At 68.5% G+C, this 54206-nt stretch carries 51 protein-coding genes and 1 pseudogene; 34 read left to right on the forward strand and 18 right to left on the reverse strand.

The annotated features are described in order from the left end of the window. From ACZ5ZX_RS39180 to ACZ5ZX_RS39235, 12 genes and pseudogenes are all read left to right on the forward strand, one after another. Positions 1-277, forward strand: a pseudogene (locus ACZ5ZX_RS39180) (IS701 family transposase); the annotation flags it as partial. Between the two features lie 272 nt (positions 278-549). After that, a complete protein-coding gene (locus ACZ5ZX_RS39185; protein WP_465507055.1) occupies positions 550-1776 on the forward strand; it encodes a DUF222 domain-containing protein in 1227 nt (408 codons plus the stop codon). A gap of 150 nt (positions 1777-1926) precedes the next feature. After that, positions 1927-2298, forward strand: coding sequence for a hypothetical protein (locus tag ACZ5ZX_RS39190; RefSeq protein WP_465327323.1), 372 nt, complete (start codon positions 1927-1929; stop codon positions 2296-2298). Continuing rightward, on the forward strand, positions 2295-2459 hold the full coding sequence (locus tag ACZ5ZX_RS39195) for a hypothetical protein (protein ID WP_465507056.1): 165 nt from the start codon (positions 2295-2297) through the stop codon (positions 2457-2459). Before ACZ5ZX_RS39190 ends, ACZ5ZX_RS39195 begins: the two co-directional genes overlap by 4 nt. A gap of 12 nt (positions 2460-2471) precedes the next feature. Further along, positions 2472-3161 (forward strand): response regulator, encoded by a 690-nt coding sequence (locus tag ACZ5ZX_RS39200; RefSeq protein ID WP_465507057.1) that lies wholly within the window; start codon positions 2472-2474, stop codon positions 3159-3161. Further along, positions 3158-4513, forward strand: coding sequence for a sensor histidine kinase (locus ACZ5ZX_RS39205; protein ID WP_465507058.1), 1356 nt, complete (start codon positions 3158-3160; stop codon positions 4511-4513). Before ACZ5ZX_RS39200 ends, ACZ5ZX_RS39205 begins: the two co-directional genes overlap by 4 nt. Positions 4514-4517: 4 nt before the next feature. Continuing rightward, a complete protein-coding gene (locus ACZ5ZX_RS39210) occupies positions 4518-5426 on the forward strand; it encodes a LysR family transcriptional regulator (protein WP_465507059.1) in 909 nt (302 codons plus the stop codon). Positions 5427-5554: 128 nt separating this feature from the next. After that, on the forward strand, positions 5555-6712 hold the full coding sequence (locus ACZ5ZX_RS39215; RefSeq protein WP_465507060.1) for a CaiB/BaiF CoA transferase family protein: 1158 nt from the start codon (positions 5555-5557) through the stop codon (positions 6710-6712). Positions 6713-6721: 9 nt separating this feature from the next. Then, on the forward strand, positions 6722-7489 hold the full coding sequence (locus ACZ5ZX_RS39220) for a crotonase/enoyl-CoA hydratase family protein (protein WP_465507061.1): 768 nt from the start codon (positions 6722-6724) through the stop codon (positions 7487-7489). A 1-nt stretch (position 7490) separates the two neighbouring features. Beyond that, positions 7491-8237: an acetoacetate decarboxylase gene (locus tag ACZ5ZX_RS39225; RefSeq protein WP_465507109.1), complete on the forward strand. Its 747-nt coding sequence runs from the start codon at positions 7491-7493 to the stop codon at positions 8235-8237. Then, a complete protein-coding gene (locus ACZ5ZX_RS39230; protein ID WP_465507062.1) occupies positions 8234-9163 on the forward strand; it encodes a 3-hydroxyacyl-CoA dehydrogenase NAD-binding domain-containing protein in 930 nt (309 codons plus the stop codon). Before ACZ5ZX_RS39225 ends, ACZ5ZX_RS39230 begins: the two co-directional genes overlap by 4 nt. A 1-nt stretch (position 9164) precedes the next feature. Continuing rightward, positions 9165-10358: an acyl-CoA dehydrogenase family protein gene (locus tag ACZ5ZX_RS39235; RefSeq protein ID WP_465507063.1), complete on the forward strand. Its 1194-nt coding sequence runs from the start codon at positions 9165-9167 to the stop codon at positions 10356-10358. Between the two features lie 161 nt (positions 10359-10519). Here ACZ5ZX_RS39235 and ACZ5ZX_RS39240 read toward each other — a convergent pair whose 3' ends face one another. Both ACZ5ZX_RS39240 and ACZ5ZX_RS39245 read right to left on the reverse strand, forming a co-directional pair. Continuing rightward, positions 10520-11926 carry a neutral zinc metallopeptidase gene (locus tag ACZ5ZX_RS39240; protein ID WP_465507064.1) on the reverse strand — a complete coding sequence of 469 codons (1407 nt, stop codon included), beginning with the start codon at positions 11924-11926 and terminating at the stop codon, positions 10520-10522. A gap of 647 nt (positions 11927-12573) precedes the next feature. Beyond that, positions 12574-14379, reverse strand: coding sequence for a glycoside hydrolase family 3 protein (locus ACZ5ZX_RS39245; RefSeq protein WP_465507065.1), 1806 nt, complete (start codon positions 14377-14379; stop codon positions 12574-12576). Between the two features lie 166 nt (positions 14380-14545). On the opposite strand from ACZ5ZX_RS39245, the gene ACZ5ZX_RS39250 reads away from it, so the two are divergent. Beyond that, positions 14546-15184, forward strand: a complete 639-nt coding sequence (locus tag ACZ5ZX_RS39250) for a Maf family protein (protein WP_465507066.1) — start codon at positions 14546-14548, stop codon at positions 15182-15184. Between the two features lie 100 nt (positions 15185-15284). Then, complete coding sequence (locus ACZ5ZX_RS39255) at positions 15285-16652, forward strand: dicarboxylate/amino acid:cation symporter (RefSeq protein WP_465507067.1); 1368 nt, start codon at positions 15285-15287, stop codon at positions 16650-16652. Positions 16653-16772: 120 nt separating this feature from the next. Here ACZ5ZX_RS39255 and ACZ5ZX_RS39260 read toward each other — a convergent pair whose 3' ends face one another. Beyond that, positions 16773-17456, reverse strand: a complete 684-nt coding sequence (locus tag ACZ5ZX_RS39260) for a hypothetical protein (protein ID WP_465507110.1) — start codon at positions 17454-17456, stop codon at positions 16773-16775. An 83-nt stretch (positions 17457-17539) separates the two neighbouring features. Here ACZ5ZX_RS39260 and ACZ5ZX_RS39265 point away from each other — a divergent pair, with 83 nt between their 5' ends. From ACZ5ZX_RS39265 to ACZ5ZX_RS39285, 5 genes are all read left to right on the forward strand, one after another. After that, on the forward strand, positions 17540-17824 hold the full coding sequence (locus ACZ5ZX_RS39265; protein WP_465507068.1) for an SAV_915 family protein: 285 nt from the start codon (positions 17540-17542) through the stop codon (positions 17822-17824). 152 nt (positions 17825-17976) lie between these two features. Then, a complete protein-coding gene (locus tag ACZ5ZX_RS39270) occupies positions 17977-19767 on the forward strand; it encodes an acetyl/propionyl/methylcrotonyl-CoA carboxylase subunit alpha (RefSeq protein ID WP_465507069.1) in 1791 nt (596 codons plus the stop codon). Positions 19768-19813: 46 nt separating this feature from the next. Next, positions 19814-20302, forward strand: a complete 489-nt coding sequence (locus ACZ5ZX_RS39275; protein ID WP_465507070.1) for a DUF1707 SHOCT-like domain-containing protein — start codon at positions 19814-19816, stop codon at positions 20300-20302. Positions 20303-20343: 41 nt separating this feature from the next. Further along, complete coding sequence (locus ACZ5ZX_RS39280) at positions 20344-20718, forward strand: DUF1707 SHOCT-like domain-containing protein (protein ID WP_465507111.1); 375 nt, start codon at positions 20344-20346, stop codon at positions 20716-20718. Between the two features lie 32 nt (positions 20719-20750). Further along, complete coding sequence (locus ACZ5ZX_RS39285) at positions 20751-21281, forward strand: GNAT family N-acetyltransferase (protein ID WP_465507071.1); 531 nt, start codon at positions 20751-20753, stop codon at positions 21279-21281. Between the two features lie 37 nt (positions 21282-21318). Here ACZ5ZX_RS39285 and ACZ5ZX_RS39290 read toward each other — a convergent pair whose 3' ends face one another. Both ACZ5ZX_RS39290 and ACZ5ZX_RS39295 read right to left on the reverse strand, forming a co-directional pair. Next, a complete protein-coding gene (locus ACZ5ZX_RS39290) occupies positions 21319-22782 on the reverse strand; it encodes a benzaldehyde dehydrogenase (RefSeq protein WP_465507072.1) in 1464 nt (487 codons plus the stop codon). A 99-nt stretch (positions 22783-22881) separates the two neighbouring features. Next, entirely contained in the window at positions 22882-24621 is a 1740-nt protein-coding gene (locus ACZ5ZX_RS39295) for a glycerol-3-phosphate dehydrogenase/oxidase (protein WP_465507073.1), read from the reverse strand. A gap of 235 nt (positions 24622-24856) precedes the next feature. Here ACZ5ZX_RS39295 and ACZ5ZX_RS39300 point away from each other — a divergent pair, with 235 nt between their 5' ends. Together ACZ5ZX_RS39300 and glpK are read left to right on the forward strand one after the other, a co-directional pair. Further along, positions 24857-25612, forward strand: coding sequence for an MIP/aquaporin family protein (locus ACZ5ZX_RS39300; protein ID WP_465507112.1), 756 nt, complete (start codon positions 24857-24859; stop codon positions 25610-25612). Between the two features lie 13 nt (positions 25613-25625). Further along, on the forward strand, positions 25626-27140 hold the full coding sequence (gene glpK, locus ACZ5ZX_RS39305; RefSeq protein ID WP_465507074.1) for a glycerol kinase GlpK: 1515 nt from the start codon (positions 25626-25628) through the stop codon (positions 27138-27140). A gap of 62 nt (positions 27141-27202) precedes the next feature. On the opposite strand, the gene ACZ5ZX_RS39310 is transcribed toward glpK, so the two are convergent. The 5 genes from ACZ5ZX_RS39310 to ACZ5ZX_RS39330 form a co-directional block, all read right to left on the reverse strand. Then, complete coding sequence (locus ACZ5ZX_RS39310; RefSeq protein WP_465507075.1) at positions 27203-27841, reverse strand: hypothetical protein; 639 nt, start codon at positions 27839-27841, stop codon at positions 27203-27205. A 234-nt stretch (positions 27842-28075) separates the two neighbouring features. Continuing rightward, complete coding sequence (locus ACZ5ZX_RS39315) at positions 28076-28627, reverse strand: hypothetical protein (protein WP_465507076.1); 552 nt, start codon at positions 28625-28627, stop codon at positions 28076-28078. A gap of 5 nt (positions 28628-28632) precedes the next feature. Continuing rightward, positions 28633-29298, reverse strand: coding sequence for a class F sortase (locus ACZ5ZX_RS39320; protein ID WP_465507077.1), 666 nt, complete (start codon positions 29296-29298; stop codon positions 28633-28635). A gap of 403 nt (positions 29299-29701) precedes the next feature. Next, on the reverse strand, positions 29702-30148 hold the full coding sequence (locus tag ACZ5ZX_RS39325; RefSeq protein ID WP_465507113.1) for a hypothetical protein: 447 nt from the start codon (positions 30146-30148) through the stop codon (positions 29702-29704). A gap of 107 nt (positions 30149-30255) precedes the next feature. Next, positions 30256-31659: an NAD(P)H-quinone dehydrogenase gene (locus ACZ5ZX_RS39330; RefSeq protein ID WP_465507078.1), complete on the reverse strand. Its 1404-nt coding sequence runs from the start codon at positions 31657-31659 to the stop codon at positions 30256-30258. Positions 31660-31786: 127 nt separating this feature from the next. Here ACZ5ZX_RS39330 and ACZ5ZX_RS39335 point away from each other — a divergent pair, with 127 nt between their 5' ends. Next, positions 31787-32239 carry a gamma-glutamylcyclotransferase gene (locus tag ACZ5ZX_RS39335; RefSeq protein WP_208616241.1) on the forward strand — a complete coding sequence of 151 codons (453 nt, stop codon included), beginning with the start codon at positions 31787-31789 and terminating at the stop codon, positions 32237-32239. A 62-nt stretch (positions 32240-32301) separates the two neighbouring features. On the opposite strand, the gene ACZ5ZX_RS39340 is transcribed toward ACZ5ZX_RS39335, so the two are convergent. The 6 genes from ACZ5ZX_RS39340 to ACZ5ZX_RS39365 all read right to left on the reverse strand — a co-directional run bounded on the left by ACZ5ZX_RS39340 (position 32302) and on the right by ACZ5ZX_RS39365 (position 40322). Further along, positions 32302-33195, reverse strand: a complete 894-nt coding sequence (locus tag ACZ5ZX_RS39340) for an endonuclease domain-containing protein (RefSeq protein WP_465507079.1) — start codon at positions 33193-33195, stop codon at positions 32302-32304. A gap of 178 nt (positions 33196-33373) precedes the next feature. Beyond that, complete coding sequence (locus tag ACZ5ZX_RS39345; RefSeq protein ID WP_465507080.1) at positions 33374-34684, reverse strand: amidohydrolase; 1311 nt, start codon at positions 34682-34684, stop codon at positions 33374-33376. Positions 34685-34923: 239 nt separating this feature from the next. After that, positions 34924-35223, reverse strand: coding sequence for a hypothetical protein (locus ACZ5ZX_RS39350; RefSeq protein WP_465507081.1), 300 nt, complete (start codon positions 35221-35223; stop codon positions 34924-34926). 57 nt (positions 35224-35280) lie between these two features. Beyond that, complete coding sequence (gene meaB / locus ACZ5ZX_RS39355; protein ID WP_465507082.1) at positions 35281-36279, reverse strand: methylmalonyl Co-A mutase-associated GTPase MeaB; 999 nt, start codon at positions 36277-36279, stop codon at positions 35281-35283. A 3-nt stretch (positions 36280-36282) separates the two neighbouring features. Next, positions 36283-38451 (reverse strand): methylmalonyl-CoA mutase, encoded by a 2169-nt coding sequence (gene scpA, locus ACZ5ZX_RS39360; protein WP_465507083.1) that lies wholly within the window; start codon positions 38449-38451, stop codon positions 36283-36285. Further along, positions 38451-40322, reverse strand: coding sequence for a methylmalonyl-CoA mutase family protein (locus ACZ5ZX_RS39365; protein WP_465507084.1), 1872 nt, complete (start codon positions 40320-40322; stop codon positions 38451-38453). The genes scpA and ACZ5ZX_RS39365 overlap by 1 nt, the downstream gene beginning before the upstream one ends. A 129-nt stretch (positions 40323-40451) precedes the next feature. Here ACZ5ZX_RS39365 and ACZ5ZX_RS39370 point away from each other — a divergent pair, with 129 nt between their 5' ends. Further along, the gene (locus tag ACZ5ZX_RS39370) at positions 40452-42242 is read left to right on the forward strand and encodes a serine/threonine-protein kinase (protein WP_465507085.1); all 1791 of its coding nucleotides are present in this window, start codon (positions 40452-40454) and stop codon (positions 42240-42242) included. Positions 42243-42313: 71 nt separating this feature from the next. Here the strand turns inward: ACZ5ZX_RS39370 and ACZ5ZX_RS39375 are convergent, their stop codons facing one another. Continuing rightward, the gene (locus ACZ5ZX_RS39375; protein WP_465507086.1) at positions 42314-42964 is read right to left on the reverse strand and encodes a MerR family transcriptional regulator; all 651 of its coding nucleotides are present in this window, start codon (positions 42962-42964) and stop codon (positions 42314-42316) included. Positions 42965-43083: 119 nt separating this feature from the next. On the opposite strand from ACZ5ZX_RS39375, the gene ACZ5ZX_RS39380 reads away from it, so the two are divergent. Genes ACZ5ZX_RS39380 through ACZ5ZX_RS39390 form a run of 3 tightly spaced genes read left to right on the forward strand, consistent with a single transcriptional unit; the run spans position 43084 to position 45265 of the window. After that, positions 43084-44058: a hypothetical protein gene (locus tag ACZ5ZX_RS39380; protein ID WP_465507087.1), complete on the forward strand. Its 975-nt coding sequence runs from the start codon at positions 43084-43086 to the stop codon at positions 44056-44058. After that, positions 44055-44483 (forward strand): ABA4-like family protein, encoded by a 429-nt coding sequence (locus ACZ5ZX_RS39385; protein WP_465507088.1) that lies wholly within the window; start codon positions 44055-44057, stop codon positions 44481-44483. Before ACZ5ZX_RS39380 ends, ACZ5ZX_RS39385 begins: the two co-directional genes overlap by 4 nt. Then, positions 44480-45265, forward strand: a complete 786-nt coding sequence (locus ACZ5ZX_RS39390; protein WP_465507089.1) for a purine-nucleoside phosphorylase — start codon at positions 44480-44482, stop codon at positions 45263-45265. Before ACZ5ZX_RS39385 ends, ACZ5ZX_RS39390 begins: the two co-directional genes overlap by 4 nt. 86 nt (positions 45266-45351) lie before the next feature. Here the strand turns inward: ACZ5ZX_RS39390 and ACZ5ZX_RS39395 are convergent, their stop codons facing one another. Further along, positions 45352-46506, reverse strand: coding sequence for a glycosyltransferase (locus ACZ5ZX_RS39395; protein WP_465507090.1), 1155 nt, complete (start codon positions 46504-46506; stop codon positions 45352-45354). Positions 46507-46535: 29 nt separating this feature from the next. On the opposite strand from ACZ5ZX_RS39395, the gene ACZ5ZX_RS39400 reads away from it, so the two are divergent. The 8 genes from ACZ5ZX_RS39400 to hisS all read left to right on the forward strand — a co-directional run bounded on the left by ACZ5ZX_RS39400 (position 46536) and on the right by hisS (position 54061). Further along, a complete protein-coding gene (locus ACZ5ZX_RS39400; protein ID WP_465507091.1) occupies positions 46536-48173 on the forward strand; it encodes a phospho-sugar mutase in 1638 nt (545 codons plus the stop codon). Between the two features lie 10 nt (positions 48174-48183). Continuing rightward, on the forward strand, positions 48184-48636 hold the full coding sequence (locus ACZ5ZX_RS39405; RefSeq protein WP_465507092.1) for a flavodoxin family protein: 453 nt from the start codon (positions 48184-48186) through the stop codon (positions 48634-48636). A gap of 399 nt (positions 48637-49035) precedes the next feature. After that, entirely contained in the window at positions 49036-49431 is a 396-nt protein-coding gene (locus ACZ5ZX_RS39410) for a helix-turn-helix domain-containing protein (RefSeq protein WP_465507093.1), read from the forward strand. Then, the gene (locus ACZ5ZX_RS39415) at positions 49428-49949 is read left to right on the forward strand and encodes a hypothetical protein (protein ID WP_465507094.1); all 522 of its coding nucleotides are present in this window, start codon (positions 49428-49430) and stop codon (positions 49947-49949) included. Before ACZ5ZX_RS39410 ends, ACZ5ZX_RS39415 begins: the two co-directional genes overlap by 4 nt. Further along, positions 49946-51079, forward strand: coding sequence for an MAB_1171c family putative transporter (locus ACZ5ZX_RS39420; RefSeq protein ID WP_465507095.1), 1134 nt, complete (start codon positions 49946-49948; stop codon positions 51077-51079). The genes ACZ5ZX_RS39415 and ACZ5ZX_RS39420 overlap by 4 nt, the downstream gene beginning before the upstream one ends. Next, positions 51076-52260 carry an amidohydrolase family protein gene (locus ACZ5ZX_RS39425; protein ID WP_465507096.1) on the forward strand — a complete coding sequence of 395 codons (1185 nt, stop codon included), beginning with the start codon at positions 51076-51078 and terminating at the stop codon, positions 52258-52260. Before ACZ5ZX_RS39420 ends, ACZ5ZX_RS39425 begins: the two co-directional genes overlap by 4 nt. A gap of 88 nt (positions 52261-52348) precedes the next feature. Continuing rightward, positions 52349-52738, forward strand: a complete 390-nt coding sequence (locus ACZ5ZX_RS39430) for a hypothetical protein (RefSeq protein ID WP_465507097.1) — start codon at positions 52349-52351, stop codon at positions 52736-52738. Between the two features lie 36 nt (positions 52739-52774). Next, positions 52775-54061, forward strand: a complete 1287-nt coding sequence (gene hisS / locus ACZ5ZX_RS39435) for a histidine--tRNA ligase (protein WP_465507098.1) — start codon at positions 52775-52777, stop codon at positions 54059-54061. Positions 54062-54206 lie beyond the last annotated feature (145 nt).

The following is a 54206-nucleotide window of genomic DNA, read 5'->3' on the forward strand; positions in this document are numbered from 1 at the left end:
GGCGCTCGATCTCCGATCCGACCGAGATCGCCTACTACGTCTGCTACGGACCCCGCCGCTCGGGCCTGCTGGACCTGGCCTGGATCGCCGGCACCCGGTGGCGGATCGAGGAATGCTTCCAGCAGGCCAAAACGAGGCCGGGCTGGATCACTACCAGGCCCGGACCTGGCGGGCGCGGTATGCCCACATCACACTCTCGATGCTCGCCCACGCCTGGCTCGCCGTCTCCCGATCCCTTGCCATAAAGGAGGAATCGGCGTCGGCGAACCAGGCATGATCGGATTCACGCTACCGGAGATCCGACGCCTGCTCACCAAACTCATCCCGCGTGTCACCGACACCGCCAAGCACATCTGGCACTGGTCACACTTCCGCCGCCGACGACAACACCAAGCCCGCCTCAGCCACTACAAACGACGCGGCTACCCACTCACCAAACTGCCGTTGCAGTACTAGTCCTCTGAACGCGCCACTCGGAGAAGACACACGGACGGAACACTACGCCAATCAAGCTAGAACACCTGTTCGACCTTTGGTATACTTGGGGTCGTGGCCAGCGAAAACAGTCCTCAGGTGGTGCGCTCCGAGTGGTGGCGTGCCGACACTGCGACGCTGCATGCCCGCAAGCAGGAAATCGAGGTGTTGAAGCGGCAGTTGGAGGCGGAGCAGTACGCGATCCTCGCGGAAATCAATTCCCGCGGTATCCGCGGCTGCTCCGGCCATTCCACGCTGGCGGCGATGATCTTCGAAGACTTCCAGGTCACGGACCAGGAAGCCGGGGCCCGGGCCGACCGGGTCCTGGCGTTGCATCCGGGGCCGTCTATCGGTGGAGATCCTGAGCCGCCGCTGGCGCCGTTGACCGCCGAAGCCGCGGCGGAGGGTGCGATCGGGGGTGCGCAGATCGATGCGATCATCCGCACCCTCACCCGCATCCCCTCCACGGTGTCGGAGGAGGCGGTGCGGGGTGGGGAGAAGATCCTGGTCGATTTGGCCCGGTGTGCGGGGCCGCGGCAGATCGCCCGTGCCGGGCGACGCCTGCTGGACACACTCGATCCCGACGGGAAAGAGCCCCGGAGTGAGGATCCGAAGGACACGCGGCCGGAGTTGCGGTTCGTCAAGCATCGTGACGGCACCCTGGGTCTCAAGGCCCGGTTGGATCTGGAGACGTATGCGCGGTTGAAGTCCGACCTGGATCCGATGGCGAAACCCCACAAGGCCATTGACGGGGTCCGGGACTCCCGTACCCAGGACGAACGCTACGGCGATGCCTTCACCGACTACGTGCGGCTCAAGACCACCAGCCGGAACCTGCCCGGCCAGGCCGGGGAAGCCACCCACATTCTGGTCACCATGTCGTATGAGGACTTGATCCGGGACATCGGTGAGGCGCATCTGGATCTGGTCGGACCGATCAGTGCTACCGATGCGCGGATCTTGGCCTGTGATGCCCGTGTCCGGCCCGGTGTTCTCGGGACCGCGGGCGAACCGCTGGACATCGGCCGGTCGAAACGGACGGTGTCGCTGGCCCAGAAGTACGCGTTGACCCTCCGCGACGACGGTTGCGCGTTTCCCGGCTGCGACATGCCGGTACCCCGCTGCACCGCACACCACATCATCTTCTGGCGAAACCAAAATCGACAATCTCGTGCTGCTCTGCACCAAGCACCACCGGCTCATCCACCACAGCGAATGGAAAGTCCAGATCGCCCAAGACGGACTCCCCGAATTCACCCCACCGGCCAACCCAGACGCAACACCATGCACCTCAGGACATAGACCGACAGGCAGGGACAGACACGGCGCCTCCCGCGGTCGCGAGTGGCGATTCGGGTCAGAACCCGAGACGGACGCTGACGCGCCCGCTCGCTTACAAAACCCGAACACAGGCCCCACACTCCTCGTATCCGCCCGCGCGACGCTCTTCCCATGCTGAAACAGACCATCGCCGCCTGCCTCACCGCCGCCGGCCTCCTCGCCCTCGCCCCGGCCGCCTCGGCCCAGACGAACCCGATCACCCTGAGCCCCGAAGAGTCCCAGCAGCTCTGTGCCGAATGGCTGCCCAAGCTCACCGAGCGCACCGCGAAGCTCACCGACCGCATCAACGGCGGACCCGAGATCCGCGGCTCGGTCGCGAATCTCAAGGCCAGGGCGGAGGACCAGCGCAAGAAGGGACACAACGACACGGCCGACAGGCTCCAGAAGCGGGCCGACAAACGCAGCGGACGGCTGCCCGAACTCGCCGCGGCGAAGCAGAAGCTGGACGCCTTCGCGGGCGCGCATTGCAAGGCGGGCAAGTGAAACGACTCCTGATCCCGGTGCTGGCCGCGTTCGCGCTGTTCGGCGCGGCCGCGTGCACCGACGAGAAGCCGGCTTCGAGCCCGGCGCCGGGCGAACTGAGCGACGTCCAGCGCACCCTCGATGCGATCGACCAGGACATGGCCGGCGATCCGGCCCCGTGACAGGATCGGGCGGTGACGACACAACCGGGACGCGGGCTGGTACTGGTCGTCGAGGACGACCCCGCGATCGCCGAACTCGCCTCGCTGTACCTGCGGCGGGACGGGTTCGGCGTCCAGGTCGAGGCGGACGGCGGCCAGGCACTCGCCACGATCCGGCGGCTCCGGCCGGTCGCGATCGTGCTCGACATCGGACTGTCCGGAATGGACGGTATCGAGATCTGCCGCACGCTGCGCGCGGACGGCGACTGGACGCCGGTGCTGTTCGTCACCGCCCGCGACGACGAACTGGACCGCCTGCTGGGGCTGGAGATCGGCGCGGACGACTACCTGACGAAACCGTTCAGCCCGCGTGAACTCTCCGCCAGGGTCCGGACGGTGCTGCGCCGCGCCGCCGGGGCCGCGCCGCCCGCCGAGACGTACGCGGCCGGGCAGGTCCGTGTCGACGTCACCCAGCGCCGCGTCTGGGCCGCCGACACCGAGATAGCGCTGACGTCGACGGAGTTCGACCTGCTCACGCATCTGGTGCGGCGGCCCGGTCAGGTGTTCAGCCGCGAGCAGCTGCTCAGTTCCGTCTGGGGTTACGCCGCGTCGGCGGGGACACGGACCGTCGACGTCCATATCGCCCAGCTGCGCGGGAAACTGGGCGGTCACAGTCCGATCAGGACGGTCCGGGGCATCGGCTACGCGGCGGACGCCGGATGAGGCGGACCTCGCTCGCGCTGCGGATCACCGTGGTGTGCCTGGCGATCGCCACGGTCGCCGTGGTGGTGGCCGGGCTGGTCGCGGCCCGGCTGATCCGCACGGCCGGGATCGACGTGCTCCGGCAATCGCTGTCGGCGCAGGCCGACGTGGTCGCGAGCCAGCTCGACGACACCGGCATCGGCAACCGGCTCGGCGTGGGCAAGGTCGCGGAAGTCGTGCGGGGCCAGGGGATCGACGTCGTCGTGCGCCGTCCGAACGGGACACTCGACGGCGGCGGGACGGTCGCCGCGAGCGCCGCCGCCAAGGCGGGACTCACCCGCTCGGGTTCGGACACGGTGGTCGTCGATGGACAGCAGTACCTCGTCGAGGTCCGCACGGTCGGCGCGAGAGGGGCCGCGTTCGCGCTCGTCCAGTCCACCAGGACCGGCGAGGCCCAAGGACGGCCGCTGGTGCGGAACATCGTGCTCGCCCTCGGCGCCGGGCTGGCCGTCGCCGCGATCGCGGGTCTCGTGCTGAGCCGGATGCTGTCGCGGCCACTGCGCCGGGCCGCGTCGGTGGCGAACGGGATGCGCTCCGGACGCCGTGACCTGCGTGTTCCGGTGGAAGGGCCGTCCGAGGTCGCGGACGTGGCGAAGTCGGTCAACGAGCTGGCCGACGCGCTCCAGTACAGCGAGGCGCGGCAACGCGAGTTCCTGCTTTCGGTGTCGCACGAGCTGCGGACGCCGCTGACGGCCGTCACCGGATTCGCCGAGGCCATCGGGGACGGCGTCGCCGAGGGCGAGGACGCGCGGCACGCCGGGCAGACCATCCATCGCGAGGCTGTCAGGCTGGAACGCCTGGTCAGCGACCTGCTGGAGCTGGCGAGGCTCGGCGCCGACGAGTTCCGGCTCGATCCCGCACGGCTCGATCTCGCCGCGCTGGTCGACGAATGCGCCGACGTCTGGCGGCTGCGGTGCGCTCGGCAGGACGTCACGCTGCTGGTCGAGCGGCCATCCGGCGAGGTCCCGGTCATCGCCGATCCGCGGCGGCTTCGCCAGGTCGTGGACGGGCTTGCCGAGAACGCCCTGCGCGTGACCCCGGCGGGTGCTCCGATCGTGTTCTCGCTGGTGGCCACCGCGGGCCAGGCGCGACTGGCGGTCCGCGACGGCGGGCCGGGCCTGGCGCCGGAGGACTATCCGGTCGCGTTCGACCGCGGCGTGCTGAACAAGCGGTACCGCGACCGCCGCCCGGTCGGTTCGGGGATCGGGCTCGCGCTGGCCCATGGCCTGGTCACGCGTATGGGCGGGACGCTGACCGCCGGTCCGGCACCCGAGGGCGGAGCCGCGTTCACCGTCGCTTTCCGGCTAGGGTGAGCTCGTGGAGATGTTGCACCTGCGGTATTTCGTGGCCGTCGCCGAGGAACTGAACTTCTCCCAGGCGGCCAGAAAGCTGCACATGGCCGCCTCCCCGCTGAGCCAGCGCATCAAGGACCTCGAACACGAACTCGGCCACAAACTGTTCGACCGCAGCACGCATCACGTCACGCTCACCGCGGCGGGGTCCGCGCTGCTGCCGATCGCCCGCGACGTCCTCGAACAGGTCAACGCGATTCCCTGGCGGCTGCAGGAAGCGGTGAAACCGCGGCGGAGCACCGTGTTCATCGGGATACCCGGTGGCGTGCACCCGGCCCTGCGTGAACGGGTCAAACAACTCGAAGAACGCTGTCACGACCGGTTCGAACTCAAACGCTGGCCCGGGACGACACCCGATCTCGTCGCCGCGGTCCACGAGGGAAAGCTCGCGTTGTCGCTGGTCCGGATGCCGGTGACCGATCCCGCGCTGGAGATGATCCCGGTGCAGGTCGAGCGGCTCGGCGCGGTCGTGCCCGCCGGCCGGTTCGCCGGACGGGAAACGGTGAACATCGCCGAACTGAGTGACCTGTCCTACATTCCGTCCGCATCGGAAAGCATTCCCGCCTATTCCGAGGACATGGATCGCAAATTGTCGAACGCGGGTATCAAGAAAAGGCTCAAGGTCGACGGCGCCGAATATTCGGGCATCTCCGAATTGGTGGCGAACGGATCGTCGTTTTCGATCACGATGCTCGATCCGGCCAGCCCGATGCATCTGTTCCTCGTCGACGGCGCCACCATCCTGCCGTTCGCGGATTTCCAGCCCCAGCTGGAGACCGCCCTGGCGTGGCGCCGGGACCGCGCCGAGGAAGGCGACCTCGCCGAACTCGTCGCCGGGGTCCGCGAGATCTTCGCCGAACCGCTTTCGACATAACCCGCAATCCGGACAAAAGAATGGTATGACCACTCCGGTCATACCATTCTTCTTTTCTTGATCATTCCCTTTACCGCTATTCACGCCTAACTTCGGTTGTAGAGCGAACAACGGCGAAGGGAAGCAAAATGACACACACCGCCACCGGCCCGCTGGACGGCGTTCGCGTGATCGACCTCTCGACGGTGGTCATGGGCCCGTACGCGGCGCAGATCCTCGGCGACCTCGGCGCCGACGTCATCAAGATCGAGTCGCCCGCCGACACCGTGCGGGTGGGCAAGTTCCGGACGACGCCGGGCATGACGGCGCTCAACCTGAACGTCAACCGCAACAAGCGCAGCGTCGCCCTCAACCTGAAGGACGAGGAGCAGCGCGAGCAGGCGCTCAAGCTGATCGACACCGCCGACGTGCTGATCACGAACATGCGCCCGGGTGCGCTGAGCAGGCTCGGCATGAATTACGCCGACGTCGCCGCGCGGAACCCCCGGCTCGTCTACGCCCACGCCCAAGGCTTCCGCAGCGACTCCGACCGCGCGGGCAACGCCGCCTACGACGAGACCGTGCAGGCCGCTTCCGGCCTGGTCGACGTCGCGAACCGCGCGCTGGGCAAGCCGGTCTACCTGCCGACCATCATCGGCGACAAGGTCTCCTCCCTGACCATCGCCTACACCGTCCTCGCGGCGCTGCTGCACCGCGACAAGACCGGCGAGGGCCAGCGGATCGAGATCCCGATGACCGACACGCTGATCGCGTTCAACCTCGTCGAGCACCTGGCCGGGCACTCGTTCGAGCCTGCGGAGGGCTCGACCGGTTTCGGCCCGTCGTTGAACCCCGGGCACAAGGCCGTGCACACCAAGGACGGCATGGCCTGCGTGATCCCCTACAACCCGCAGAACTTCCGCGACTTCTTCCACGCCGCCGGGCGGCCGGAACTGGCCGAGGACCCGCGAGTCAACGGTGACGCGATCGACGGCGCCGACCACGAGGCATTGGCCGAGCTGATCGCCGAGTGCGCCCCGGCGCTGACCACCGAAGAGTGGACCGAGGTCTGCGCGAAGCACAGCATCCCGATGGCCCCGGTGCTGGAACTGGACACCGCGCAGGACGACGAATACGTCCGCGACGGCCACCTGCTCGACGTCGTCGAGCACCCGAGCGAGGGCTCGATCCGCACCATCGGCATCCCGGTGAAGTTCTCCCGGACCCCCGGTTCCGTCCGGCGCCTGGCTCCCCTGCCGGGCCAGGACACCGAAGACGTCCTGCGCGAACTCACCACGGTGAACTGAGGAAAGACCATGAGCAGCAACGAAGTAAGGACCGAACGGATCGGCGGCACCCTGCTGATCACGATCGACCGGCCACAAGCGCGCAACGCGGTCAACGCCGCCGTCGCGGCCGGGCTCGCCGAAGCACTCGACCTCCTGGAAACCGATCCCGGTCTGCGGGCCGGGGTCCTGACCGGCGCGGACGGCTCGTTCAGTGCCGGAATGGACCTCAAGGCGGCGCTGAAGGGCGAATCGCCCGAGATCCCCGGCCGTGGTTTCGGCGGGCTGACCGAAACCGAACTGTCGAAGCCCCTGATCGCGGCCGTCGAAGGCTGGGCCATGGGCGGCGGCTTCGAACTGGCGCTGGCCTGCGACCTGATCGTCGCCGCCGAAGACGCGAAGTTCGGCTTGCCCGAGGTGAAGCGCGGGCTGATCGCCGCCGGTGGCGGGGTGATCCGGCTGCCGAAGCGGATCCCGCACCACCTGGCGATGGAGTTCCTGCTCACCGGCGAGCCGATCAGCGCCCAGCGCGCCGGACGGCTGGGCCTGGCGAACCGGGTCGTCCCCAGCGGCGAGGCCGCCGCGGTCGCCCTGCAGCTCGCCGAACAGGTGGCCGCCAACGCCCCGCTGGCGCTGGCACTGGTCAAGAAGATCGTCCGCGCCGCCGACGGCGTCCCGGACGCGCAAGCGTTTGCCACCCAGCGCGCGGAGCTGCCGGCGCTGATGAAGTCGGCCGACGTCCGCGAGGGCATGCAGGCCTTCGCCGAGCGCCGCGCTCCACAGTGGACTGGTGAGTGAGATGCAGCAACAAGAAGTTCTCCAGCACGTGACGACCCCGCTCACGAATCCGGCGTACGCGCCGGTGGTGCCCCGGTTCACCGACCGCGAGTACCTGAACATCGTCTACCGCACCGACGCGGACGCCCTGCGCGCCGTCGTCCCGGAGCCCTTGGAAATCGACGAGCCACTGGTGCGGTTCGAGGTGATGAAGATGGGCGACGTCAGCGGATATGGGCCCTACACCGAGTCCGGGCAGGCGATCCCGGTGAGTTTCGAAGGCGAGCGTGGCGAGTACCTGCACGCGATGTACCTCGACAACTTCCCGGCCACCGCGTCCGGCCGCGAGATCAGCGCCTACCCGAAGACCATCGGTTCGCCGAAGCTCTTCGCCGAGGACGGCGCGCTCGTCGGGACACTCGACTACGGCAGCCAGCGGGTCGCGACCGCGACCATGGGCTACAAGCACCACCGGCTGGACGTCAGCGAGGCCGAAGCACAGATCACCGTGCCGACGTTCATGCTCAAGATCATCCCGGACTACGACGGTTCGCCGCGGGTCTTCGAACTGGTCCGCACCGAGATCACCGACGTGGTGGTCAAGGAAGCGTGGACCGGCCCCGCACGGCTGCAGCTGTTCCAGCACGTCCTGGCCCCGCTGGCCGATCTCCCGGTGCTGGAGGTCGTTTCGGCGAGCCACATCCTCACCGACCTGACACTCGCCCCGGTCAAGCCGGTCTTCGACTACCTGAAGGGAGCACGGTCATGACTTTCCGGACAGCCGCGGTGATCGGCGCGGGCACGATCGGCCTGTCGTGGACGGCGTTGTTCGCCGCGCACGACATGGAGGTCTGGGTCTCGGACCCGCGGCCGGACCTCGCCGACGCCGTCGCCGACGCACTGGAGACGTTCGCCCCGCATCTCGGCCGGGACGTCGCCGACCTCGCCCCTCGCGTCCACCTCGCCACCGATGTCGCGGAAGCCGTCCGGCACGCGGATGTGGTGCAGGAGAACGGGCCCGAGAACGTCGAGTTCAAACAAGAGCTGTTCGCGACCCTGGTCCGCGAGGCACCGTCACACGCGCTGCTGCTCAGCTCGTCGTCGGCGATCCCTTCGACGGCCTTCGCGGCGGACCTCGACGACGCCTCCCGTGTCCTGATCGGGCACCCGTTCAACCCTCCGCACCTGATCCCGCTGGTCGAGGTCGTCCCCGGTGAGCGCACCAGCACCGAGTCGGTGGACCGCGCCGTCGAGTTCTACCGGTTCGTCGGCCGCACCCCGGTGGTGGAACGCAAGGAGATCCCCGGCTTCGTCGGCAACCGGCTGCAGAACGCGCTGAGCCGCGAAGCGATCTACCTGGTGGAACAGGGCGTCGTGTCACCGTCCGAATTGGACACCGTGATGACGAACTCGCTCGGCATCCGCTGGTCGACCGTCGGGCCGTTCCTCGGCTCGCATCTGGGCGGCGGCCCCGGCGGCTACCGGCACATGGCCGAGCACATCGGCAAGTCGATGAAGAAGATGTGGGCGGGCCTCGGCCGGCCCTCGCAGAACCCGGAAGAACAGGAACGGCTCATCGAAGCCGTGGAATCCGCTTACGGCTCCTCCACGTACTCGGAACTCGCCGAGGCGCGCGACCGCAAGCAGCTCGCGGTGCTGTCCGCTTTGGACAGTGCCACCAAGGAGGAGAACTGAGATGACCAGCACACTCGAAGACCAGCTGACCGCCGACTTCTACGACTACGAAGCGCTGCTGCCGGACGAGGAGCGCAAGCTGCTGCTCAAGGCACGCGACTTCATGCGCACCGAGGTCAAGCCGCTCGTGAACGAATACTGGGCCAAGGGCGAGTTCCCGCACGAACTCGTCGGCAAGTTCCGCGAACTCGGCCTCGCCGGACTGCCGTACGAAGGCTACGGCGAACACCTGCCCGCCACCAGCCACCTGCTCAGCGGCATGATGGCGATGGAGATGACCCGCACGGATCCTTCCGTGGCCACGTTCTTCGGTGTCCACAACGGACTCGCGATGTACAGCATCTACTCCGGCGGCGACCAGGAGCAGCGCGACCGCTGGCTCCCGTCGATGGCGGCGATGGACAAGATCGGCGCGTTCGCGATGACCGAACCGCTCGGTGGGTCCGACGTCGCGGGCGGCATGCGGACCACCGCCAAGCGCGACGGCGACACCTGGGTCCTGAACGGTGCCAAGAAGTGGATCGGCAACGCGACCTTCGCCGACCTGGTCATCGTGTGGGCCCGCGACGTCGACGACAACCACGTCAAGGGTTTCGTGGTCGAGAAGGACTCCCCCGGATTCGTGCCGGTCAAGATCGAGAACAAGTTCGCGTTCCGGATCGTGGAGAACGCGGAGATCACGCTGACCGACGTCCGGGTGCCGGAGGCCAACCGGCTGCAGGGCATCAACTCCTTCCGCGACGTCGCGGAGATCCTGCGGGCGACCCGCGGCGGCGTGGCGTGGCAGGCGCTGGGCGTGATGATCGGCGCCTACGAACTCGCGCTGGACTACGCCAAGAAGCGCGAGCAGTTCGGCCGTCCGATCGCGCGGTTCCAGCTGGTGCAGGACCTGCTGGTGAAGAGCCTCGGCAACATCACCGCGTCGTGGGGCATGCTGGTGCAGCTCGCGAGGCTGCAGGACGCCGGGATCTTCAAGGACGAGCACTCTTCGCTCGCCAAGGCGTTCGTGACCTCGCGGATGCGGGAGGTCGTCGCCTGGGGTCGCGAGATCTTCGGCGGCAACGGGATCGTGCTGGACAACGACATCATGCGGTTCTTCACCGACGCCGAGGCGATCTACTCGTTCGAAGGCACCCGGGAGATGAACACGCTGATCGTCGGCAAGGCCATCACCGGCCAAAGCGCCTTCGTGTGACCTGACGCTTTGCGCGTGAAGGCCGACTCCGCCGGTACTTATCTCAAGACCGGGGTGAAGGACGCTTTACCCGCATCGCATGCGGTGAAGGGCGCTTTCCTCGCATCACATGCGGGGAAAGCGCCCTTCAGCCCCCCGCCCCCACCCCGCCGCCGCCCGCGCTAACGGTATTTCTTGCCGCAGACGTCTTGGGTGCCGGAGGAGAAGCCGTCTCGGAAGGCTGCGACCCTGGCGAAGCCCGCCGGGAGCGTCCGGCCCCGGACGTCCGCCGCGATCAGGCTGTTCCGGGTCAGCATCTCGGCGATGGCCTCGTCGAGATCGCCCGGCGCCAGGGTCAGTGCCCCGCCGTCCGCGATGGTCGATGCCCAGAAGCCGGTGAGGCAGGCCGTGCGTTGCGCGGCCACCGGTCCGTCGAGCCGGAATCCGCCCTCCTGCTGGACGGCGAGGGTGTAGCGCGACGCGACTTCGGCGAACGCGGCGAAGTCACCGATGCCGCCTTGGCGCCCACGACGGGGTGGAGTGCCGATGCGCACGAGACCGTCGAGGTCGAGGTTGATCTGGTTGGACTCCGAGCAGTACGACGCGAGCGCGTCCTCCTTCGTCACGCCGCACGCGGCGCCGGTGGTGAGTGTCGGCGGCGTCGCCGCGAGCCGGAACGCCTGCCGGAGGCTGGCGGTGAGGTCCGCGAGGGCGTCGGGGTCGTCGAGGCGGACGTTCTCCGCCGCCGCCCGCTCGTTCGCCGCGGCCGACCCGAAACCGCCTTGTGTGCTGCGGCCTTCGATCTCCCGCTCGTCGATCTTCGCGCACCGCGCGGGCCCGTCGGTGAAGCCGAACTGGAACGCGGAAACCCGGTCGAACGCGTTGCCGTGGGCGCCGTCGTCGTCGAAGGCCACCCCGGCGGAGTCACGGATCTGGAACAGCGCGGTGAGGACCTCGTTGAGCCCGCGTCCGGTCGACACCTGGAACATCGGCGACCTCCCCTCGGCGACCCAGCGGAGGTACGCCCCGGTGTAGCAGTCGGCCTGCTGTTCCTTGACGATCGACGGGGTGGCGGCCGGGAGACCCAGCCGGAACTGGACGGCGTGGCCGATCTCGTGGGCGAGCACGGCCATGACCGCCGCCTGGCCGATGGAGTCGTTGAGCATCGGGAGGAGTTCGCCGCGGTCCCACGCGACGACGTCGCCCGCGGCGCAGTAGAACGCGTTGACCAGCCCGGCGGTGGAGGCTCCGCAGAGCACGCGGCCACGCCCGGCCGAGTCGTACGAAACGAGGGTGGCCAGCGGCCGGAACTCGCGGCCGAAGACCGACGGCAGATGCTCACGCCAGTACCCCTGGACATCGGCGACGGCGCCGGCCGCGAGCCTGTCGATCTCACCGCCGTCCCCGCCGTCGACCGGGAGGACGGGCGCGGCGACGCCGGGTTTGAGCCCACTGGGCCCGTCGGTGATCTCGAGCCCGGCGACCCGCGTGGAGTCCACCGGCTGTGCCGCTCCCCGGACGGTCATGGCACACCCGGTGAGGCAGAGGGACAGGCTCACCAGGAGAGCCCAGCCGGAGCGACGCGTCATCACATCATCGACACGGATGGCGGCGCGGCGCGGTTCAGCGCGTTTATTCGAGGGGTAAGTCAACCGTGGCGTGTCCCGGCGCGGGACCGGGCTGATTGCCGAGCCGGGCCGCGCCCCCCAGTGTCCACAAGGGACGCTTTTCTGAAGAAGGTTGCCCGACTTGGTCGGTTTGTGCGGTTTCGCGCGGGGGTCGTGAGTGGCATTGAGGGTTCTAACCCTATTCGCCACTCACGACCCCCGCGCGGAACCGCACATAGCGTCATCAATCTGACACCGAGTCCCCGAACGGTGTCCCTTGTGGACAGTCAAGCGACGCCCCCTCTTCAACGGAGAGCTCCTCGCCTGCCGCCAGTCAGTGAGCCGATCACGCCAGGTTTGCCTTACCCCTCAATAACCCGAATCGCCACTCACGACCCTCTCAGCCCGCCCTCACCCACAGCCTCAAGTCAGGAAGTTCCGTGAAGGCCTCCTTCCCTACCTTGAGCGCAGGGAAGGAGGCCTTCACGGACACGCAACATCCGCCTGCCCCCTCAACAGAGGGCTGAACGCGTCGGGGGTGGGCCCCGGAGAGCGCAATGAAAGGTCCTTTCCTTGCAAATTTTGCAAGGAAAGGACCTTTCATCTCATCCGCGGGAGGGCGGACGTCTCTACTGCCGGTACCGCAGACCGAAGCCGTACGGGAACAGCGCCTTCTTGCCGTCACCGACGTTGACCGGCTCCTGGGCCGCGCTGGTCGGCCAGCTGAACGTCAGTTTCCCGGTCGGGTTGTAGTCGCCGTAAAGGACATCGGCGACACCGGCGCCTTCGCTACCCGGGAGCCAGGCGGCGACGAGCCCGTCGAACTGCGGCAGTTGTGCGGCGATGTCGAGCGGCCTGCCGGACACGGTCACCACGACGACCGGGACACCGGAACTCTTCAGCTTGGCGATCGTGGCGAGGTCTTCCGCGTCGAGGCCGAGGCCGTTCGGGCGGTCTCCCTGCCCCTCGGCGTACGGCGTTTCGCCCACCACTGCGACCGCGACGCGGTAGCTCTTGTCGATTCCGTCACCCGCACGGTCATAGGTCACCGTGGTTCCCTTCCCCGCCCCCGACTTGAGCCCGTCGAGGATGGTCGTGCCCGGGATGACCGGGCCGCTCTGCCCTTGCCAGGTCAGCGTCCAGCCGCCCGCCTGATTGCCGATGTCGTTCGCGTTCTTGCCCGCGACGAAGATCTTGTTGTTCTTCTTCGCCAGCGGAAGCACACCGTCGTTCTTCAGCAGCACCTGCGATTCGCGGACGGCCTGCCGGGCCAGTTCGCGATGTTCCTTGCTGCCGAAGGTCTTCTGGAGCGACCGGTCGGTGTACGGGTGCTCGAACAGGCCGAGCTTGAACTTCTCCGCCAGGATGCGGCGGTTCGCGTCGTCGATCCGGGCGGTCGAGACGCGGCCCGCCTCCACCTCGGCCTTGAGGTAGGAGATGAACTGCGGCGCGTCCCAGGGGACCATGAACATGTCGATGCCCGCGTTGACCGAAAGCCGCACTTCTTCGGGCGTGAAGCCTTCTTGCCCGTCGATCTGGTTGATCGCGTTGTAGTCCGAGATCACCAGGCCGGAGAACCGCAGTTCCTTCTTGAGGACGTCGGTGATGAGGTACTTCTGGGCGTGCATGCGCACACCTTGGAAGCTCGAGAACGAGATCATCACCGAGCCGACGCCGCGGTCGATCGCCTCGCGGAACGGCGGCAGGTGGATCTGGCGCAGTTCGCGTTCGCTGATCTCGGTGTTGCCCTGGTCGACGCCGTTCGTGGTGCCCCCGTCGCCGACGTAGTGCTTCGCGGTCGCGAGCACCGAGCCCGGCTTCTCCCCGAGCCTGCGCCCCTGGAGACCGGTGATGGCCGACGCGTTCGCGACGGCGTCGCGCGGGGATTCGCCGAAGGATTCGTAAGTCCGGCCCCAGCGATCGTCACGGGCGACGCACAGGCACGGCGAAAAGTCCCACTGCGGACCGGTTCCGGCGACCTCCAACGCGGTCGCGCGGCCGATTTTCTCGACCAGGCGCGGGTTGTTGGCGGCGCCGAGGCCGATGTTGTGCGGGAAGATCGTGGCGCCGTAGACGTTGTTGTGGCCGTGCACGGCGTCGACGCCGTAGATCGTGGGGATGCCGAGCGGCGTCGAAACCGCCGCCTTCTGATACGAGTCGACCATGTCGGCCCAGCCGTTCGGCGTGTTGCTTGCGGGCACGGAGCCACCGCCGGACAACAGCGAACCGAGCCGGAGGGCGGCGGCCTGATCAGGCGTGACCGCACCTCGTTCGGCCTGCGTCATCTGGCCGATCTTGTCGTCGAGGCTCATCCGTTTCAGCAGGTCGTCGACCCGCGAGGACACCGAAGCATGCGGGTTCCGGTACACCGGCCCCGGCGTGGCCGACGCCATCGGCGTCACGACCGAACCGGCCAAAAGCAGGCCTGCGAGCACTGTGGTTTGCGTCGTGCGAAGCGATCTTCTGACGCGGAGGCGGGACGGCATTGTTTCCTCCGTAGCTCGAACAATCCATATGTTGCGCGCCACAACAAACTAGCTCCACGATCGGGTGTCCCAGGTCACAATTAGGCAACGGAGGGTCGTCGAGTACCTTCCGGATGTGCGTTTCGTCCTCGCGTCCCAGTCCCCCGCCCGCCTCGCCGTCCTGCGTTCCGCCGGCTTCGATCCGAGCGTCGTCGTCTCCGGCGTCGACGAGGACGCGGTGGCCGCCTCCCTGACCGATCCGGCACCGGCGGAGCTGGTCCGGGCGCTCGCCGCCGCCAAGGCCGAGGCGGTTTTCGAGACGCTCGCCGGGGCACACGACGGCAGCGCCGACATGGTCATCGTCGGCTGCGATTCGATGCTGTCGATCGGTGGCGAGATGGTCGGCAAGCCGATCACGCCGGAGGCCGCTCGCGAACGATGGACGTCGATGGCGGGCAAAACCGGTGAACTCCTCACGGGTCACGCGATCATCCGCGTCGAGAACGGTGCGAGGACGAAGGAAACGTCCGGAACCGAAGGGACCACTGTTCGCTTCGGCACCCCCTCGCAGGAAGAGGTCGACGCCTACATCGCGTCCGGCGAGCCGCTCCAGGTGGCGGGCGGCTTCACCCTGGACGGACTCGGCGGCTGGTTCGTCGACGGGATCGACGGCGACCCCTCGAGCGTCATCGGAATCAGCCTCTCGCTGACCCGGCGCCTCCTGAGCGAGGTCGGCGTGAGCGTCGTCGATCTGTGGTCGCGTCCCGCATCCTGAGACAGCTCCCACACGAACGGGTGATCCGGAAGAGTCCTGGCTCGCCGAACGTTCTTCACGTTCGGCCAATCAGGAAACTTTCACGCACCGGAGTCGCCCCGTGTCTTTCATTCGGACCTACACCAGGCCAAGGGTCTTCGCGGCGGCTGTCCTCGGGTCGCTCGTCGTGGGTGCCCTGCTCGGCATCCTCGCCAGGACGACCGAGGCGAGCTGGCTGACCGAACTGCTCGACCAGATCGGCACGATCTTCACGACGCTGCTGCAGATCGCGGTGATCCCGCTGGTCTTCACGGCGATCGTGGTCGGCATCAACAGCCTGCGCGGCCTCGGCGGCGGCAGGAAGGCCGCCCGGCTGGGTGGCAAGACCGTGCTGTGGTTCGCGATCACCTCGTTCATCGCGTCGCTGATCGGCATCGCCGTCGCGAAGCTGTTCAACCCGGGCAGCGGCGGCCTCGGCGAGGGCGTCGCCGCGACCGCGAAGAACGCGGACAAGGCGACCAAGAGCGTCGACCACTGGGGCTCCTGGAGCGCCTTCATCGACGGACTGCTGCCGAAGAACTTCTTCACCGCCTTCACCGAGGGTGAGACGCTTCAGGTGCTGTTCCTCGCCGTGCTGATCGGTGCCGCCGCCTACAGCCTCGGCGACAAGGCCAAGCCGTTCGTCGACTTCACCACCAGCGTCTTCGAGATCATCCAGCGCTACCTCGGCTGGATCGTCCGGCTGGCCCCGATCGGCATCATCGGCCTGATCGGCGCGGCCGTGTCGAACTACGGTGACGCGCTGTTCCGGCCGCTGCTCAGCACCACGATCGCGGTGTACGTCGGCTGCCTCCTGGTGCTGTTCGTGGTCTACCCGATTCTTCTCCAGTTCGTGGCGAAGGTCAGCCCGCTGAAGTTCTTCGCCAAGGCGGGCACGGCGATCCAGTTCGCGTTCGCTTCGCAGTCTTCGGCCGCGACGCTGCCCCTGACCCGGCAGTCCGCCGTCAACCTGGGCGTCCAGCCCGCGTACGCCGCCTTCGCGACTCCGCTGGGCAGCGCGACGAAGATGGACGGCTGCGCCGCGGTGTTCCCGGCGATCGGCGCGATCTTCATCGCGAACCTGTCCGGCGTTTCGCTGAACATCTGGCAGTACGTCGGCATCGTCGTGGTCGCCGTGCTCGGCGCGCTGGCCACCGCGGGCACCACCGGCTGGCTGACCGCGCTGACCCTGACCACGGCGTTCATCGGCCTCGACGCGCAGCAGGTCGCGCTCGGGATCGCGCTGATCTACTCGGTCAACCCGATCATGGACATGATGCGGACCGCGACCAACGTCGCCGGCCAGATCGTCGTGCCGGTCGTCGTCGCTCGCAGCGAAGGCCTGCTGGACGACGACGTGCTCAACTCGGTGACCGACCCTTCGCCCACTTCCAACGGCGAAGCCGCTACGCAGGACAAGAAGCCCGTCGCGGCGGGTGCTACTTCCTGACCCTGTACTGCGTGTGAAGGCCCCCTTCCCTCGGCTGAGGTTTTGAGTGACCAGTCGAGGGAAGGGGGCCTTCACGCGCTTCCGAATCGCCAGGCGATAGCAAAGGTCCCTTGCTCTCCCTCAGGGGCAGGCGCGCAGGTCGGCGCGGGTGAGCCGGACGTCCGGCCAGCCCCTCAGCTCCGAAGGCGCGGTGTACCGGCGCGTGCAGCCCACCGAGCCGCGGGCGACGTCGTAGACCTCCGCGAGCACCGGCGCCGCCTGGCAGCGGGCCGACCCGGACTGCGCGCCGGGGCACTCGTGCCGCACGACGATGACGTCCGCGATCCCGTCGGCGGTCACGTCGTTCAGCGCGATCGTCCCGGCGTCGGAGAAATACGGCTTCCCGGTGTCCCGCCAGATCCCCCCGCGCGCGACGAACAACTCACCCGCCGAACCGCCGCTGGCGTCACCGCGCACCAGACAGACCTGCGTCGCGCCGTCGACGCAGCGCAGAGAATCGCCCTTGAGGGTGACCCCCATGTCGTTGACCATCAGCGGGAACACCGTGTCCGAGCCGATCCGGACCACGCCCTGTTTGCCCGCTTCGTCGGCCAGGAGCACGACGGGCATCCCGCCGACGGTCATCGCGCCGAGCTCCCGGCAGGCCGACTGGCCGCAGTTGACAGCGGGCACGGCTGAGCCGCTGTCGGGCACCGATGGCCCGCCTGGCGCGTCCGCGGGCACCGGCGGGTCCGGGCGGAGCAGGACCACGGCCACGATGACCCCGGCCGTCACCACGGCCGCCAGCAGCGCGGTGAACAGCACGGATCGCGGTGTCCGCGCTTCCTGAGTCCGCATATCCGAGAGCGTAAGTGATCTCGCGCAGAGTGCACGTCTATGTTGTTCCCGTGACGAACCCCGGATTGCCCAACGCCCTGTTCCTCCCCACGGCGAAAAAGCCGAAGGACTTCACGCGTGCGGAGATCGAGCTCCGCGAGACCAAGGACGGCCGGATGGCGCTGATCGCCTTCAGCACGGTCCAGCGTCTGGTCGAGTGCTGCGGCCCGCATCAGCCGTGGGCGCTGGTCAAGGCCGAGCACCTCGGCCGGGTCTACCAGGCCCAGCCGTACGACCTGATCGTGCTCGATTCGGACCTCCCGGAAGAACTGCGGCACCGCGAGGCGCTGGTGTAAGGCCTGTTAGAAGAACTGAAGAAGCAAGCCGCGCTGGTATAAAACAAAGGTCACTGGGTGGCCTTGCTCTCACTAATCGGGGCGGGATTCTCTTCTAAACTGCTGCCGAGCCGCATCGGGGCGGCCCGACGTGCGAACGCAGGAGGTACGGCGTGACCGAGCAGGCCGGCACAGGTGGTCCGGTGACCAAGATCCTGATCGCGAACCGCGGGGAGATCGCGGTACGGGTGATCAGGGCGGCGAAGGACGCCGGGCTGACCAGCGTGGCCGTCTACGCCGATCCGGACCGTGACGCACCCCATGTCCGTCTCGCCGACGAGGCCTTCGCCCTCGGCGGCACCACCGCAGCGGAGAGTTACCTCGTCTTCGACAAGCTGCTCGACGCCGCCAAGCGGTCGGGCGCGGACTCGGTCCACCCCGGCTACGGGTTCCTTTCCGAGAACGCGGACTTCGCGCAGGCGGTGATCGACGCCGGACTGACCTGGATCGGGCCGAGCCCGCAGGCCATCCGCGACCTCGGCGACAAGGTCACCGCGCGGCATATCGCGCTGCGCGCCGGAGCGCCGCTCGTGCCCGGTACGAAGGACCCCGTCGCGAACGCCGACGAGATCATCGCCTTCGCCGACGAGCACGGCCTGCCGGTCGCGATCAAGGCGGCGTTCGGCGGCGGCGGCCGCGGTCTCAAGGTCGCCCGTACCCGCGAGGAGATCCCGGAGCTGTTCGAATCCGCGACGCGTGAGGCGATCTCCGCCTTCGGCCGCGGCGAATGCTTCGTCGAGCGCTACCTGGACAAGCCGCGCCACGTCGAGGCCCAGGTCCTCGCGGATCAGCACGGCAACGCCATCGTCGTCGGCACCCGCGACTGCTCGCTGCAGCGGCGGCACCAGAAGCTGGTCGAGGAGGCGCCCGCGCCGTACCTGACCGACGAGCAGCGCAAGCGCATCCACGAATCCGCGAAGGCGATCTGCAAGGAAGCCGGCTACTACGGCGCCGGGACCGTCGAGTACCTCGTCGCCGTCGACGGCACGATCTCGTTCCTCGAGGTCAACACGCGGCTGCAGGTCGAACACCCGGTCTCCGAGGAGACCACGGGCCTCGACCTCGTGCGTGAGATGTTCCGCATCGCGCGCGGCGAGAAGCTGCGCATCACCGAGGACCCGGAACCGCGCGGTCACTCGATCGAATTCCGCATCAACGGTGAAGACGCCGGCCGCGGCTTCCTCCCCGCGCCGGGCACGGTGACGAAGTTCGTCGCGCCGAGCGGGCCGGGAGTCCGGGTCGACTCGGGTGTCGAGTCCGGCAGTGTCATCGGCGGCCAGTTCGACTCGATGCTCGCGAAGCTGATCGTCACCGGTTCGGACCGGCAAAACGCGCTCGAGCGCAGCCGCCGGGCGCTGGCCGAGATGGTCGCCGACGGGATGGCGACGGTGCTGCCGTTCCACCGCGTGATCGTGAACGACCCGGCCTTCATCGGTGACGAGAACGGGTTCAGCGTGCACACCCGCTGGATCGAGACCGAGTTCGAGAACACGATCGAACCGTTCGTCGCTCCCGAAGCCGCCGGAGCCGAGGAAGAGCAGCCACGCCAGAACGTCGTCGTCGAGGTCGGCGGCCGTCGTCTCGAGGTGTCGCTTCCCGGCGGGTTCTCCCTCGACGCCGGTGGTGGCGGCACGGCCGTCAAGGCCAAGCCGCGCAAGCGTGCGGGCGGCACCAAGGCCGCGGTGAGCGGCGACGCGGTCACCGCGCCGATGCAGGGCACCATCGTCAAGGTCGCCGTCGAAGAAGGCCAGCGGGTCGAGGCGGGCGAGCTGGTCGTCGTGCTCGAAGCGATGAAGATGGAAAACCCCGTCACCGCGCACAAAGCGGGCACCGTGACCGGTCTTTCGGTCGAGGTCGGCGCGGCGGTCACCCAGGGAACCCAGCTGTTCGAGCTGAAAGACTGACGAATGTCGTGGTCGGCGGCGCCTCGCTCGGCCTACCATCGAAAGGGTGAACGAGGCGTCGTCACCGCAAATGCGGATCAGTGATCAGGATCGTGAGTCCGCGCTGGCCGCGCTCGGCGACCACCTGACCGTCGGCCGGATCGACATCGACGAATTCGGTGATCGATCGGCGAAGGTCACCGCGGCCAAGACGCGCGGCGAGTTGTCCGAGGTCTTCCTCGACCTGCCAGAACCGCATCCGGTCTTCGACAAACCCCATGCGGTGGTGAGCGAGCCGGAAAAACCGGCGTCGACGTGGGCGGGTATCTCCCCGATGCAACGCGTCATGGGCGCGCTCATGCCGATCCTCTTCATCGCCACCATCGCGCTCATCGTCACCACCGACCTCACCTGGTGGTTCATCCTCGTCCCGATCGGGATCAGCGCCGTCGGCGAGGGCATCTGGGGCAAGGGCTGGGACAACACCCACAAGAAGCTCGCGAAACAACACCGCCGCGACCTACGGCACGGGCGTCACGGGGAACTCGAGAGCTGAAGCGCCCGTAGACTCGGGACGTGAATGCCGAGAGACCGGACATGCGGCTGAGCGACGCCGAACGCCAAGACGCGCTCGACGCGTTGGAAGAACATGTCCGCACCGGCAGACTCGACCTCGACGAGTTCGGCACCCGGTCGGCGAAGGTCAGCGCCGCGCGGATGGTGAGCGACCTCGAACCGCTGTTCACGGACCTGCCCTCGCCGAGACCCAGCGCACTGCTCCCGCTGGCCCCCATGCCCGGCGTCGCGCAGGCGTCCGCGAAGAACGAGGTCCAGCCGTCGAAATGGCTGACGGCCAGCGCCGTGCCGATCGCCGCCGCGGTCGCGATCGCCCTGTTCTTCTTCACCCGAGGGACGTTCCTGGTGTTCCTGCTCCCGCTGGCGGTCGCGCTGATCATGAGCCGCCGCCGCTGAAGCGGCGCCGTCGTTCCGGTTACCCTCGAAGGGTGGAACCGGTGGAGATCAACGCGGGCGAGTACTACCTGCGGCAGCTGCGGGCGGACAAGGCCCTCGACGACCGTCCGGCGCTGGTCGCGGCCTTCGCCGACCCGACACACCGCAAGTACGTCCTGAACTACCGCTTGCGCGACCTCGACGAGGCGACCGAGTACGTCGCGCTGCGCGTGGCGCAATGGGCCGGGGACGAACGCTGCTCCTGGGCGGTGGCCGAGCCGACGACCGGGGAGCTGCTGGGCGAGGTCGGCCTGCGGGATCTCGATCTCGACCTCGGTTACGCGGAGGCGTCGGTCTGGGTGCGTGCCGCGTCCCGGGGCAAGGGCGTGGCGAGCACGGCGCTCAACGCGGCCCTGCGCTTCGGTTTCGGCGGACTCGGCCTGCGCGAAGTCAGCTACCGCTACGAAGAGACGAACGAGGTTTCGGCCTCGGTCGCCCGGAAATGCGGGTTCACCCTGGTCGGCCCCGAACCGGCCCCGGCCCCGACCGGGGAACGCCTCATCCGCTGGCACCGCACCGCCTGACGAGTCGCGTTTAGCGGGCTAAACGCGACGCGGCCGGTCAGAAGGGGTAGGTGGGTGGCGGGTTCCGGACGGTGACCCAGCGCGTCTCGGTGAAGGCCTCGATATTCGCCGCCGCCCCACCGAAACGGCTTCCGGTGCCCGACGCGGCGACGCCACCGAAGGGGCTGTTCGCCTCATCGCTGACGGTCTGGTCGTTGATGTGCACGATCCCGGTCGGGACGCGGTCGGCCAGCTCCAGTCCTTTGAGGACATCGCGCGTGACGATGCCCAGCGAAAGCCCGTATTCGCTCGCCGTGGCGAGCCGGACGGCCTCCTCCGCGTCGGAAAACCGCACGACCGGCGCGACCGGGCCGAAGATCTCCTCGGCGACCGCGGGCGCCGTCGGCGGCACGTCGGCGAGCACCGTCGCGGCGTAGAAGAGCCGGTCGTACTCGCCACCGGCGGCGATCCGCGCACCGGCCGAGACGCTGGAGGTGACCAGATCGTGGATCTTGTCCCGCTGCCCGGCGTCGATGATCGGCCCGAGCGCGACCTCGTCCCGAGCCGGATCGCCGACCCGCAACGCGGCCGCTTTCGCCGCGAGCCGCTCGACGAAATCGTCGTACAACCGCTCGTGCACCAGGTGCCGCCCGGTGGTCATGCAGATCTGACCCTGATGGAAGAAGGAACCGAACGCGGCGACTCCGGCGGCTTCGTCCACATCCGCGTCGTCGAGCACGATGAGTGCGGAGTTACCGCCCAGCTCCAGATGTGCCCGCTTCAGATGCTTTCCGGCGAGTTCGCCGACCTTGCGACCGGCGCCGGTCGATCCGGTGAACGAGATGACCCGGACCGCCGGATGCGTCACCAGCGTTTCGCCGACGTCCGCGCCGCCCGGCAGCATCTGCAGCACACCCGGCGGCAGGCCCGCTTCCTCGAAGATCCGCGCGAGGACCACGCCACCGGTGACGGCGGTGCGCGGATCCGGCTTCAGGATGACGGCGTTGCCCAGCGCGAGCGCCGGAGCGACCGAGCGGATGCCGAGGATGATCGGCATGTTGAACGGCGAGATCACCGCGACGACACCGGCGGGGACGCGGCGCGCCATCGACAGCCGCGGCTCTTCACTCGGCAGGAGTTCGCCGTACGGGCGGCCGGGCAGCGCCGCCGCTTCGTAGCACTCCTGCTCCGCGACGTGCAGCGAAAAGCCCGCGACTCCCGGCACGGCGCCGACTTCGCGGACGTTCCACCAGCGGATCTCGTCGGCGTACTCGGACCACAGCCGAGCGGCTTCACGCAGGACGGCGGCACGCTGGACGTGCGGTGTCGCCGCCCAGGCCCGCTGCGCCTCGGCCGCGGTCTCCGCCGCTTTCGCGGCGTCCTCGGCCGAGGCGATCCCCACGCTTCCCAGCACCGCTCCGGTCGCGGGCTCCGTGACGTCACGGGTGCCACCGGATCCGGGCACCCAGGAACCTGCGGCGAAGATCCGGTCCGTCCACGTCGACGAGTCGAGAAACACCACGAGGGCCGCCTTCCGTATCGGGGACGGCCGACGCTATGGCAAATTCACCGGATCAGGCAATGATCCTTGCGCGCTCGGCACACCACTCGGCAGGAAGGATCAACTCACCGGTTCGATGATCCCCGAGCGCGCTTCCGGCGCGGCCGAACGCAACGCGTCCGCGGCCTCGTCGCTCGGCTGTGACTGGGACTCCCGTTCCGCGTCGACCCGTGCCTTGTAGACCTCGACCTCACGCTTCTCCTGGTCCTTCGACCAGCCGAGCACCTCACCCACCAGCGTGGCGACCTGCGCGGCGCAGTCGACGCCGCGGTGCGCGTACTCGATCGAGATCCGCGTACGGCGCGCCAGGACGTCTTCCAGGTGAAGTGCGCCCTCGTGGCTGGCCGCGTAGACGACCTCGACACCGAGGTAGTCCGGCGCGTGCTCCAGCGGCTTCAGCAGTTCCGGCCGTCCTTCGCCGAGCGCGAGGACTTCGTGCACCATCGAGCCGTACCGGTCCAGCAGGTGACGGACGCGGTACGGGTGCAGCCCGTGCTCGCTCGCCAGATGGTCGGCCTGGTTCACCAGCGCGTGGTAGCCGTCGGCGCCCAGCAGCGGCACCTTGTCCGTGATGGACGACTGCGGCCTGCCCGGAAGGTCGACGGCCGCGGCGTCGACGGCGTCGGCCGCCATCACCCGGTAGGTCGTGTACTTCCCGCCGGCGATCGCGACCAGTCCCGGTGCGACCCTGGCGACCGCGTGCTCACGCGAAAGCTTCGACGTCTCTTCGCTTTCCCCGGCCAGCAACGGCCGGAGTCCCGCGTAGACACCTTCGATGTCGTCGTGCGTCAGCGGGGTCGCGAGGACGGTGTTGACGTGTTCGAGGAGGTAGTCGATGTCGTGTTTCGTCGCGGCCGGATGCGCGAGATCGAGGTTCCAGTCCGTGTCGGTGGTGCCGACGATCCAGTGGTTGCGCCACGGGATGACGAACAGGACGGACTTCTCGGTGCGCAGGATCATGCCCGATTCCGAGACGATCCGGTCGCGCGGGACGACGATGTGCACGCCCTTGCTCGCCCGAACGCGGAACCGGCCGCGGCCGCCGGAAAGGCGCTGGAGTTCGTCGGTCCAGACGCCGGTGCAGTTGACCACCGCGGAGGCGTGGATCTCGGTCTCGCGGCCGTCCTCGACGTCGCGGACGCGGACACCGGAGATACGGTCGGCCTCGCGGAGGAAACCGACCACCTGGGTGGAGGTGCGCACCACGGCGCCGTAGTGCGCGGCGGTGCGGGCGACGGTCATCGTATGCCGCGCGTCGTCGGATTGCGCGTCGTAGTAACGGATCCCGCCGATCAACGCGGACCGCTTCAGCGCGGGCACCATCCGCAGCGCGCCCGCGCGGCTCAGGTGTTTCTGGCCGGGGACCGACCGCGCGCCGCCCATCGTGTCGTACATCAGCAGACCGGCCGCGGTGTACGGACGTTCCCAGATCCGGTGGGTCAGCGGGTACAGGAAGCTCACCGGCTTCACCAGATGCGGCGCGATGGTCGTCAACATCAGCTCGCGCTCACGAAGAGCTTCGCGGACCAAGCCGAATTCCAGCTGTTCGAGGTACCGGAGCCCGCCGTGGAAGAGTTTGCTCGACCGGCTCGACGTCCCCGAAGCGAGATCGCGCGCTTCGACGAGGGCGACCCGCAAACCGCGCGTGGCGGCGTCGAGCGCCGTGCCCGCACCGACCACGCCGCCGCCGATGACGACGAGGTCGAACTTGTCCTCACCCAGTCGCTGCCAAGACTCTTCCCGCTTGAGCGGTCCCAGCCGGGCGGGGCTGTTTTCGGCTTCGCGCTGAGAGCTTGCCACGTGACATTCCTCCTTGTGCCGCTGTGGCTCCAGCATCGCACGATCGGCCGCGACCGGTCCGTTATGCGGGTGACACGTGTGGCGTAACCCTCGTCGATCTTGGAAGGATTGGTTCCCACAACGCCTGGAAGGAACAAATACGCGACGGTAACGTGCCACGGACGTGGGTCGGCAAGGGCGCCGTAGCACACCGTGTTCGACCCTGCGCGGAATGTCCAAAGTGGAGGTCAAAGCGGTGAGTGTGGGAGCCATATTCGTCTGGGAGCTGCTGGGAACGGCGGTCCTGATCCTGTTGGGTAACGGCGTGGTCGCCAACCACGTGTTGCGGAAGAACAACGGCCACAACGGTGGCGTCGTGATGATCACCCTCGGGTGGGCGTTCGCGGTCTTCACCGGCGCCAGCATCGCCGCGCCGAGCGGCGCGCACCTCAACCCCGCGGTGACACTGGGGCTCGCCATCGCGGACAAGACGAAATGGGCGGACGTCCCGATCTACTTCGCCGGCCAGATGGTCGGCGCGATCCTCGGCGCCGTGCTCTGCTGGGCGACCTACAAACTGCAGTTCGACGACCACCCGCAACGCGACGAGACACTCGGGATCTTCTCGACCGCGCCGCAGATCCCGAACAGGGCCTGGAACCTCGTCACCGAGATCATCGGCACCTTCGTGCTGGTGGCGTGGATCCTGCTCAGCCCGGTCTACGCCAACGCCACGGGCGAGAACGGGACGCCGAGTTTCGGCAACTCCGCGCTCGGCTACGCGGGTGTAGCGTTCGTCGTGCTGGTCATCGGCCAGTCCCTCGGTGGCCCGACCGGTTACGCCATCAACCCGGCCCGAGACCTCGGCCCTCGCATCGCGTACGCGTTCCTGCTGCCCATCAAGAACAAGGCCAACCCGAACTGGGGTTACTCCTGGGTCCCGGTCGTCGGCCCGCTGGTCGGCGGCGCACTGGCCGCCCTGCTTTTCCTCGCCGTCCACAACCTGACCTGAGACTGGAGCTTCGATGACTTCGTACGTAGCCGCGATCGACCAGGGCACCACGTCGACCCGCTGCATGATCTTCGACCACTCCGGCCGGGTCGTGGCCGTCGACCAGCGGGAGCACGAGCAGATCTTCCCGAAGGCGGGCTGGGTCGAGCACAACGCCGAGGAGATCTGGGAGAACACCCGCGCGGTCGCGGCGGGCGCGCTCGCCAAGGGGGACCTGGTCGCGAGCGACATCGTCGCGGTCGGTATCACCAACCAGCGCGAGACCACACTGGTCTGGGACCGCACCACCGGCAAGCCGGTGTACAACGCGATCGTGTGGCAGGACACCCGCACCGACAAGATCGTCAACGACCTGGGCGCGCTCGGTGGCGGGCAGGAGCGCTACCGCGAAAAGGTGGGCCTGCCGCTGGCGACCTACTTCTCCGGACCGAAGATCAAGTGGATCCTCGACAACGTTGACGGTGCCCGTGAGAAGGCCGAAGCGGGTGACCTGGTCTTCGGCAACATGGACACCTGGGTGCTGTGGAACATGACCGGCGGGGTCGACGGCGGTGTGCACGTCACCGATCCGACGAACGCGTCGCGGACCATGCTGATGGACCTCGACACCCTGACCTGGGACGCCGGGATCGCCGAGGAGATGACGATCCCGCTGTCGATGCTCCCGGAGATCCGGTCGTCCTCGGAGACCTACGGCAAGGTCCGCGAGAAGGGCGCGCTGGCCGGTGTCCCGATCGCGGGCATCCTTGGCGACCAGCAGGCCGCGACGTTCGGGCAGGCGTGCCTTTCGCCGGGTGAAGCGAAGAACACCTACGGCACCGGCAACTTCATGTTGCTCAACACCGGTACCGAGAAGGTCATGTCGAACAACGGGCTGCTCACCACGGTCTGTTACAAGATCGGCTCGAACGACACGGTGTACGCGCTCGAAGGGTCGATCGCGGTCACCGGTTCCCTCGTGCAGTGGCTGCGGGACAACCTCGGCCTGATCAGCTCGGCGGCCGAGGTCGAGGAGCACGCCCGCACCGTCGAGGACAACGGTGGCGCGTACTTCGTCCCGGCGTTCTCCGGCCTCTTCGCGCCGTACTGGCGCTCGGACGCCCGCGGCGCGATCGTCGGCTTGACCCGGTACGTCAACAAGGGCCACATCTCGCGGGCGGTCCTGGAAGCGACGGCGTTCCAGTCGCGCGAGGTCATCGACGCGATGAACGCCGACTCCGGTGTCCCGCTGAAGTCGCTGAAGGTCGACGGCGGCATGGTCGTCAACGAACTGCTCATGCAGTTCCAGGCCGACATCCTCGGCGTGCCCGTGATCCGCCCGGTGGTCAACGAGACCACCGCGCTCGGCGCGGCCTACGCGGCCGGTCTCGCGGTCGGCTTCTGGAAGAGCGAAGACGACATCCGCAACAACTGGGCGCAGGACAAGCAGTGGGACCCGTCGATGGACGAGGCCCGCCGCGAAACCGAGTACCGCAACTGGAAGAAGGCCGTCACCAAGACCTTCGACTGGGTCGAGGGCGAGGACTGATCCCGAATACATGAAGGCCCCCTTGCTTGCGTCTGGCGCAAGCAAGGGGGCCTTCATGTACTTCAGCCGAGTGCGCCGCCACCGGTCTGCGGAGCGCCCTTCGGCGTGACCTTCACCTGCGGCTGCTTGCCCGGCGAGGACGGCGGCGTCCCGCACGACTTCGTCAACGCCGCCGGGACGACGGCGCGTGCGCTGGAGGAAGGCGCGCTGCTGGGCGGTTCACTGCTGGGCGGTTCACTGCTGGGTGGTTCGCTTGAGCTCGACGGGGGCTTGCTGCTCGATGGCGGCTTGCTGCTCGACGGGGGCGCCGTGGGCGACGTCGTCGTCGGCAGGCAGACGACCTCGAACTCGACGGTCGCCGTCCCGCTGGCCGCCGGAAGGTTCGGCCCACCGTCGCAGTGGAAGCTCGCCTTGAACCTGCCGAGATTCGAGCCCGCCTTGCCGTGCCCGATGTACGGCGCCTGATCGCCCGAGCCAGGCTGGACTTCGAGCGTGACCGGACTCGCCAGCCCCGGCGACGTCACCGCGGTACGGGTGCCGTAGCAGCTCGCCGTGAAGTCGAGAGCCTGCCCCGGCGCGACCTTCGCCGAGCTGACCCACAGTTTCGGCGGTGGCGCTGTCGCGGCCGCCTGCGGCGCGATGAGCACCCCCGCCGTCATCGCGAGCAGACCCGCGCCCGCGACGATCGTCTTCATTCCCATGATCTTCTCTCCCTCAGTGCGTGCCCTCGCATCAGGAACACCATCGGGAACGGGAATCGGTTGCCTTGGCAGGGAAAAAGAATTGCGAGTTCCTGGGCACCCGCTCGCGAACGAAGGGTCGCGAAAGCACTTTCACAACATTGACGGTTGTGAAAGTGGCTTTCCCTGCACCGCGTACCACGATGAAAAAGGATCAATGTGTCGTGAACAGCGAGCGCCGGCGTGACTCCCGAATCAGTGGGTCGTGCCCCCGCCACCGGTTTGCGGAGCCCCCACCGGAATCTTCGAAACCTGCCGCCCCGACGCCGGCTTCACCGCCGGGCCCGGTTTCTCAGGAGCCGGAGCCGGACCCGAAGTCAGAGTCGGTTTCGGCGGCTTGTTCGACGAAGTCGGCTTCGCCACGATTTGGAGATTCGCCGTCATCGTGGTCGTCTTGCAGACCGCCGTGATCGCGTAGAAGCCCGGCCTCGCTTTGTCGCTGATCCGCGCGACGGCGCCCTGGATCACCGGATCCGGGTTCGTGACCTCGAATTTCCCGATGTGGTCCAGCACCATCGATTTCACCTCGCCCAGTTCGCCGACCGGGCAGCCGACCGAGACCAGGATGTCCTCCGCCGCCATCGCCTGCCGCGGGGAGAGGCCGAGGAACGGGTACGGATCCGCCTTCGGGCTCGCGGTCGTGGTGGGCGAAGGGCTCGTCTGGACCTCGTCCTGCGCGTACGCGACGGCCGGGACGGCCAGTGCCACTCCGCACGCCACCACCAGGGCGGACCGGTACCTGATCATGGAACTCACCTCGCGATCAGCCGAGCGAAAACGATGATGTTGTCGAGATAGTTGTGCGACGCCTTGTCGAAGACCCCGCCACAGGTGATGAGCCGCAGTTCCGGCGCGGTGGTGTCGCCGTAGACCGCGTCGGTGGGGAACTTGTCCTTCGCCACCCGCTCGACCTTCGTGACCGCGAACTCGGCCGTCGTGCCGTCCTTGCGCGCGACCGAGACCTTGTCGCCGGGCGCGAGCTCCTTCAACCGGAAGAAGATGCCCTTCTGCTTGTTCCCGTCGACATGCCCGAGGATCACCGAAGGCCCGACCTCCCCCGGGGTCGGCCCGTTCCGGTACCAGCCCGCCTGCATCGGCTGGGTCACCGGCGGCACCTCGACGGTGTTGTCCGCGTTGAGCCCGAGCGGGATCAGACTGGACTTCGCCTCGATCTTCGGCACGTCGATCGAGACCGGGTCGGCCTTCGGCATCCCCTCGGCGGCGGCCTCTCCCCCGGCCTCCGTGCCGGGTCCGGCACTCGGCTCCGCCGCCGACGTCTCCCCCGTGACCTGCGGCGCGGCGGCCTGTCCGGTCTCCCCCGGACCGGACAGGACGAAGGCCAGCGTCGCCAAGACCGCCAGCAGGACGACGGCGAGCGCCAGCGGCGCCCGCCGTCCCCGTAACCAAGTCGACTTCACGTTCGTCCCCACGTCTGCCAGACGCGGCGCACGACCGGACGGTTGCCCGCCCAGGTCACGAAAGGATCGCGATCGGGTGGCTTCGCACGTGGCCGGCGGCGTGTCCTGCCCGCAGCCCTGCTGGTCTGCGCCACTCCCCAGACGACGGCCGACGTGAGGGGTGTGAAGTCGCCGGTACCTGCGGGGTTCGAGCGGGGAAGATTCCGGACGTTGAACGTCCGGAATCTTCCCCACTCGACCGCACCGGCAATCCGCACAAAGCTCCACACCGATGGGTGAACAAAGACGAGTCCCTCAAGGAGTCCTTCACGGCCCGGCCGCTACGGACACCCACCGCAGGTACCTAAAACACCCTTCGCCAGAACGTCACTCACCACTCACGACCCCCTTCAAAGAAGAGGAATCAGGAGGCCATGCTGCCGTCACCCGCGCGAGCCCCGCCGGAAGGTACCGCGTTCACCTGCCGGGGAGGAACGGAAAACGTTGCCGTATAAGACTTCCCATTGCAGTTGACGGTCAGCGGGTAGGTGCCGGGCGCCGTGCCCGCCTTGAGTTCGACCTCGGCACTGACGTTCGCCGGGACCCCGATGAGCGGGCCGTAGTCGTACTTCCCGATGGTCAGAACAGGCGAAGAGAAGGTCGTCGACTTCGGCGCCTTCAGGCCCTCGCCGGGACACTGCGCCAGCGCCACGTTGGAATCACCGTGGACGTATTTGTTGACGAGTCCGAGTTCGTAGGCCGTGTCGTCGTTGAGCTGCACCGTGACACCGGAACCGGGCTGGGGGTCGGGCTGCGGCTGCTGCGCGAGGCCGGTCGCCGGACCTGCCAGCACCGCCGCGCCGATCACCATCACTCCGAAAAGCACCCTGCGAACCACGAAAACCCCTAGCTGTCAACGAAACTCTGACACGCGCTAGACGCGGGCACCCCCGACGGGGTTGCTTCCCCCGGCGAAGATCAGTCCAAGTCGTCGTGGCGCATGAGCTGGCGGCCCGCCTCGGTGATCGACCCCGAGAGCGACGGGTACACCGAAAATGTCAGTGCCAGGTGTTCCACTGTGAGCTGGTTCTGGACGGCGAGCGCGATGGGAAGGATGAGTTCGCTCGCCGTCGGCGCCACGACCACCCCACCGACGACCACGCCGGTGGCGGGGCGGCAGAACAGCTTCACGAAACCGCGTCGCAGACCTTCCATCTTCGCGCGGGCGTTCGTCGCGAGCGGGAGCATGATGGTGCGGGCGGGCACCTCGCCCGAGTCGATCGCCTGCTGGCTGATGCCGACGGTCGCGATCTCGGGGTGGGTGAACACGTTGGCGGCGACGGTCTTGAGCTTGATCGGCGCGACACCTTCGCCGAGCGCGTGCCACATCGCGATACGGCCCTGCATGCTGGCCACCGAGGCGAGCATCAGCACACCGGTGCAGTCGCCGGCGGCGTAGATGCCGGGCGCGCTGGTGCGGGAAACGCGGTCGACCCCGATGAACCCGCCGGGGCCCGGCTCGATGCCGACCTTCTCCAGGCCGATGTCGGCGGTGTTGGGCACGGAACCGACGGTCATCAGCGCGTGGCTGGCTTCGATCACGCGGCCGTCGGCGAGGTGGATCTCGACGCCCTTTTCGGTGCGCTCGACCTTGTCGGCGCGCGCGTGCTTGACGACCGTGGTGCCGCGCTGCGAGAAGACCTCTTCGAGTACGGCGGCGGCGTCGGCGTCCTCGTGCGGGAGCACGCGGTCACGGCTGGACACGACGGTGACCTTGACGCCCATCTCGGTGTAGGCCGAGGCGAACTCGGCACCGGTGACACCCGAACCGATGACGGCCAGGTGCTCGGGCAGCTCGCGGAGGTCGTAGAGCTGACGCCAGTCGAGGATGCGCTCGCCGTCCGGCACCGCACCGGGCAGCACACGCGGGGTGGCGCCGGTCGAGATGAGGACGACGTCGGCGTCGAGCACCTCGACGGAGCCGTCGGGGGCGGTGACGGCGACCTTGTGGGTGGCGAGGCCGGTCTCTTCGTCGTCGAAACGGCCCTGGCCGATGACGACGCGGACACCCTCACGCTGCACCCGGGCGCGGATGTCGGCGGACTGCGCGAGCGCGAGTCCCTTGACGCGGCCGTGGACGGTCGGCAGGTCGACACTCGTGTCGGCCATGTCGGTGTTGATCCCGAGTTCGCGAAGGTCGTGCATGTTCGCGAGAGCCCCGGAGGAGGCGATGAAAGTCTTCGACGGGACACAGTCGTAGAGCACGCACGCGCCGCCGAGACCGTCGCGTTCGACGATCGTGACGTCGGCTCCGTGCTGAGCCGCGACCAGTGCCGCTTCGTAACCGGCGGGGCCTCCGCCCATGATCACGATCTTGGTCACTGGTCTCCTCCTCTTAGCGGTGTCTGTGACTGCGTTTACCGTACGCGGGCGACCGCTGGGCGGATTGAGTGGCCGGACACGGCATGTGCGTCCAGCCGGGTGACCGCCGGGTCGCTAGGCTGTGGGCGTGCCGTTGTATGCCGCGTATGGATCCAATATGGAGCCCGCCCAGATGTTGGAGCGCGCTCCTCACTCGCCCATGGCCGGCACCGGCTGGCTGGAGGGCTGGAGACTGACCTTCGGCGGCGAGGACATCGGCTGGGAAGGCGCGCTGGCGACCATCGTCGAAGACCCCGGTTCCCGGGTCTTCGTGGTGCTGTACGACGTCACCCCGCTGGACGAGGACGGCCTCGACCGCTGGGAAGGCGGCGAGCTCGGCGTGCACACCAAGATCCGGCTGCGGGTACAGACCATGGACGGGTCCGTCCTGCCGTGGCTGTACGTCCTGGACGCCTACGAAGGCGGCCTCCCCTCGGCCCGCTACCTCGGCGTTCTCGCCGACGCCGCCGAAGCCGCGGGCGCCCCGGCGGACTACGTCGAAGCGCTCCGGACCCGCCCTTGCCGGGGCATCACCGGCTGACCGGCGAGTTCTCCGCCTGATCACGCGAGCTCTCCGCTCAATCACGCGTGACGTCCACCCGATCACGCGACTGCGCGCCTTTCGAACGCCCTGGCCAGCTCGGCCAAGACACGTTGGGGATCACGCAGGTCCGCCGCCGACGCCCGGATCGTGATCCACCCCCGTCCAGCCATCCGTGCGTCTCGCTCGGAGTCATAGTCGTGGCGCCCCTCGTGAGATGCGAAGCCGTCGTACTCCAGCGCGATCCGCCTCGACGGCCACGCCATGTCGAGTACGTACAGCTTGCGACCCTCGATCGTGGTGATCTCGTACTGCACTTCCGGTATGGGGAATCCTGCCTCGACGACGATCAGCCGAAGGATGCTTTCCGGCGGGGATTCCGCCTTGCCGGTAGCCAGGTCGAGCAGCAGGAGAGCCCTGTGGATACCTCGCCGGTCGCGGCGGTCCATGATTCGGTCCCGGACGTTCTCACGCAGGGCCCGGACATGGTCTGGCGCAAGCCCGTGCATCGCCTCGTCCAACGCGGCGAACGCGGTTCGCTTGTCACCGTCGCAGAGAAAATCGGCCAGCGCCAGATCCAAGGAGAACGTCGCGAGCCCGTCGAGTTCGACGATGTCCGAAGGCTGGAAATCGGCGTGGTGGATGACCAAACCTGGCTTCGGCTTGTTCCGTCGCGAGGAGGGCACCGTCACGTGGATGCTCGTGTCGTCCACAGCCGATATCCCATGTAGCGCAAGGGATGTAGCTCCTGACAAAGCAGCAGGTTGCTCAACCACGAGCAGCGCGGCCTGCGCCCGCGTGGTCAATTTGAGCGAATCGGCGGCATGGATGACGACTCCCCGCCACGGCTGTGCGAGGACACCCGTGGCCAGTCCTTCGAGGACCATCCGGCGTCCCAGCACCCTGTCGGCCTCACTACGCGAGACCGCCCCATGTCGTCCTCCCCAGTCGATCATGACCTCGAGAGTCGCCGGTTCCGGCGCCCCTGGAAAGCCCCTTTCCACAACCTGTGGATAACTCCATGGGTTGTGGAAAACCCTGTGGACAGGTGTTCGACACCGGAAGTGGCGAACACCTGTGACCAGGCGGAGATCACGCGTGATCAGACGGAGAACACGCGTGATGGGGTGGAGGTCAGGCCAGGGTGGCCAGCGCGGTGTGGACCAGCGTGCGGACACCGCACAGGAGGGCACGCTCGTCGAGGGTGAAGGTCGGGCGGTGGATGTCGGCCATCGGGCCTTCACCGGGCCACACACCGAGCCGCGCGAAGGCGCCCTGGACGTGCTCCAGGTACCACCCGAAGTCCTCGCCACCGGACGACTGCTGCGTCTCGGCCACGGCGCTCTCGCCCAGCGCGGCTTCGACACCGGCACGCATCAGCGCGGTCGATTCCGCGTCGGAGACGACCGGCGGGACGCCGCGGCGGTAGTCGAGCGAGAAGCCGACACCGGTCGGCGCGAGCAGCGACTCCACCGAAGCCGCGACGAGCGGCTCCAGCATCGTCCAGACCTCGTGGTCCGCCGTCCGGAGCGTGCCGCGGAGCACCCCGTCCTGCGGGACGGCGTTCGCGGCCTGTCCGGCGTGCACCGCGCCCCAGACCAGCACGGTCCCGGAACGCGGGTCGACGCGCCGCGACAGCACCGCGGGCAGCGACGTGATCACCGTGCCGAGCGCGTGCACCAGGTCGGCGGTCAGATGCGGCCGCGAGGTGTGGCCGCCCGGCGAGGTGAGCCGCAGTTCGATGATGTCCGCGGCCGACGTCAGCGCGCCCTCGCGCAAGCCGACCTTGCCGACCTCGAGCCGCGGGTCGACGTGCAGCCCGTAGATCCGCTCGACGCCTTCCAACGCGCCCGCGGCGATCATGTCCAGCGCACCGCCGGGCATGACCTCCTCGGCGGGCTGGAAGATCAGCCGGATCCGGCCGGGCAGTTCCGGCGCGCCCGCCAGCGCCCGCGCCGCGCCGAGCAGGATCGCGGTGTGGGCGTCGTGCCCGCACATATGCGCGGCGCCGTCGGTCTTGGAGGCGTACGGGAGCCCGGTGGCCTCGGTCAGCGGCAGGGCGTCCATGTCGGCGCGCAGCGCGACACAACGGCCACCACCGGCGTCTTCGCTCCCGATGTCACAGACGACACCGGTGCCGCCGGGGAGGACCCAGGGCTTGAGCCCGACCGAGCGGAGCAGTGACATGACCATTTCGGTCGTGGCGAACTCGTGCCGGGAGAGCTCCGGGTGCGCGTGGATGTGCCGGCGCCACGCGAGGACGTCGGTGGCGTTCGCGCGGAGCCAGTCGTCGAGCCAGAAGGGGCCACGGCCGGCACCCAGATCATGCACAGGTGCCATGCTGACGCCGGTTTCGGAGATGAGCGCGGTGGGCGCCTCTATAGGGGCAACGACGCGACCCTCGGGGTCGCCTGGAATGTCCGGACGTGAATCGAGCACCGTCACGCCGCACCTCCTCCCGCAACACAGTTGCCTTCGTCTACCACCGTACGAGTGGTCACTGAAGACACGCTGGGTGCCGATCGATCTGTGATTCGCATTTGCGGTAGATCGTGCACCATGCAGATGACAAGCCGCTCGTCGAGTGATCGAGCCCTAGACGGCCGGTAGTGGATCTGCGTTGAACGGCTACGAGGAGTTCAGCCCGGACTAAGCGGAGAGCTCTACTACTTACCGGTAGCGGTTCAGGACTTCTTCTTCTTGGAGCGGGTACGGCGACCGAGGATCACGAGCCCGAGCAGCACCGCCGCGACGATGCCCGCGATGACCTTGTTCTTGGTCTCCTGGCTGTTGGCCTTGTCGGTCTCGGCGGGGTCGAGCACCGGTCCCGGCTGCGTCTGCGACGGCACCACGTGCACCGCCGCTGCCTGCGTGATCACCGACGACGTGGCCGGGAGCGGCGCGGCCTGCGCGGCCGGGGCGCAGACGACCAGCCCGGCGGCGATCAGCCCGGCCAGCTGTCCGAGACGAGACCTTTTCGGCATGACTCCCTTTCGTCGACAGAGCGCGAATCCGATTCTGCACTCTGCCGCGTTCCCGCGTCAGCCGCCACGCGGAGGACCGGAAAACGCCGCCAAGATCCGCTGGGCGGCCAGTGTCGGGGTCAGTTCACCGGCCCGGACCGCCCGTTCGACGTCCGGAACGACCGCTCGCACGTCCGGATGCGCGGCGAGGTTTCCGAGCAGCTGTTCCCGGACCATGGACCAGGTCCACTCCACCTGTTGCCGCCGTCGCCGTTCGTCCAGTTCGCCGGACGCGAGCAGAACGTCACGGTGACGGCCGATCGCGGCCCACACCTCGTCCAGGCCGACGTCGGTGAGCGCGCTGCACGTCAGCACCGGCGGGGTCCACTCGGCGTCGCGTCCGTAGATCATCCGCAGGGCCCCGGAGAGTTCGCGGGCCGCGCGCTTCGCTTCTCGTTCGTGGTCGCCGTCGGCCTTGTTGACCGCGATGACGTCGGCCAGTTCGAGGACACCCTTCTTGATGCCCTGCAACTGGTCGCCGGTCCTGGCCAGCGTCAGGAACAGGAAGCAGTCGACCATGTTCGCCACGGTCACCTCGGACTGCCCGACGCCGACGGTCTCGACCAGCACGATGTCGTATCCGGCCGCTTCCATCAGCACGATCGTTTCGCGGGTCGCCCGCGCAACACCGCCAAGAGTCCCCGAGGTCGGCGAAGGACGGATGAACGCCTTCGGGTCCACCGCGAGCCGCGCCATCCTGGTCTTGTCGCCGAGGATCGAACCGCCGGTCCGCGTCGAGGACGGGTCGACGGCCAGAACGGCCACCTGGTGCCCGGCCTCGGTCAGATCCGTGCCGAGCTGGTCGATGAAGGTCGACTTGCCGACACCGGGCACGCCGGTGATGCCGACGCGTCGCGCGCCGCCCGCGTGCGGGAGCAGCTCGACGAGCAGCTCCTGTGCCTGCGCCCGGTGGTCCTCGCGGTTCGACTCGACCAGCGTGATCGCCCGCGAGAGCAAGCCCCTGTCACCCGCGAGGACACCCTTCGCCAGTGCCTCGACGTCGATCTTGCGCGGCAAGACTCAGGACTCCTGAGCGGTCAGCTGCCCGATGAGGTCGATCGCCGCCTCGGCGATGACCGTGCCGGGCCCGAAGATCGCCGCCGCGCCCGCCGCGCGCAGTTCCTCGTAGTCCTGCGGCGGGATGACGCCGCCGACCACGACGATGATGTCCTCGCGGCCCTGTTCGGCGAGTTCGGCGCGCAGCGCGGGGACCAGCGAAAGGTGCCCGGCCGCCAGCGACGAAACGCCGATCACGTGCACGTCGGCCTCGATCGCCTGCCGCGCGACCTCGCCGGGGGTGGAGAACAGCGGGCCGACGTCGACGTCGAAACCGATGTCGGCGAAGCCGGTCGCGATCACCTTCTGGCCGCGGTCATGGCCGTCCTGGCCCATCTTCGCGACCAGGATCCGGGGGCGGCGGCCCTCCTCCTGGGCGAAACTCTCGACCAGCTCACGCGCCTGCTCGACGTTCTCGGCCTTGCCGACCTCCTCGCGGTACACACCGGAGATGGTACGAATCTGGCCGGAGTGGCGCCCCCAGATCTTCTCCAGCGCGTCGGAGATCTCCCCGACGGTGGCCTTCGCCCTGGCGGCGTCGATGGCCAGCGCGAGCAGGTTGCCGTCGGCCTGCGCACCGGCCGTGAGCCGTCGCAGCGCATCCTGCGTCGCGTCCTCGTCCCGCTCTTCGCGCAGCCGCCGCAGTTTCTCCAGCTGCTGCGCGCGCACGCCGGCGTTGTCGACCTTGAGCACGTCGATCTGCTCGTCGTCGGTGACCTGGTACTTGTTGACCCCGATCACCGGCTGGCGGCCGGAGTCGATCCGCGCCTGGGTCCGCGCGGCGGCCTCCTCGATGCGCAGCTTCGGGATGCCCGCGTCGATCGCCTTGGCCATGCCGCCCGCCTGCTCGACCTCGGTGATGTGCCCCCACGCCTTGCGGGCGAGGTCGTAGGTCAGCTTCTCGACGAACGCGCTGCCGCCCCACGGGTCGATCACGCGCGTGGTGCCGGATTCCTGCTGCAGCAGCAGCTGCGTGTTGCGCGCGATGCGGGCGGAGAAGTCCGTCGGCAGCGCGAGCGCCTCGTCGAGAGCGTTGGTGTGCAACGACTGCGTATGGCCCTGGGTCGCCGCCATCGCCTCGACACAGGTGCGGACGACGTTGTTGTAGACGTCCTGCGCGGTCAGCGACCAGCCCGAGGTCTGCGAATGCGTCCGCAGGCTCAACGACTTGGAACTCTTGGGCTCGAAACCCTTCACCAGCTTCGCCCACAGGAGTCGTGCCGCGCGGAGTTTCGCGACCTCCATGAAGAAGTTCATGCCGATCGCCCAGAAGAAGGACAGGCGTGGCGCGAACTTGTCGACGTCCAGCCCTGCCTCGACCCCGGCGCGGATGTACTCGACGCCGTCCGCGAGCGTGTACGCCAGCTCCAGATCGGCGGTCGCCCCGGCCTCCTGCATGTGGTAGCCGGAGATGGAGATCGAGTTGTACTTCGGCATGTTCCGCGAGGTGAACGAGAAGATGTCCGAAATGATCCGCATCGACGGCTGCGGCGGGTAGATGTAGGTGTTGCGGACCATGAACTCCTTGAGGATGTCGTTCTGGATGGTCCCGGCCAGCTTGTCCGGCGTGACACCCTGTTCCTCGGCCGCGACGACGTAGAGCGCGAGCACCGGCAGGACGGCGCCGTTCATGGTCATCGAGACGCTCATCCTGTCGAGCGGGATGCCGTCGAAGAGCTGGCGCATGTCGTAGATCGAGTCGATCGCGACGCCCGCCATGCCGACGTCACCGGCGACGCGAGGGTGGTCCGAGTCGTAGCCGCGGTGCGTCGCGAGGTCGAAGGCGACCGAAAGGCCCTTCTGCCCGGCGGCGAGGTTGCGGCGGTAGAAGGCGTTCGATTCCTCGGCGGTGGAGAAACCCGCGTACTGGCGGATGGTCCACGGCTGGTTGACGTACATCGTCGGATACGGGCCGCGCAGGTACGGCGCGATACCCGGATACGTCCCGAGGAAGTCCACTCCGGACAGATCGTCGGCGGTGTAGACCGGTTTGACGCCGATGCCCTCCGGCGTCTCCCAGGTGAGCGCGTCGGGTCCCTTGCCGGTGGCGGCATGCAGGGCTTCGGTCCACTGAGGACGGTCCGCCGGGTCGGGCGATCCCAGCTCGATTCCGGAGAAGTTCGGGATGGTCATCACTGCACTCCGAGCTCGTTCAACGTGCCGGTCAGGATTTCCAAGGCGTCGCAGCCCGTGTAGAGGTAGCCCGTGACGTCCGGGTGGTCGCCGGGCTTCCCGGCGAGAAGCACTGTCGTGGCTCCTGCTTCCTTCAACGCCTTCGCGACGCTGTCGGCTTCTTCCGCGTAGGAGGTGTTGCTTCCGCAGAGGCAGGCGACCTTCGTCCCACTGGCGCGGAATTCCGCGACGACGTCCTCGGGGGCGCCGGGGTTGACGGCTTCGATCCCGCCCGCCTGGAAGAGATTCGCCGCGAAACTCGCCCGCGCGGTGTGCGCCGCGACCGGGCCGAGGGTGGCGAGGAAGACGCGGGGACGGCTGGGATGCGCGTCCGCCCGGTCCCGCAGGGCTTCGAAGGCCTCGGCGTACCGGTGCCGCGGCAGGCCGCCGTCCGGGAGGGCTTCGACCGGGTCGCGAACGACCGCTTTTTCGGTCAGGTTGGGGAATTCGCTCACGCCGGTGATCGGATCGCGCCGCGTCGCGAGCCGCTTCGACCGCTTCTCCCAGGTCTCCGCGAGCCGTCCCGCGAGCGCGCCCGAGGTCAGTTCGGCCTCGATCCCGCCCGCCGCTTCGATGGCGGTGAACTCGCGCCAGGCGGCCTTGGCCAGTTCGTCGGTGAGGTTCTCGACGTACCAGGAGCCACCGGCCGGGTCGATGACCCCGGCGAGTTTGGACTCCTCCAGCAGGACGGCGTGCGTGTTGCGCGCGATCCGCGCGGAGAACGCGTCCGGCTGGCCGATCGCGGCGTCGAACGGGAGCACGGTGATCGCGTCCGCGCCGCCGACCCCGGCGCCGAAGCAGGCGACCGTCGTGCGCAGCATGTTCACCCACGGATCGCGCTGGGTCAGCATCGCGGGCGAGGTGACCGCGTGCTGCCGCATACCGGAAGCCTTGCCGCCGGAGACCTCGGTGACCCTGGCCCACAAGCGCCGCGCGGCGCGGAACTTGGCGATCGTGAGGAACTGGTCGGCCGTGGCGGCGAGCCGGAATTCGAGCTGTCCGGCCGCGGTGTCGACGTCCAGGCCCGCTTCGGTGAGCGCGCGCAGATAAGCGACACCCGCCGCGATGGCCGCGCCGAGTTCCTGCGCGTCCGAGCCGCCCGCTTCGTGGAACGGCAGGCCGTCGGCCACGATCGTCCGCACCTTCGGGTGACTCTTCGCGACCCGGGCCGCCAGCTGGGCGGCGGGAGCGAGCGGATGCGCCGAACCGGTGCGCGCGGTCAGCCCGATCGGGTCTGCGCCGAGGGTCGCGGTGACCGCGCTCGCCGGGATCTCGCGTTCGGCGAAGATCTCGAACAACGCGGTGGCCGCGGCTTCGCACTCTTCGCCCGCGTCGAGGGTGACAGGCGCGAGGTCGACGTAGACCTCGTTCAGCGCGTCGGCCAGCTCGGTCACGGGCACCCCGCCCGCGCCCGCGCGCAACCAGATCGAGCTGACGCCGCCTTCGAGGTCGGCGAGGATGGCGGTGTTCGTGACCTTGGCGTCACGGCGGGCGTAGCGGGCGCGGATGTCCCACCCCGTCGTCACCGAACCTTCGGGGCGGGCGCTTCGCACGAACGGCGGAAGGCCGGGGAAGCCGGTCCCCTCGACCGTGTCCTCGGCGGTGTAAAGCGGCTGGATCTCCAGGCCGTCATACGTCCGGGTGACGAGCTTGCTTTCGGGCAGCCCGTCGAACGCCTCGTCGATCGCGCCGCTTTTGCGCAGCACCCCGGCGACGAGCTCCCGCCACTGCTCCCGGCTCGCTTCCGGGAACTCCGCCGCGAGCACCAGGTCGTCGGGCTCAGCGGGCTCAGCTGGGGTCGGCACTGACTCCGTTCCGGCCACTTCCGTCATAACCCACGATGCTAACGGCCCCTAACAGCCCCTACCTGTGACGCTAGTCGCGCCAAGGGGTGGCCCCGTTCACTCCGACAGGGCACGGCGCATAAGCCCGCCACGGGGGCATACGACACAATTGGGGCCGTGCCGTCCGACCCCACCGAGTCCAGCGAGAGCCCCGGCGAAGAGAAGCGTGTCGTCGCCGGGCGATATCGGTTGCGCTCGGTCATCGGATCGGGGTCGATGGGCACCGTCTGGTCGGCCTACGACGAGTTCCTGCACCGCCCGGTCGCGGTCAAGGAAGTGCGGCTACCGCCCGGCGTCCCGGCTTCGCAGGCCGACGAACTGCGTGAGCGGACCCTGCGCGAGGCCCGCGCGATCGCCGTCCTGAGTCACCCGAACGTGATCATCCTGCACGACGTCGCGCGCGAGAACGACGAACCGTTCGTGGTCATGGAACTGCTGCCGTCACGCAGCCTCGCGCATATCCTGCGCGACCACGGGCCGCTGACGGTCGAGCAGGCGGCGGCGGTCGGCATCGCGGTGGCTTCCGCGCTCGAAGCCGCGCACGCCGCCGGGATCACCCACCGTGACGTCAAACCGGGGAACGTCCTGGTCGCAGGCGACGGCCGCATCAAGCTCACCGACTTCGGGATCGCCCGCAACGTCTCCGAAGCCACCATGACCCGCACCGGGATGATGCTGGGCTCCCCCGCCTACATCGCGCCCGAGGTCGCCTCCGGCGGCGCGGTCGTCCCCGCCGCCGACCTGTGGGGTCTCGGCGCGACGCTGTTCGCCGCCGTCGAGGGCTCGCCGCCCTACGACGCCGACGGCGACCCGCTCGAAACCGTCGGGAAGGTCGTCAACGGGAAGGTGCCGAAGCCCGGCCCCGGTCCGCTGTCCGACGTCATCGGCGCGCTCATGAAGAAGGAGCCGTCGAAGCGGATCACGCTGCGCGAGGTGCGGCGCCGCCTGTACCCGTTGCAGGCCAAGACACTGATCGACCTCTTCCCGTCCGAGCTGTTCCACACGCCCGACGGCAAGAAGACCACCGCGCATCTGGACGCGACCGACACCCAGGTGATCAAGACAGTCACGCCCGAGAAGCCGTCGGAGGGCACGAGTTCCGAACTCGCCGCCGACCCCGGGCCACTGCCGTTCCTGCGCCCGTCCGAGCCCGCCGCGGAACCCCGCTTTTCGGAACCACCTGCCGAACTGGCGCCGATGCCGACGGTCACGCCGGCGGTGCCGCGTCCGCCCGGCCGGTCGACGGCGGTCACGGTGGTGCTGGCGCTCGCGTCGATCGTCGTGTTCCTCCTGGCGGCGGCCGGTGGGTTCGTCCTGGCCAGGGCCGTCGGCGGAGAGGATCTGCGGCCGCCTGCCGCGCTGGAACAGGGCGACACGATCGTTCCCCAGCCGCCACCGAAGCTGATCACGCAGCAGGGTGACGCCAGCATCGTGAACGGCCTCAAAGGGGGCCGGTTCACCATCGGCGTGCCGGAGGGCTGGAAGAAGTTCGTCGCACCGCACGTCACCAAGGGTTTGGCGAGCACGGTGGTCCAGTACGTCTCACCCGACGGCCGTCAGGTCATCCGGGTCGAGCGGCTCGGCGGTTTCCTGTCCGAGACCCCGCCGCCCGCCTACTTCAGCTGGCTGAAGTCGCAGCATCCGGAACTCTCGCTCGTCGGTGAACCCGGCACCGTGCCCGGCCGGGGGACGGAGAGCATGCGGTACGTCTACCGGACGACCGAACGCTCCGCCGGCGCGACCAGGGACGCCACGAACGACACCATCAGGCGCACGACGTTCATGGATCTGTTCGGCGCGGGCACGGACCTGTGGATCGTGTCGGTGACCGCGCCGATCGAGCAGGAGTCGTCGGCGAAGACGGCGATCTTCGAGCCGGTCGCGCAGTCACTTACCGTCGACGGCTAGGTCCTTCCGCGAAGCGACGGCGCGTGTGGGGCTTGTGCAGGTTGCCGGCGCGGTCCGGGTGGGGAACCACCCTACGAACCCGACTCGCTGTCGACGGCGAGCCGGGCGAAATGCTCCTTCGAGGCACGCTGCTGCGCCAGCCTCCGCAGCGCGGAAAGCAGTCTGTCACCGAGCACGGTCTCCACGACGGCGATCTCGATGATCCGCTCCAGCGACTCGACCCCGGCGATGCCCTGGAGGTCGAGGTCGGCGGTCCGGTCGGCGACCTCGGCGTAGTCGTCGAGTTTGTCGAGGTACCAGCCGTGCCCGACGTCCCGGATGGCGCACAGGACGCCGACCAGGGCCTGGATGATCGGATCGTCGGGGTCCTTGCAGGGCCAGCCGCGGCGCCCGGCGAGGTCACGGACGGTGGCGAGCGCCCATTCCCGGCTTTCGTCGTCGACGGTCTGGCGGGCGTTCGTGAGGCCTTCCTGCGCGATGCCGAGGACGCGGTGGGGGCTGGCCTTCCCGGCGTCGACCGCGGCCAGCACCTCGCCGACCGTCGCGAGTGAGAGGCCGCCGATGTCCATCAGTGCCCTGATCAGCTTGATCCGCTGGACGTGCCCGTCGCCGTACTGGGCCTGGTTGGGGCTCGTCCGTTCGCCAGGCGGGACCAGCCCTTCCCGCAGGTAGTACTTGATCGTGGCGACCGGAACCCCGGCTTTGTCGCTCAGTTCCGCCATTCGCACGCGTTGTCGCTCCGATCTCAGGGACGGTTCAGGGTCAACCCTGAAGACTTCTCAGCATGGATAGCTTAACTTCCCATAACGGAGAGCTTGACTATCTATTCAGGGAGGGACCCGTGACCATCTTGACCGACTTCCATGAGAGAACCCGCACCTGGCACCGGGGTTCGTATCGAGCGGCCCAGGCCTTCGCGGTGATCACCGTGCTGTGCGTCCTCGCCCTGATCGTCGACCAGAGGACACTGCACGGTGCGCCGCTCTGGGCGAAACCGTTCAAATTCGCCGTCTCCGGCGCGCTGTACTTCTTCACCTGGAGCTGGCTCGTCTCCCTGCTGCCCAAGTTCCGGCGGACGGCGAACTGGCTGGCGAACGCCCTCGTCGTGATTTTCTCGGCCGAGTACGCGCTGATGGTGTTCCAAGCCCTTCGCGTCCGGGCGAGCCACTTCAACAACGAGACCCCGCTGGACAACGTGATCTTCCAGGTCATGGGCGGGATGATCGCGACGCTGTGGCTGGTCAATCTCGTACTGACGATCGCGGTCCTGTTCAGCCGGACCCCGGACCGCGCGACGGCGTGGGCGGCCCGGCTCGGCGCGCTCCTCGGCATGGCCGGGATCTCGCTGGCGACGCTGATGACCGGCCCCACCCCCGAGCAAAAGGCCGCGATCGAAGCGACCGGGACCTCGGCGATGATCGGGGCGCATACCGTCGGGCTCCCGGACGGTGGCCCCGGCCTGCCGATCCTCGGCTGGAGCACGGTCGGTGGCGACCTGCGGATCCCGCACTTCATCGGTCTGCACGCCCTTCAGGTACTTCCGCTGCTCGCACTCGCCCTCGGCGTCCTGGCCGCGCGCTACCCGCGCCTTCGCGACGGCGTCCTCCGGACACGCCTGGTGCTGATCGCCGGCGCCGGATACGCGGGCCTGCTCGCCCTGCTCACCTGGCAGGCCCTGCGCGGCCAGTCGATCGTCGCCCCCGACGGTCAGACGCTGACGGCCTTCGCCCTACTCGTCGCCGGCGTCGCCTTTAGCGGGCTAATCGCGATCGGGCGGCCCGTGAAGGACCGGGAGCTGGAGGCATCGCTGCGATGAGTGTCGAGACCTTGTTCACCTGGACCTTCCCCCTCGCCACGCCCTTCTGGCTGCTGATGATCTTCCTGCCTGGCTGGTCGTGGACCCGCCGGATCCTGTCCTCGCCATGGGTGCCGCTGCTGCCGCTCGTGCCGTACTTCGCCCTCGCCATCCCCCACTTCGGCGAACTGTGGACGGCGGTGAGCAGGCCGGATCTGGACGTGCTCAGCGCGTTCACCGGATCGCCGTACGGGGCGGCCGCGATCTGGGCCCATCTGATCGCCTTCGACCTGTTCATCGCGCGATGGATGTACTTCGAGGCCCGCGAGCACCGGATCCATCCGCTGGTGACCGGCCCGATCCTGGCGCTGACGATCTTCCTGTCCCCGTTCGGGCTGGTGGCGTTCCTGCTCGTGCGAACTGTCCGGATACGCTCGTCGGCATGAGTGAGAACGAGGTCGCGGCGGCCGCCGCCATCGCCGAACGCACCGGCGTCGAGAAGCACGACATCGCCGTCGTGCTCGGTTCGGGCTGGCGCCCGGCGGCGGACGTCATCGGGGAGCCCGAGGCGGAGATCCCGCTGGGCGAACTGCCCGGATTCGTCGCGCCGGGCGCGGTGGGACACGGGGGAACCGTCCGGTCGGTCCGGGTCGGCGAAAAGCGCGCGCTGATCATGCTGGGCCGCACGCATTTCTACGAGGGCAAGGGCATCGACCCGGTCGTGCACAACGTGCGGACCGCCGCGGCGGCGGGCGCGCGGACGGTGCTGCTGACCAACGCCGCGGGCGGTCTGCGTGAGGGCTTCCACGTCGGGCAGCCGGTGCTGATCTCCGATCACCTGAACCTGACCGCGCGTTCGCCGATCGTCGGCGCGAACTTCGTCGACCTGACGGATCTGTACTCGAAGCGGCTGCGCGACATCGCCCGGACCATCGACCCGTCGCTGGAAGAGGGCGTCTACGCGGGACTGACCGGGCCGCATTTCGAGACTCCGGCGGAGATCCGGATGCTGCGGACGCTCGGTGCCGACCTCGTCGGCATGTCCACGGTGCTGGAGGCCATCGCCGCCCGCGCCGCCGGGGTCGAGGTCTTCGGGCTTTCACTGGTGACCAACCTGGCCGCCGGGATGACCGGGGAACCCCTGAACCACCAGGAGGTCCTCGAAGCGGGCCGCCAGTCGGCCACCCGCATGGGCACCCTCCTCAAGGAACTCGTCGCCCGAGCCTGACCTTTTCGCGCGTGAAGGCCCCCTCCCCTCGGCTGGGTCACTCAAGAGGGAAGGGGGCCTTCACGCGCTTCACAGGTTCTAAGGCTTCAGCCCGCGAACTCGGGCAGCCGCGCGGCGACCTCCGCCGGTGACGGCATCGCGGCGACCTCGTCGGCCAGTTTCCGCGCGGCGGCACGGACGCCGTCGTCGGCGAGCAGCTTTCGCGACTGCTCGAAAATGGCGTCCTCGGTGCCTTCCGCGCCGATGAGCTGACCGCCGACCCCGGCCGCGACCACGGCTTCGGCGTTCGTGAACTGGTCCGCGCCCTGTGGAAGCACCAGCTGGGGCAGAGCCGCGCCGAAAGCCCCCAGCGTCGTCCCGCTTCCACCGTGGTGGACCACGAGGTCGACGTGCGGCAGGAGTTCGGTCTGCGGTACCCACGCCTCGACACGCACGTTCCCCGGGACTTCGCCCAGTTGCGCCGGCTCGACCGTGGGCCCCGCGGCGACCAGGACGTCCGCCTTCAGCCGCGCCAGACCGGCGATGGCCCGCTTCAGCACGCCCTCGTCACCGAAGGCGGTGCCGAGTGTCAGGTAGATCAGCGGACGGCTCTTGTCGCGCCCCAGCACGCCTGCCGGGAGGTCACCCGGCTCGGCCCAGCCGACCGGACGCAGCGGAATTCGTTTCGCCTCGGCCAGGAAATCGGGCGACTGCACCGATTCCGGGCAGATGTCGACGACCGGGTCGCCGAACGAAGGCAGCTTGGCGGTTTCGACGCCGACCTCTTTCGCGTACTCCTCGACGTGATCGTTGATGCGGTCGAGGAGCTCGCTCGGCGAAACCCGGCCGAAACCGTGCCCGATCGCGGGAATCCCGGCGAGATGGGCGGCGATGGCGCCACCGGGGTTGCCGCTTTCGTAGACGACCAGATCCGGCCGGTACTGCTCCAAGAGCGGCGTCAGGTCGGCGACGAAGCGCCGCGGCAGCACATTTCCGAACACTTGCCCGACCACGGGATAAACCGACTCCGGCGGGGCGGTGGGGTCACGGGGATCGACGTCGGGACCGAGGAGCGACGCGAACGCTTCGCGAATCCCGAATCCGGCGCTTTCCGTGGCCACACCCGCCTTTTCGACGACCGGCCGCATGTCTTCGCCGGTGGCGAAGAGTACTTCGTGCCCGGCGTCGCGCGCGGCGACGGCGAGCGGTAGTAGGGGATAGAGATGACCATGACTCACCAGAGAAGTGAAGATCAATCGCACCTTTTCCAAGGTACCCGTAGGCTGGCTCGGTGACGACTTCCTTGACCCCGGCGCTCAGGGATCAGGCTTTCCGCTGGATCGCCGATGATCCGGACGACGGCTCCCGCGTCGAACTGCAGAACATCCTCGCCCGCGCGATGGGCGGCGAGGCCGGGGCGGCGGAAGAACTCGCGGACCGGATGGCGGGGCCGCTCGAGTTCGGCACCGCCGGGCTGCGCGGTCCGGTGCGCGCGGGCCCCAACGGGATGAACGTCGCGGTCGTGACCCGGACGACCGCCGGGGTCGCGGACTGGCTGAACGCGCAAGGACATCCGGGTGGTGTCGTGGTGGTCGGCCGCGACGCGCGGCACGGTTCGGAGGCCTTCGCCACGGCCGCCGCCGAAGTACTGACGGCCGCCGGATTCGCGGTGAAGGTGCTTCCACGGCCGCTGCCGACTCCTGTGCTCGCGTTCGCCGTGCCGGAACTCGGCGCGGTCGCCGGCATCCAGATCACCGCATCGCACAATCCGCCCGCGGACAACGGTTACAAGCTTTACGACGCGACCGGCGGCCAGATCGTCCCCCCGTCGGACGGCCAGATCGAGCAGGCCATCGAAGCCGCTCCTCCCGCGATCGGCGTACCGCGCGCGCCCGGCGCCGAGGTACTGGGCGACGAGCTCCTGGACGCCTACCTCGCCAAGGTCGCGCTCCTCCCCCGCGGCGCGGAACGGGAGATCAAGGTCGCCGCGACGGCGCTGCACGGCGTCGGCGCGGAGACCCTGCGCGCGGCGTTCGACCGGGCCGGGTTCACCGATCTGCATCAGGTGACCCAGCAGGCCACCCCGGATCCCGATTTCCCGACGGTCTCCTTCCCGAACCCGGAGGAACCGGGCGCGACGGACCTTTTGCTCGCGCTGGCGTCCGAAGTGGACGCGGAGCTGGCGATCGCGCTCGACCCCGACGCCGACCGATGCGCGCTGGGCGTGCGCGAGCGGGACGGTTCGTGGCGGATGCTGCGGGGCGACGAAACCGGCGTCCTGCTCGGCTGGCACGTTCTGTCCACTGTGGACACTGAAGATCCGTTGGTGGCCACGACGATCGTGTCGTCGTCGATGCTCGGCGAGGTCGCGAAGGAATTCGGAGCGCGCTACGCGGAGACCTTGACCGGGTTCAAGTGGCTGGTCCGCGCGGGCGAGGGACTCGTGTTCGCCTACGAAGAGGCGCTCGGTCTCTGCGTGAACCCCCATTTCGTGCGGGACAAGGACGGCATCTCCGCCGCCGTGTTCGCCGCCGGGCTGGCCGCCTCCCTCCGCGCGGCCGGCCGAGGCCTGCTGGACGTCCTCGACGAACTGGCCGTGCGGCACGGGGTGCATGTGACGGATCAGGTCTCACTGCGGGTCACCGATCTGTCGGTGCGGGAGAAACTGATGGCCAGTCTGCGCGCCACTCCCCCGGCGTCGGTGGCGGGCACCGACGTCACGATGGAGGATCTCCTGCCCGGCGCCGACGTCCTCCGCCTGACCGGTGAAGGCCTGCGCGTCGTGATCAGGCCGTCCGGGACCGAGCCGAAACTGAAGGCGTACCTCCAGGTGAAGCAGCCGGTTTCCGGCGACCTCGCCGGAGCACGCGCCACCGCCGAAACCCGGCTGGCCGCGGTCCGTGCCGACATCGAGTCCCGGCTGGCCTGAGGATCGGTCCATGGCGAAGCTGCTGATCGTGCACCACACGCCGTCGCCCTCGACGCAGGCGATGTTCGAAGCCGTGCTCTCCGGCGCGAAGCATCCGGACATCGAGGGCGTCGACGTGGTGCGCCGTCCGGCGCTGGCCGCGACCGTGCCCGACGTCCTCGAAGCCGACGGCTATCTGCTCGGCACCCCGGCGAACCTCGGTTACATGTCGGGGGCGCTGAAGCACTTCTTCGACACCGTCTATTACCCGTGCCTGGATTCCACGCGGGGACGACCGTTCGGTTTCTTCGTGCACGGCAACAACGACACCGCGGGAACCGTGCGCGGGATCGAGAGCATCACCACCGGCCTCGGCTGGGAACGTGCCGCTTCCCCGGTCCTCGTCACCGGCGAACCAGGCAAAGAGGATCTGGAGGCTTGTTTCGAACTGGGTGGCACTCTCGCGGCCACAGTGATGACCTGACGCATTCAGTCCGCTGAATGCGCTCTATATGTGTCAGTGCTGTCTCGCCCGGCGAGACACTCGGAACGCCCCGGAAAAGTAAGGGGCCTGTCACCGGAAGCCCTGGGGGTCGACCTCCGGCAACAGGCCTAGGTCAAGGGTTCGCCGTGACGGCGATCGACCTTGACCACCAAAGCGTACTACACCCAGCACGATCTTGTGCACCCACCGGGGAAAACGCCTCTCGCTCCGTACTCCGTGCACCCCCAGGGCACGGATTCCGGAGAGAGAGGCCGGGCACGGTCCGAAACCGCTTGACAACTGTAAACCACTGCATACAGGCGCTGTCAACAGCTGCGGACAGGCCGGATCGCGTTACACTCCCACTACGGAACGGGACGATGAAATGAACGGGGGGTCATGTCGCCGCACCAGACCTTCGCCGAGAAACTCAGCGCGCTGATCGATTCGGTGCGCGCCGACGAGGGTGCCCCGCACAGTTATCGCGAGCTGTCCGCGGCGATCGACCGCGCGGGTGGCCCCGCGATGTCGCCCGCGTATCTCCAGCAGCTCGCCACCGGCAAGCGGGTCAATCCGAAGATCCACTACGTCGAGGCTCTCGCGAGGCTCTTCGGCGTCCCCGTCACCTACTTCTTCGACGACCAGGAACCCCAACCAGCCGGGGAAGCGAAGCTCATGGCCATGCGCGCGCAGGAGCTTTCGCCGCAGGGCCGTCGTCAGGTCATGGACCTGCTGGAACTCGTCGAACGATACGAACGCGCCGCCGAACGCGAGCATCCTGGCGAAAACCGATGAAGGAACGCGAGCTCCGCAAACGCTGCCGGAAGATGCTGAACAAGCTCGACATCGAACCGCCGCTCGACGTCGGCGTGCTCTGTGAGCGGCTCGGCGATCAGCGGGGCAGGCCGATCCGGCTGATGCCGTATCCGCTGGAGGTGCCCGGCCCGTTCGGCTGCTGGATCGCGACCGGCTCCGCGGACTACATCTTCTTCCAGCAGGAGACCACGAAGTCCCATCAGGATCACATCATCCTGCACGAACTCGGGCATATGCTCGCCGATCACCACCCCGGCGGCGACGCCCAACCCGCCGACTTCCTGCGCGGCCCGGCACCGGGCCTCGACGGCGACGCCGTCCATCGCGCGTTACGCCGCACCTCCTACGATGAGGCGCACGAATGGGAAGCCGAGACCGTGGCGACGATCATCCTCGAATGGGCGTCGGTCTTGAACTACACGATCCCCCGTCGCGCCGACGACGATGACGTCCGCCGCGTCCAAGGCGCGCTGGGCGACCATCAAGGGTGGCTGTGAACGCGCTGTTCTCTCCCGTCAACATCGTGGCGATGGCGCTGTTCGCGACCGCGCTCGCCTGGCGGATCTACCAGACGTACCGGGCGCCGCGGGTGCTCCCGAACTGGGCGATCACCGTCACGATCGTCTGTGTCGCCGGTTCCTTCCTCGCCCAGCAGAAGGTGATCTCCGGCTGGCTCGACGGGCTGACCGGCAAGGGCACCGGACGCCTGGTCAACAACATCCTGCTCGCCTTCGGGGTGTGCGCGCTGTTGCTCGTCTTCCTCGGCTCCGCGCTGGGGCCGCGCAGGCCACGACGGGTCCTGTTCGAACTGGTCCCGCTGTCCGGCGCGATCGCGCTGATGCTGGTCGCCATGGCCATCACCCCGCCGGAGGCACGCGGGCTCGCGCTGAGCCCGAAGCTCGTGCACGAGCCCGGCGTCGCGCTGTTCTACCTCGGGGCCGGGCTGTACCTGATCTACGGCCTCGCCGCCTGCGCCTGGTGGATCTTCCGGTACATCCGCACCGCGGACCGGCATCTGCGGACCGGGTTGAAGCTCAGCGCCGCCGGGCTGATCTGCCTGTCGGCGGGCAGCGTCTTCCGCGCGCTCTACATCGTGATCGCCTGGGCGTTCGGGCCGTCGATCCCGATTCTGCTCGTCGTCGCCGTCCCGCTGGTGATCCTCGGGATCGTGCTCTTCCTCGCGGGGATCACCTATCCCGGCGCCCGCGCCCGGTTCGCCGCGCTGCGCCGCCGTCGCCAGCATCGGCTCCACCACGAACGGCTCACCCCCTTGTGGACCGCGCTGGCCGAGGTCTATCCGAACATCGTGCTCCGGAGCACGCCGCAAAGGCGGTGGGAGCGCTGGCGCCCGCGCACGGTCCACCGCCACTACTACCGCCGCGTGATCGAGATCCGTGACGGACTCGTGCAGCTGAGCCCGTACCTGGAAACCGACCTCACCGCGCTCGCCGTCGACGACCCGCTGGCGGCGGCGGAGGCACTGAAGACGGCGATCGCCAGGCAAGCCGCGGGTGAAGAGACCGACGGACGGGCGAAACTCGTGCTCCCCGGCGGCGGCGCGGACATCGAATCCGACGTGCGGCCGTTGCTCGCGCTTTCGGCCGCGGTGGCGAGGAACGGGGCATGACCTTGCAGCTTTTGCTGACGGCGAGCCGGATCCTGCCGCGTCCGGGCACCCCGGTCGAAGACGGCGCCGTGCTCGTCGACGGCGACCGGATCCTCGCGGCGGGCCCGCGCGCCGAAGTCACCGCACAGGCCTCACCGGAGGCCGAGAAACTCGACTTCCCCGGCGCGACGCTGATGCCCGGCCTGTTCAACGCCCACGTGCACCTGGCGTTCGACGCCACCCGCGAAATGCTCCCGAACTTCCTGGCGAGCGACGACACCGCCTTGCGCGCGGGCGCGCGGGAACGCCTGGATCAGCTGCTGCGCAGCGGGGTCACGACGGTGCGGGACCTCGGCGATCGCGCCGCACTCGGCGCGCGGGTCCGGGCGGAACTCGAAACCGAAGGCGTGACGGCCCCGCGGCTGCTGACCGCGGGCTCCCCGCTGACCGTCCCAGGTGGACACTGCCATTTCTTCGGCGGCGAGGTCGGCGACGACGACGCCATCCGCGAATTGATCGACGCGAACGCGGCCGCGGGCGCCGACGTCGTCAAGGTGATGGCCAGCGGTGGCCAGATCACCGAAGGCGGCGCGGACATGTGGGAGTCCCAGTTCGACGTCCGCGCGCTCCGCCTGATCGTCGGCCACGCGGCGCGCCACGGCCTCCCGGTCGCCGCGCACGCCCATGGCGCCGACGCGATCGAAGCGTCGGTCGAAGCCGGGGTCCGCACGATCGAGCACTGCACCTGGATGACCGGGCCTCAACGGCAGGACAGGCGCGAAAACGTCGCGAAGCGGATGGCCGCCGAGGGCATCGCGGCGTGTTCGACCAGCAGCCGCAACTGGCGGATGCTGGCCGAGCGCATGGGCGAGGACCTCGCGAAGAACGTCTACGGACGGCTCACCTGGCTGGAGGAACTGGGTGTCCCGCTGCTGTCGGGGACGGACGCCGGACTGCCCGGTTCGGTCTTCGACGACCCCGTCGGCGCACTCGAACTCTACGAATGGCTGGGGTTCGGCCGTCGCCGGATCCTGGAGATCGCGACCGAGGACAGTGCCGCCGGACTCGGCCTCGGCGACGTCACCGGACGGCTCGCTCCCGGTCTGAGCGCCGACGTCCTGGTCGTCGACGGCGATCCGCTCGCCGATCTGTCCGCCCTGCGGAACGTCCGCCTGGTCCTCGCTCGCGGCTCCCGTCCCTGATTCCCGAAAGCGGGACGCCCACTTTGGTGACAGCGTTTTAAAACAGTGTTATCGTTGCCTTCGCTCCCACCCCACGAAGGGAAGAACCATGGAAGGCCCGATCAGGCTGTTCACGGTCATCGCGCTCGTTTCCTTGCCGACGGTGATGTACGGCGGCTACGCGCTGATGGGCGTCATGCGCGACCGGAAACTGACCGAACACCAACGCGCGATGTTCCGCGCCGGCCACGCCCACGCCGGTGTCCTGCTGGTACTGGCGCTGGTCGCGCTGCAGATCCTCGGGCAGACCGGGCTTTCGGTCACCGCGCGGTGGATCGTGTGCTTCCTGCTGCTGTTCGGCGTCCTCGCCCAGTCCGGCGGCTTCTTCCTGCACCTGCTGCCGGGAAAGGGCAACCTCGGCGGGCGGGTCACCAGCGCCGGAGCCGTCCTGCTCGGAGCGGCGATACTGACCACCGCGTACGGCGTGGCCTTCCCCTGACAAAACCACTGGAGGCGGCTCGTTAAGCTTGCTGACGTGCCTGAATACCTGCCGACAGCCCCCGTCAAGGGGACCCGCGACTTCCTGCCCGCCGAGATGTCCGTCCGGACGCAGGTGTTCGGCCATCTCTACGACGTGCTCGAACTCCGCGGCTTCCTCCGCTATGACGGGCCGATCCTCGAACCCGCCGAGATCTACGAGCGGAAGTCCGGGCAGGAGATCGCGGACCAGCAGCTCTACACGCTGACCACCAAGGGCGGCGAGCGGCTGGCGCTGCGCCCGGAGATGACCCCTTCGGTCGCCAGGATGATCGCGGGCAACGCGAAGTCGCTGCAGTTCCCGGTGCGCTGGTACAGCCACCCGAACTGCCACCGCTACGAGCGGCCGCAACGGGGCCGGGTCCGCGAGCACTGGCAGATCAACGCGGACATCTTCGGTTCGGACAGCGCGAACGCCGAGATCGAGATCTTCGAGCTCGTCCACGACATGATGGGCGCGCTCGGGGCGACCCCGGACATGTTCCAGGTGCGGGCCAACGACCGGAACCTGCTCTCTTCGGCGCTCACCGACATCGTCGGGGTGACACCCGAGCAGCTGCCCCAGGTGTTCACCCTGGTGGACCGCTGGGAGAAGTCGGACCGCACGAAGCTGAGCGACACCGCGGCCGAAGCGGGCCTGACCGACAAGCAGTTCGAGAAGCTGACCGAGATCCTCTCGTCCGGCACCGCGCTCCTCGACGAGCTTCCGGAGCAGGTCAAGGAGAACTCGAACCTGGTCAAGGTGCTGAACAGTGGCGCCGCGGACCTGATCAAATTCGATCCGATGATCGTGCGCGGGCTCGCGTACTACACCTCGACCGTGTTCGAGGTCTTCGACACCTCGCCGGAGAACCGACGGGCCCTCTTCGGTGGCGGGCGGTACAGCGACCTGGCGTCGATGTTCACGTCGCAGCAGATCCCCGGGATCGGTTTCGGCATGGGTGACGTCACGCTGATCGACTTCCTCGACACCCACGAACTGACGCCGAAACCGCGCAGCGAAGCCGATGTCGTGGTGATCCCGGTGGTCGAAGAGCTCACCGACGCCGCCCGCGACGTCGCCGGGCGACTGCGCAAGGCCGGTCTGCGGACGTCCACGCCCATCGAACTCCGCAAGCTGGGCAAGGAACTCACCCGGGCCGACAAGGCCGGGGCGCGGGCCGTGGTCATCGTCGGCCAGGAGGACTGGGACGCCGGGAACGTGACCGTCCGCAGTCTCGCCACGCGCGAGCAGCGGACCGTGACCGTCGACGAAGCGGTTTCGACGGTCACTTCCCTGCTCTGACAACGCTGGCCTGGCGCCGCTCGGTACAGGTGGTCGTGAGTGGCGATTCGGGTTGGTATCAACAAAAAGAAAAAAACACCACCCCCCCCCACCCCAACACCACCGCGTTGGTGGCGGTTTTTGTTAGCGCGAAGCCGGTAGATGC

Source organism: Amycolatopsis sp. NPDC033938, assembly GCF_055575975.1.

Excerpts from the sequence above, each read along its gene's own strand:
- ACZ5ZX_RS39190 (WP_465327323.1), top strand. The coding sequence starts at position 1,927 with ATGCTGAAACAGACCATCGCCGCCTGCCTCACCGCCGCCGGCCTCCTC.
- ACZ5ZX_RS39205 (WP_465507058.1), top strand. The coding sequence starts at position 3,158 with ATGAGGCGGACCTCGCTCGCGCTGCGGATCACCGTGGTGTGCCTGGCG.
- ACZ5ZX_RS39215 (WP_465507060.1), top strand. The coding sequence starts at position 5,555 with ATGACACACACCGCCACCGGCCCGCTGGACGGCGTTCGCGTGATCGAC.
- ACZ5ZX_RS39220 (WP_465507061.1), top strand. The coding sequence starts at position 6,722 with ATGAGCAGCAACGAAGTAAGGACCGAACGGATCGGCGGCACCCTGCTG.
- ACZ5ZX_RS39225 (WP_465507109.1), top strand. The coding sequence starts at position 7,491 with ATGCAGCAACAAGAAGTTCTCCAGCACGTGACGACCCCGCTCACGAAT.
- ACZ5ZX_RS39230 (WP_465507062.1), top strand. The coding sequence starts at position 8,234 with ATGACTTTCCGGACAGCCGCGGTGATCGGCGCGGGCACGATCGGCCTG.
- ACZ5ZX_RS39235 (WP_465507063.1), top strand. The coding sequence starts at position 9,165 with ATGACCAGCACACTCGAAGACCAGCTGACCGCCGACTTCTACGACTAC.
- ACZ5ZX_RS39240 (WP_465507064.1), bottom strand. The coding sequence starts at position 11,926 with ATGACGCGTCGCTCCGGCTGGGCTCTCCTGGTGAGCCTGTCCCTCTGC.
- ACZ5ZX_RS39280 (WP_465507111.1), top strand. The coding sequence starts at position 20,344 with ATGCGGCTGAGCGACGCCGAACGCCAAGACGCGCTCGACGCGTTGGAA.
- glpK (WP_465507074.1), top strand. The coding sequence starts at position 25,626 with ATGACTTCGTACGTAGCCGCGATCGACCAGGGCACCACGTCGACCCGC.
- ACZ5ZX_RS39310 (WP_465507075.1), bottom strand. The coding sequence starts at position 27,841 with ATGGGAATGAAGACGATCGTCGCGGGCGCGGGTCTGCTCGCGATGACG.
- ACZ5ZX_RS39315 (WP_465507076.1), bottom strand. The coding sequence starts at position 28,627 with ATGATCAGGTACCGGTCCGCCCTGGTGGTGGCGTGCGGAGTGGCACTG.
- ACZ5ZX_RS39325 (WP_465507113.1), bottom strand. The coding sequence starts at position 30,148 with ATGGTGATCGGCGCGGCGGTGCTGGCAGGTCCGGCGACCGGCCTCGCG.
- ACZ5ZX_RS39340 (WP_465507079.1), bottom strand. The coding sequence starts at position 33,195 with ATGATCGACTGGGGAGGACGACATGGGGCGGTCTCGCGTAGTGAGGCC.
- ACZ5ZX_RS39350 (WP_465507081.1), bottom strand. The coding sequence starts at position 35,223 with ATGCCGAAAAGGTCTCGTCTCGGACAGCTGGCCGGGCTGATCGCCGCC.
- scpA (WP_465507083.1), bottom strand. The coding sequence starts at position 38,451 with ATGACCATCCCGAACTTCTCCGGAATCGAGCTGGGATCGCCCGACCCG.
- ACZ5ZX_RS39365 (WP_465507084.1), bottom strand. The coding sequence starts at position 40,322 with ATGACGGAAGTGGCCGGAACGGAGTCAGTGCCGACCCCAGCTGAGCCC.
- ACZ5ZX_RS39375 (WP_465507086.1), bottom strand. The coding sequence starts at position 42,964 with ATGGCGGAACTGAGCGACAAAGCCGGGGTTCCGGTCGCCACGATCAAG.
- ACZ5ZX_RS39385 (WP_465507088.1), top strand. The coding sequence starts at position 44,055 with ATGAGTGTCGAGACCTTGTTCACCTGGACCTTCCCCCTCGCCACGCCC.
- ACZ5ZX_RS39390 (WP_465507089.1), top strand. The coding sequence starts at position 44,480 with ATGAGTGAGAACGAGGTCGCGGCGGCCGCCGCCATCGCCGAACGCACC.
- ACZ5ZX_RS39405 (WP_465507092.1), top strand. The coding sequence starts at position 48,184 with ATGGCGAAGCTGCTGATCGTGCACCACACGCCGTCGCCCTCGACGCAG.
- ACZ5ZX_RS39410 (WP_465507093.1), top strand. The coding sequence starts at position 49,036 with ATGTCGCCGCACCAGACCTTCGCCGAGAAACTCAGCGCGCTGATCGAT.
- ACZ5ZX_RS39415 (WP_465507094.1), top strand. The coding sequence starts at position 49,428 with ATGAAGGAACGCGAGCTCCGCAAACGCTGCCGGAAGATGCTGAACAAG.
- ACZ5ZX_RS39425 (WP_465507096.1), top strand. The coding sequence starts at position 51,076 with ATGACCTTGCAGCTTTTGCTGACGGCGAGCCGGATCCTGCCGCGTCCG.
- ACZ5ZX_RS39430 (WP_465507097.1), top strand. The coding sequence starts at position 52,349 with ATGGAAGGCCCGATCAGGCTGTTCACGGTCATCGCGCTCGTTTCCTTG.